Genomic DNA, 41,763 nt, shown 5'->3' with positions numbered 1-41,763 from the left:
TGAACGATCCGAGGACAACACCAGCTGCACAGCTTCCTCACGGAAAGCCGCATCATATTTTCTTCTAGGACCAGTCATTCTGAAGTCGATCTCCCATCAACCTGTCTCAGAAAACCATACGGCCGCAATCCTTCTCACATCACCACCAGGAAGAACGGGAAGTGCGAGAGCGTCAGCGAAAAGCCAACGGGAAGTGAGAGAGCGTCAGCGAAAAGCCAACGAGAAGTGAGAGAGCGTCAGGCCTTGGCTGCTTCGACGAAAGCGCGGATCTTGGCCAGGTCCTTCACACCGCGGGATTCCTCGACGCCGGAAGACACGTCCACTCCCCATGCGCCGGCTGCGGCGGCGGCGAAAGCTACGTTTCCGGATTCGAGACCGCCGGCAAGGAGCCACTCGCGCCCATCGAGCTCTTTTGCGCGCACGGAGGCGTAGTCCCACGACTCCCCTGAGCCGGGAACAGCGGCATCGATCAGGAAAATGTCCTCGCCCAGATCAGCGAACTCATCCTGCGAGGCACTCATGGTGACGGCCCGGATGAGGCGCATCCCGGCGTCGTGCACCGTTGTAACGTCGTCGGCTGTCCGGTGACCGTGCAGTTGCACCCAGTCGAGGCCGGCGGCGCGTGCCGTCGCCACCGCATCAGCGGCGTCCTCGTGCCGGAAAACACCCACAGCATGAACACCTTCAGGCACCAGCGGCAGCAAAATGCGCACCTGATCCGGGCTGACTTCGCGGGGGCTGGCCGTGAGAACGAAACCAACCGCGTCCGCACCGGAGTCCACCGCTTCACGCACGGATTCGGGCGTGCTCAAACCGCACACTTTGACGAACATTCCCGTGCCTCCAGCCGTCATCAGAACGTTTTCCACATATGACGTTATCAAGCCGCATTGCCAACGCAGAAGCGGCGTCCACCACTAGGCTGGTCGAATGGAGATTATCCGCTTTGCCGACGTCCGTCCCGAACCTTGGCGCAACGGGGGCGGGGTGACGCGCGAACTCGCCAGCCATCCGAAGGCCGCCTCCGCACAGGATGGCACCTGGGATTGGCGCGTCAGCATCGCGGACGTTTCCAAGGCTGGGGAATTTTCTGTGTTTCCTGGCATGGAGCGGGTCATCACCATCATCGACGGCGAATTGCTGCTCCTCACGGTGGACGGCTCGGAGCATCCGTTGGAGAAGTACCGTCCGTTCCGTTTCTCGGGCGAGGCTGCATCCTCGGCCACCCTTCCGACCGGCGACATCCGGGATTTGAACGTCATCGCACGCGAAGGTGCTTTCAAGGGCTACACCTCCATTGTGGAGATCTCCAAGAAACGCGCGCACCCGGTCTTCGAGGGCCAGCTGGCCGTCCTGCTTGAGGGTAAGGCCACGGTGGCGCCCGGGGCCGCTGTTGAGGAACCAGACGCTGTGGAGGACGGATCCGACGGCGACGGTGCGGCACCCAGCGTCAGTGAACCAGTCGAGCTCTCCCGATACGACGCCGTGGTTGGCTCGGATACCCGCAGCCCTGAAATCTCAGGCCGGGGTTTCGTGGCAGTCATCTCGATCGATCATGTGGACCCGTCGCACGCCTGAGCTGGTGACGTTAACCACCAGAGGTGGCCACCCCGCATGGGAGTTGCTAGCCTGAAATGAAGGTTCCCCTCCGGAACCTCCGGACGACGGTTCAGTACCCGGCACGCGACAAGACTGGCCAAAGGAAAACGTCATGTCGTGGATAATTCTGATTCTCTCCGGAGCACTCGAAGCCGTGTGGGCTGCGGCTCTTCACCGTTCCAAAGGCTTCCGCAAACCTGTCCCCACCGTTGTATTCCTGGTGTCCGTTGTAGCCAGCATGGCCGGACTCGCCATTGCGATGCAATCCATTCCCACCGGCACGGCTTATGCAGTGTGGGTTGGCGTGGGCGTGGTCCTGACCGCCACATACGCCATGGTCACCAAAGTTGAACGCGCGACGACGGCCCGGCTGCTTTTGCTTGCGGGCATCGGCGCATGTGTCATCGGCCTAAAGGTGGTGGCGTAGCCATGACTGAGAACACTGGAAACACTAAGAACACCAGCAACGGAATCTTCTGGATCATCCTCTTGGCTTCAGCTCTGCTGGAAGCCGTATGGGCAACCGCTTTGGGCCTGTCCAACGGCTTTACGCAACTCACGCCAACGGTGGTTTTCGCCGTCACTGCCGTCCTCAGCATGCTGGGGCTGGGCATTGCCGTCAAACGTATCCCCCTCGGCACTGCCTATGCAGTGTGGGTGGGTGTTGGTGCGGCACTGACCGTTGGCTGGGCCATGATCACGGGTGTGGAAACCGCGAGTCCGTTGAAGCTCCTGTTCATCGCGGGAATCGTGGGCTGTGCTGCCGGACTGAAGGCCTTGCCCGCGGAGAAGCCTGTAGCAAAGGCCGAGTAGCAAGCACTCCCCGCGTTCCTTCCCCTACCCCCGCAAGCCCCCGTGGCCGCGCGCCCGCTGCCTCATGCCCTCTCTAGCCCCGGCCCTCCCGCCCCGGCCCTCCATTTCGATGGTTCCCTGCGAAACGTGCCGTGCGCCCGGCACTTCTAGCAGGGAACCCCCGAAATGGCCGGCAAGGAGGTGCGCAGGGCAGGGAGGTGCGCAGCGCGCGGGTAAGCGCAGGAGTCGGACCCCAGCAGGAATACCCTTAGCGTTCGTGGAGTTCACGCCATCAAAGGGCACTCTGGAACACCTACGCGTATTGGAGAAGTTCATGACGGCAGTTCAACTCGGCGATGGCCTCACTGCAAGCCAACTCGGCTTCGGCGGAATGGCCCTGACCCCGGTGTACGGCGGAATCGAGCCTGATGAAGGGCTCAAAACGCTGCGGCACGCGGTGGACGCCGGCATTACGTTCATCGACACCGCAGATGTTTACGGCGCGGGCAGCAACGAGGAACTCGTAGGCAGGCTCTTGAAGGAGCGCCGCGACGAGATCCAGGTGGCCACAAAGTTTGGAATTGAGGGCAACCCCGCGGACGGGTACACGGGAGTCCGCGGGGATGCGCCTTACATCAGGCAGGCGGCGGAAGCGAGCCTCCGCCGTCTGGGCACTGACGTGATTGACCTCTACTACATGCACCGCCGTGACCTCCGCGTTCCGATAGTGGAAACCGTGGAGGCCATGGCGGAGCTGGTCCGTGAGGGCAAGGTCCGGCACCTCGGTTTGTCTGAAGTGACAGCCGAGGAGCTCAGGCAAGCCAACGCCGTCCATCCCATTGCCGCGGTCCAGAGTGAATGGTCAATCTGGAGCAGGGATGTTGAGCTCAACGTTGTTCCTGCAGCCAAGGAACTTGGCGTTGGGTTCGTGCCTTATTCGCCGCTTGGCCGCGGTTTCCTTACGGGAACCGTTAGCGCGAGCGACCTTGGGGAGAATGACTTCCGCCATAAGATCCCCCGTTTTGGTGATGAGGCACTTGATGCGAACCAGGCCGTCGTGGCTGCGGTTCGCGAGGTAGCCAGCGGGCTGGATGCAACTCCGGCCCAGGTAGCCCTGGCTTGGCTGTTCACCCAAGGTCAGCGCCTCGGGATTTCGGTGGTTCCCATCCCCGGCACGCGCAAGACGCACCGGATCGACGAGAACCTGGGGGCACTGTCCCTGCAACTGGGGACAGCACATCTTGAGGTACTCGACCAAGCAGCGGCCGCCGTCGTGGGTTCACGATCCGCCGACCCCAACTGGGTGTCACAGGGCCGCGAAGCCAAGAACGTAGGCTGAACGAATGGATTCACTTATTCACTCACTGCGTGACGTCACTATCCGCAGCATTTCTGTCAGCGAGATGAACAACAATGTGTACCTGTTGACCTCAAAGTCCACGGGTGCGCAGTTGTTGATCGACGCCGCCGATAACCTTCCGGCCATTCAGCAGCTTCTGCAGGACGCCGCCGCGGATGCTGCCGTGACGCCGAAACTCGCAAGGATTGCCACCACCCACCAGCACTGGGACCACGTCCGTGCGCTGCCTGAGTTGGTCGCCGTCACCAGCGCAAGCACCTCAGCTGGAGCAGACGACGCCGATGCGTTGCCGGTTCCGGTGGATGTCCGCCTTGGTCACGGCGACGTTGAGCGGTTTGACGATGTTGAGCTCACGGCGGTCCACCTGCGTGGACACACCCCGGGCTCGATCGCTTTCGTTTACCAGGATCCGGACGGGCCGGCCCACATTTTCAGTGGCGACTCGTTGTTTCCGGGTGGCGTCGGCAACACACAGAACGATTCCGCACGCTTCACTTCTCTGTTGAACGACGTGCAGGAGCGACTGTTCGACGCTTATCCGGACGAAACCCTGGTTCACCCGGGCCATGGATTGCCCACGACACTGGGTGCCGAGCGGCCACACCTTGAGGAGTGGCGCGCCCGAGGCTGGTGACTTGTGGGGCCTGCTCTGCGTCCTAAACCCAAGGAATAGCGCGCAGAGCGGGCCTCACAACGCGGCGGCCTTAACTTGCGGGGCCTGCTCTGCGTCCTAAACCCAAGGAATAGCGCGCAGAGCGGGCCTCACAACGCGAGACCTAGCGGCCGCGACGCTCGTTGGACGCGGGAGCTGATGCACGACGCGGGCCGCTGCGTGCCGGACGACCTGCGCCGGAACCACCACGACCGGAGTTGCCGGAAGCACCTGAACCGTAGGATCCGCCGGACGTCGCGCCCGTAGCGGAGGACCATACGGCCTTGTTCCCGCCCGTACGCGTCGAGGTGGTGGATGCCGTGCGCGGAGCCGAAGCTGAACGCTGGCCGGTAGCCGGACGGCCGCTGCGGCCGTTCTGGCCCTGCGAGCCGGGAACGTCGTTGCGGTGAGTAGCGCCGGCCTTGCCGCGACCGCGCGGGCTGCGTGCGACGTCGTCGTTCATTGCTGCGCGGCGATCTGCACGGTTGGTGTCCGTACGAACCGGCTCAGCCCCAACCTTGCCGCGACCGTTCCGACCACCGCGGCCACCAGCGGTGGGAGCCGCCTGCGTGGAGCGGCGTGCGCGCTTGCGCTGGGCGTTGGCGCCAGTTGATGTGCCGCCACCCTGCTGGGTTTTAGCCGCGAGAAGAGCCGCACGGGTACGGGGATCAACCTTGTCCGCGATGTCGCCAACCAGATCGGCAACCAACGGTGAGTTGGCCGTGACCCGCTCGAAGGAAACGTCAACGCCGGCAGCCTTCATGAGCTTCTTGACGTCGCTCTGCTGCTCGGGGAGCGTCAGAGTAACCACGGTGCCATCGGAACCGGCGCGGGCCGTACGGCCGGAGCGGTGCAGGTAGGCCTTGTGCTCTGTGGGCGGGTCCACGTGGATGACGAGTTCGACGTCGTCAACGTGCACGCCGCGGGCTGCGACGTCGGTGGCCACCAGGACGCGGACGTCACCGTTGGAGAACTCGGCAAGGTTGCGGTCGCGGGCGTTCTGCGACAGGTTGCCGTGAAGGTCGACGGCGGGGATGCCGGCATCCGTAAGGGTCTTCGCGAGCTTGCGGGCGTGGTGCTTGGTCCGCATGAAGAGGACGCGGCGGCCGGCGCCGGAGGCCAGTTCAACAATGAGCTGCTTCTTGACGGTCTGGTCATTGACCACCAGGACGTGGTGTTCCATGGTGGTGACAGCGGCCTGGGGATCGTCCACGGAGTGCGTCAGCGGGTTGGAGAGGTAACGGTTGACCAGCTTGTCAACACCGTTGTCCAACGTCGCGGAGAAGAGCAGGCGCTGACCCTGGGTGGGGGTCATGTCCATGAGCTTCTTGACTACCGGGAGGAAGCCGAGGTCAGCCATGTGGTCTGCCTCGTCCAGCACGGTGACCTCAACGGCTTCGAGGGTCAGGATGCGCTGGCGGATCAGATCTTCGAGGCGGCCCGGGCAGGCGATGACGATGTCGACGCCGGCGCGCAGCGCCTTTTCCTGGCGTGCCTGGGAGATGCCGCCGTAGATGACCGTGGTGTTGAGGCCCATGGCCTTGGCCAGCGGCTCGATGGTGGCGTTGATCTGGGTTGCCAGTTCACGGGTGGGTGCAAGGACCAGGCCCATGGGGCGGCCGGGCTTGCGGAAGTGCTTTGCTTCGCGCTCGGCCAAGCGGGCCACGAGCGGGATGGCGAAGGCAATGGTCTTACCGGAACCGGTGCGGCCACGGCCCAGGACGTCGCGGCCTGCGAGCGTATCCGGGAGGGTCTTGACCTGGATGGGGAATGCCTCTTCGATGCCATCTGCGGCGAGGGATTCAGCAATGGGCTTGGGCGTGCCAAGGGCAGCAAAAGTAGTCATAAACTTCATGTCTTTCGGGCGGTGTCCAGGTGCGGACATCGGCCCCCGACGCCGGTTGGGCCAGGGGTTCGCCGAGGAAAAGTCAGGTGGTCTACCGATTCGCTTTAGCAGCGGTGGCCGGGACCAAATAGAACGCGTTCATCGACGCAGGATGTGCCTCTCACATGAAAAATGCCCCGCCGCGTAGCCTTTCCGGCCACCTGCTTCAGGGCGTCACCGCACATCAAGTGTTCCTAGCTTAGCAGTGATTCCACGGCGGGCCCGCATCGGGGCTGTTCAGGCTCGCGTTGCGGGGCCTTTGCATGGCTCACGGCCCCCAAACCATGCAGAGTAGGCCTCACAACGCACGCCCTCCGCGTTGCGAGGCCCGCTTTGCACCCTTCACGGCTCGCATAGTGCGCAGAGCAGGCCTCACAACACACGCCCTCCCGTTGCGAGGCCCGCTTTGCATGGCTCACGGCCCCCAAACCATGCAGAGCAGGCCTCACAACGGGTCAGGAGTGGCGCGTGAGCTCCGGTTCGGCGTCACGAGGCACGGGCGCGGCAGAGCGGGCGGCAACCCTGGGTGCAATGACCACCCCGACGACGGCGATCACTGCGGTAAGCGCAAAGACCGCAGCGAACGGGCTGGCCGCAAAAGCCTCGAAAACGAGCCCCGTTGCCGCAAGGGACAGTGCGCCACCGAGCGAATCGGAGATGGACATGGCTGCGCTGTTGAAGCCCTGGTTTTCCTCTGTGGACAGTGCCAACGTCATCACCGAGAGCCGCGGGTACATCAGCCCCATGCCGCCACCGGCCAGGATCCACCCGGCAATGGCCACGGCCGCGGGCAGGCTGAAGGCCGCGGTCACCAGGGTGGAGATCACGGCAATAAGTACCAAGGCAGCGCCGATCTTGACGGCGAGGGCATCCGCCAGCCGCGAACCCAACCGCCCCTGAATGGCCGACGCCCCGGCCCATGCCAACGCGGCACCAGTCAGCGTCAGCCCGGCGAAGGTGGGGGTGAATGCGTAGCGCTCAGTCAGCAAATACGGCAAATACACCTCGGCCCCGAAGAACGCCGCCGATGCCAAACCGCGCACCAGGATCACACTGGGCAGGCCGCGCCGGGCAGTGAGGGTTCCCCGCGGAACCAACGGGCGGACAGCCACCAGAGCAAGGACAAGAGCGACGACGGCAATCGCCCCACCCACGCCCGGAACCTCTGCGGACAGGTTCAGTCCGAGGACGGCGGCGGCTGCGAGCGCCGCCCACCCCATCCGGCCGAAGGCCCAGGGGACAGGCTCCTCGGGAGGCCGCGTATCCATCCCGCGCACTGCCGGAACCACCATCAGCAGCGCAGGAATGACCAGGCCCACAACCCCGAGGAACACCCAGTGCCAACTGCTGAGCTGGGCCACCACACCCGCAGCAAAGGGACCAATCAGGGACGGCACCACCCAGGAGGCGGCGAAGGCGGCAAAGATCTTAGGGTGCAGTACAGGCGGGTATACGCGGGCCACCAGGACGTAGAGGGCCACGGTCATTGCGCCGCCACCAAGCCCCTGGACCAAGCGTCCGAGCACCAGCATTTCCATGGTTCCGGCCATTCCGGCGATCAACAGGCCAGCCACGAACAATGCTACGGAGGAGTACAGCGGCGCCGCCGGACCACGACGATCCGACCAGTTACCCGCGGCCACCATGCCCATCACGCCCGTAGCAAGCGGGCCCGCGAAGGCCAGCGCGTAGAGGCTGGCTCCGTCCAGGTCGCGGCTGACGAGCGGCATGATGGTGGTCACCGCGAGGGACTCGAACGCGCTCAGGAACACGAGTGCGCACGCCCCCACGGTGGCCAGCAGGTATGGGCGGCGCAGTATCCCGGCCGTTGAGGTGTCAGAGGTCATGGACGCCAGCCTAGAACCTCAACTAATGTTGAGGTCAATCCACCGCCCCGCCGAGAAAGCGAAACCATGCAACAAGCCACAACGCACCGGCCCCTCACTATCGGTGAGTTGTCCGAGCGGAGTGGAGTGTCAGCGTCGGCCCTTCATTTTTACGAGCGGAACGGGCTCATCGAAGCAGACCGGACGGCCGGCAACCAACGGCGCTACCGCCGCGAAACGCTGCGGCGGGTCGCGTTCATCAAGACCTCCCAACGGGTGGGCCTGCCCCTGAAGGACATCCGCGAGGCGCTGGATTCCCTGCCTGACGGCCGGACACCCACCAAACGCGACTGGGCCAGGCTCTCCCAGCGGTGGCGCGAGGAACTGGACCAGCGCATCGCAGCCCTCCAGCACCTTCGCAATGACCTGGACGGGTGCATCGGCTGCGGCTGCTTGAGCCTGAAGTCGTGCACGCTGCAGAATCCGTCGGACGAGCTCGGAGCCTCCGGTGCGGGCGCGCAGCGTTGGACTTTGCCGGAATAGCAACAGGCATTGCCTTTGAGCGCAACGTCGCGGCACGCTTGGGTAATGACTGAACAAACGCACGACGCCGGCACTCACCACCACGGTCAGCACACCCATGAAGGGGCGCAGCACACCCATGATGGCTCTCAGCAGGGCGGCCTGAACCTCCACGAGGACGCTGACAATGCCGTGGACATGTGGGACGGCATGTACCGGGAACGCGCCAAGATTTGGAGCGGGAACCCCAACCCGCAGCTGGTTGCCGAGGTCATTGGACTGAAGCCGGGGAAGGCGCTGGATCTGGGCTCCGGGGAAGGCGGCGACGCTATCTGGTTGGCACAGCAGGGCTGGACTGTCACCGCGTTGGACGTGTCCGCCGTCGCGCTTGAACGGGCAGCAGCCCATGCAGCGGAGACCGATCACGCGGACCGGATCACGTGGCAGCAGCAGGACCTCACCGAGTGGGAGCCGGAGCCGGTGTTTGATTTGGTCTCGGCACAGTTCCTGCACTCCCCCTTGTTGCCGTGGCGGGACTCGGCGTCAAAGGCGGCGGCCGCCGTCGCACCCGGTGGCACCTTGCTGATCGTGGGTCATCACCCGCACGGGCTCCCTCCATGGAGTCACCATCACGAGTCCGGCATGTTCTTCACGCCGGAGCAGTTGGCGGGTGCCCTGCGGCTGGATCGCGAGCCGTGGTTTGTTGAGGTCCTCACGGACAGGGCGCGGACTATTGAAGGACCTAACGGTGAGTCCGGCACCACGTTGGACACAGTCCTGAGAGCAAGGAAGCACGCCTAAACACCGGCGCGTCTAAATACCGGACGGAAGTAGCTCACCGTAGGGTGGCACCACTGTTCCGGTGGCGGTGGAGTCCGGGTTCAGCATCCAGCCGACGCGCTTGGCCGTGTTCAGCATGACCACGCTCTCCACCAGTTCGATGCCCGGGATCCGCTGCTGGATGGTGAGCTCCATTTCCATGACATCGGCCAGGGATCGCAGCCACATGATCATGGTGAAGTTGGTGCGTCCTGTGGTGGATGCGGAGAACCGGACGTTGCGGATGGCCCTGAGTTCCGTGGCAGCGGACTCGTGCTGGCCGGCGGGAACGTTCGCGAACCATTGCACGGTGATGGGAAATCCGGAGAACTGCTGGGCAATTTCGCAGCGGAAGGACAACATCCTGCTGGCCAGCACACGACCAAGCTGCCGTTGAACCGTTGCTGGATTCCGGCCCAGGGCCCGGGCAATCTCCGCCGCTGTGGCGCGGCCGTCGCGAGCCAGGAACGGGATGAGAGCCAAGTGGGTGTCCGGTAGTGGGGCCACCGTGGCGTCGTACGGGTTTGCTGATTCGGGTCCGGCGAGCGCCTTGAGCGCTTGTTGTTCCGCTTTGCTGAGGACGTTGAGCCGCCACGCGTAGCCGCTGGTATGAATCCGCGTACAGAGAGCTGTGTGGTACTTGGTGAGTCCTCGAATTTCCTTGAGCCTGGGCACTACCTGAGTGCTGAATTGCCCCAGGTCCTGGGTGATCACCGTCAGCATGAGGTCACGGTTGCTGGCAGCTTCTTCCACGGTGATCACCTCGGGAAGCTGAGCGACGGCCGAGGTAACGTCCGGCCTGAGGTGCATTTCGCAGTCGATGTCCACCATGGCCAGACACATATCTTTTGGATCGCCCATCAGGTGCGCGGTGGTCCAAGCTGCGCCTGACGCCCGCATGCGCTCCCACCGGGACGAAAGGGTGGTGGCGTGGACGCCGAGGACGTCGCCGGCGTCGGACCAACTGATCCGGGGCGATATCTGCAAGGCGTTGATGAGTCGAAGATCTTCTTCACTGAGCTCCATGAGCTAATTGTCCCAGATGTCTGCATGAATCCTGCGGCTTGGGTAGAGAATATGCATATTTCCAGATGTTTCACAGCATGTGAATCACATCACCCCAGAATGGCATAAGGAACCTATCCCCGAGCACCACAGGAGAACTCATGACCATTGCTTCCGAAGCCAAGGAACTGCGGGACGACATCGTCCGCCTCCGCCACGACCTCCACCGCGAACCGGAGATTGGGCTGCAGCTCCCCCGCACGCAGGAGAAGGTACTCAAGGCGCTGGACGGACTTCCGTATGAGATCACCCTCGGCAAGGAGACGACGTCGGTCACTGCGGTTCTGCGCGGCGGTGCAGCTCACGCTTCAGCCGAGAAGCCGGTGGTGCTGTTGCGCGCAGACATGGATGGACTCCCTGTGCAGGAGAGGACCGGCGTGGACTACACCTCCCGTGTGGACAACGCGATGCACGCTTGCGGCCATGACCTCCACACCTCCATGCTCGCTGGCGCGGCCACCCTCCTCGCGGAGCATCGCGATCAGCTGGCCGGCGATGTCATCCTCATGTTCCAGCCCGGCGAAGAAGGCTTTGACGGTGCGAGCTACATGATCAAGGAAGGCGTTTTGGATGCTGCCGGTCGTCGCGCCGACACCGCCTACGGAATGCACGTGTTCTCCGCGCTCGAACCGCATGGCCAATTCGTCACCAAGCCCGGCGTCATGCTCAGCTCCTCCGACGGACTCGTTGTCACCGTGCTTGGCGCGGGCGGCCACGGCTCCGCCCCCCACTCCGCCAAGGACCCCGTCACCGCCGCTGCCGAGATGGTCACCGCACTCCAGGTCATGGTCACGCGCCAGTTCAACATGTTCGATCCCGTAGTCCTGACCGTCGGCGTCCTGCATGCAGGAACCAAGCGCAACGTCATCCCCGAGACCGCCCGCATCGAAGCCACCATCAGGACCTTCTCCGAAGAGTCCCGCCGCAAGATGATGGAAGCAGTACCCAGGCTTCTGCATGGCATCGCGGCAGCCCACGGTTTGGAGGCAGACGTGCACTACCAAGAGGAATACCCCCTCACCATCAACGACGAGGACCAAACCACCACCGCGGAGAAGGTCATCGCCGGAATGTTCGGCGAATCCCGCCACACCCGCATGGCAACTCCCCTGAGCGGTTCCGAGGACTTCTCCCGCGTCCTCGCCGAAGTCCCGGGCACCTTTGTGGGGCTCAGCGCCGTTGCCCCCGGCGCCGACCACACGACGTCGCCGTTCAACCACTCGCCGTACGCACTGTTCGACGACGGCGTCCTCACCGACGGCGCGGCGCTGTATGCCGAACTTGCCGTATCCCGCATCGCTGCCCTCGCCGGCAACTAACTCCCTGCCCGCCTGATCTTGGAGAACCACATGAGCACCACCGTAGGAACGTCCCCCGACGTCAAGGTCCACAAATCCCACATGCGCACGCTGGTTGGCACCGGCATCTGCAACGCCGTTGAATGGTACGACTGGGCAATCTACGCCACGTTCTCGCCGTTCATCGCGAGTGCTCTCTTCAGCCAAGCCGACCCCACCTCAGCCGTGCTGTCCACCTTGGCGATCTTCGCCGTCGGGTTCGTTGCCCGTCCGTTCGGTGGGTTCGTGTTCGGCTGGATCGGCGACAGGATTGGCCGCAAGACATCCATGACTGTGGCTGTGGCATTGGGCGCGGTGGGCAGCCTCCTCATCGGCATCGCCCCAACGTTCGCTGCTGTTGGAGCCTTCGCTTCGGTGACGCTTCTGGTGGCCCGGCTCATCCAGGGCCTGGCGCACGGTGGCGAGTTGCCGTCGTCGCAAACGTATTTGTCCGAGATGGCGCCCAAGGAACACCGCGGCTTCTGGGCCACCCTCATCTACACCTCCGGCACTGCCGGCATCCTCGCCGGAACGCTGCTGGGCGCTATCCTCACCGCGACCCTCAGCAAGGACGATATGAGCGCCTGGGGTTGGCGTATCCCGTTCCTGATCGGTGGCGCACTGGGCATCTACGCTCTGTTCATGCGGGCCAAGATGAAGGAAACCGAGGCTTTTGAGGCTGAGACTCCCAACGAGAAGCGCTTGCCCATCTGGCCGCAGATCGTGAAGTACCGCAAGCAGGCGATGCAGGTCATCGGCCTCACTGTTGGCCTGACCGTTGTGTACTACATCTGGGGCGTGGTGGCACCGAGCTACGCTGCAACCTCCCTGAAGATGGACCGCGGAGAGGCGCTCTGGGCAGGTGTGATCGCCAACGTGGTGTTCATTGCCGCCCTGCCGTTCTGGGGCAAACTGTCCGATCGCATCGGCCGTAAACCGGTGATCATCGCTTCCTCCGCAGGTGCCGCGCTCATGCACTTCCCCATGACGTGGCTCCTCAAAGACTCACCCTGGCAGCTGGCAGTGTCCATGTCCGTGATGCTGTTCTTCATCGCCGGCAGCGCTGCGATCGTCCCGGCCGTCTACGCAGAGCTCTTCCCCACGCACATCCGCACCATCGGCGTCGGCGTCCCGTACTCCATCTGCGTTGCCGTGTTCGGTGGCACGGCTCCGTACCTGCAGACGTGGCTCGGCACCATCGGGCAAGCTCAACTGTTCAACGTGTACGCCGTGCTCCTGCTTCTGGTGGGCATCGCGTTTGCCTTCTCCATCCCGGAGACCAAGGGCAAGGACCTCACCGTCTAGCTGCTCCGGCTTTCGTTGCGAGGCCCGCTCTGCGCTCTTCCCAGGGCTTCTGGGATGCAGAGTGGGCCTCACAACGTTAAACGAAACGGTCGCGGCCGGCCCGGTATCCGAAGAAGGCCGCCAGGGAACCGACCACCAGGAACAGGATTCCGGCGGCCGCGAACCCTCCTGTGGCTTGGTGCAGCTGGCCCACCATCAACGTGCCAAGGGAACCCACTCCGTAGCCGACGCCCTGCATCATTCCGGACAGGTGCGCGGCAGTGTGGGCGTCGCGGGTGCGGACCATGATCATAGTGAGGGCCACAGCGGTCAACGACCCCTGGCCCAGGCCGTTGAGTCCGGTCCAGATCCAGATGAGTTCCGTGGGGCCAAAGATCGTGAGCGCAAAACCGCCGCCGGTCATCAGAGCCACCACCATGTTGATGATCCGCTGGTCCTTGAAACGCGTAGCCAGCGCAGGGGCAAACAGTGAGCCCAGCATCTGAAGCACAATCGACACCGACACGATCAGCCCCGCCGTTCCCCCGTCGATCCCCCGGTCGCGGAGTATGGGCGCCATCCACGCAAATACGCTGAACGACATCATGGCCTGCAGCACCATGAACAGGGTCACCTGCCACGCCACGGCTGACCGCCACACGTTCACGCCGCCGTGGACTGCCTGGTGCTTCACGGAAGGTTGCCGGATTGCCAGCGGCAGGAAGAGCAAAAGCACGACGGCGGCAGGCACCGCCCAGAACCACAGAGCCGAGGTCCAGTGGCCGGTTGCCGTAAACACCGGATACGTGAAGCCCGCTCCAAGGGCGGCCGAAGCGCAGATCGCCGTCGTGTAGAGGCCGCCCATCAGGCCAAGCCGGTGTGGGAAATCCCTTTTGACGACGCCGGGAAGAAGGACATTGCACAAGGCGATTGCAGCACCGCAGGCGGCGGTTCCGGCGAGGAGTGCGGGGAGGTGTCCGGCGCCGGGGATCTCCAGGGGCCTGATCACCAGCCCCGCGGTAAGCAGAGCCATGGCCCCGAGGAGCACCCGTTCTGCGCCGAACCTGCGGGCCAGAATGGGGGCGAGCGGGGCGAAGACGCCCAGCAACGTCACCGGCACGGTGGTGAGGACCACCAGCGACCAGCCCGGCAGACCGGCGTCGGAGGTTATTTCCGGCAGGACGGCGGAGAAGCTGGAGAAGACCGTCCGCAGGTTTAGACCGATCAGGACCAGGCAGATGCCCAGGTAAACCAGGCCCCTCTTGCCTCGGAGCTGGGTGGGATCGGGTGCCGGCTCTTCGTCGATCTCCGCGTCCACCGCGATCTCAGGGAGGACAGACTTCTCTGGGTAGCCGGGGGTCTTGGAGGAGGTCACCCGCCCTATTCTGTCAGCCAGTGATTCCTAAGCCCCCAGCTGGCAGTCATTGCCCGGGATGTGACCGGATCTCAGGCAACAATTTCCTGTCCGTGCCAGCCGTCGTCGTCGCGGGTGAACTGCCAGCGGATGTGGGCATCGCCCGACAGGTCCAACCAGTCCAGATCCGTCATGTCGATTCTGATCCAGGCAAAACGCTCCATGGCCGTCTCAACATCACCCGGGCCATCAACACGCTCATCCGGGCAGGGAGTCCCCGGAACCAGCCGGGACGCATAAAGGTGCCGGCTGTTCGGGCTGAACCGCTCCCATGCCCGGCGTCGTTCCTTCTCATCGTCGACCACCGCAGCGTCACCTCTGATGCGCAGCTGAACCCCGCGCTCGTCGTCGTACAAGGTCAGTGCCACCCGTGGCTGGTGGCCAATCTCCGAGACCTTACGGGACAAGGAGTTGGTGGCCACCATGACCCGGTAAGCGGCGCGGTCCACCTCCCGGATGATGACCGCACGTACCCGCGCTCCTCCGTCCGTTCCCGTGGTGCCCAGGAAACCGAGCGTAAAAGGGGTGCGCCCTTTGGTGGCCGCCACCAGAGATCCCAGAACCCGCTCCAGCGTCTCCTCGCTTGTATTCATTGCCCGAGACAGCGGGGAGAAACAACCCGCGTGGTGCTGGCAGGATTGTTGACCAAGGCGGCAGCGGGCCGGACAGGGCGTAGCTGAAGGTTTCCACCGCAGTTCGGGCAAGACCGATGAGGGAACCGGTCAACACAGTCCGGGCACCACGTGCACTCAAACGTACAAATGTAGGCCTCTCCAGAGGGCGGGATGTCACGGTTGCAGCATTCACAGTTCGGGCGGATCTCAAGCATCAGGCAACTCTACCCACAGGGTCACAACTCTCCCTGCCACGGCCGTGGACCGGCGCTGATCGTCTGATCCGGAACGCAGAGGAGACTCGCATCCGAACCCAAGTATTCTGGAAGTGATGAGTGAAACCCCAGATTCCCCGCGACCCGTCACGCCCGGCACCCAGGCCTCCTTCGGAACCTACGGTGGCCGCCCGGTCAGCTTCGTGCGCCGTGGCACCCGTTTGCAGGGCCGCAGGCAGGCCGCGTGGGAAGAGCACGCCGAGCGCTGGGCCATTCAGGTGCCGCGCCACGTAGCCAATACGTCCGTTCACCCTGATTACACCTTCGACGCCGAGGCAGTCTTTGGACGCAAGGCACCCCTGATCGTGGAGATCGGGTCCGGCCTGGGTGACGCCGTGGTTCACGCCGCGGAGCAGAACCCGGACAAGGACTTCCTTGCCGTAGAGGTCTACACGCCGGGGCTGGCCAACACCATCATCAAGATCAACAGCCGCGGGCTGACCAACGTGCGCGTGGTGGAAGCCAACGCTCCCGAGGTCCTGGAGTCGATGCTCCCGGAGGGGTCGGTCAGCGAGCTTTGGGTGTTCTTCCCGGATCCGTGGCACAAGGCCCGGCACCACAAGCGCCGGCTCATCCAGCCTGCTTTCGCTTCCGTAGCTGCCAAGGCACTGGTCACGGGCGGCTACTGGCGCATCGCTACCGACTGGTCCAACTACGCAGTCCACGTTCGCGAAGTGCTGGCAGGGTCCACAGAGTTCGAGAATATGCACGAAGGCGAGCGCAGCGGCGAAGAGAGCCCGTTGACGCAGGTGTGGCAATCCGGCGTCGAATCTGTGGTGGGCGGTGCACCGGTCAGGGAAGGTCGCGCGCCCGTTAGCACCGAGCACACCGGACCGAACGAGGGCGTGGATGTTGAAGGCGGCTGGGCTCCCCGGTTCGATGGCCGGATCCGGACAAGCTTCGAGAACAAAGCCCACGAGGCCGGGCGCATGATCTTTGACCTCACCTACCGCAAAATCTAACCGCAGGACTTTGGGGGAATCATGAGCTATCAGCCACCGATCGAGTACTACCAGCAACCGCAACGTTCCGGGAACCGGGGGCTGGGCGCCGGGATCACGAGCATCGTCGCAGCCGTGCTCTCGCCGATCGCGGCAGTAGTCAGCATTCCGTTGGGCATTGCAGCCATTGCTTCATCAATTAGCCGATACAACCAAGGCAACGACGCTTGGTGGTTTGGTGCGCTCATCCTGGCGGGTGTCGCGGTCCTACTGGCCCTGGTTGCTGTGGTGACCGGGCTGATCGCCGTCTTTCGTGCCGGCCGCATGAACGCAGGACGCATCACGGGCATCATCGGATTGGCCATCATGGCGGTCAACATCTTTGGCATTGTCCTCATGGTGTTCCTGGTGCTCGGCTCAGGTCAGGGGTTCTAAATGCCGCAGGTACGCGCCGAGCGGTTCATTCGGTTGGATCCGGAAATGGCCTTCGCACTGTCCCAGACCACCGGTGAGTTCAGGCTCAAATGGGATCCGTTCATCTCAGCCCAGGCTTTTCTGGACGGAGCCACGGCAGCCGGTAAAGGCGTCCGGACGCGGACCGTCTCGCGCATGGGCCTGAAAATGGTCAGCGAATACGTCTCTTACACACCTCCACGGAATGTTGGTATGACCATGGTTTCCGGGCCTTGGTTCTTTGAGAACTTCGGAGGCGGTTGGCGGTTCACCCCGGACGGCGACGGCACACGGGCAGTCTGGAAGTACACCTTTTCCTGCCGCCCCGCATTCCTGAAGCCCGTAGCCGAGAGGATCGGCAGCTGGGTGCTCGGCCGGGAAATTGAGCGTCGGATCGAGGCATTCGCCCGGGCCTGCGAAGACCAAACTTTGGTGGCCGAGCTCCGCACCCAGGCCAACGAGGTTACGGACCGGTAAGGCTCACGGCACCGAAATCGAGGCCACCGTTTTCTGGGCTTCGTCGCGAAGCTCAACACCGGCGATGCCAGCCAACTGCACCGGTGTGGCACCTGTGATCTTGATCCGGCCGCTGGCTGTGGCCGTCCATCCGCAGGTACGTTCCTCGGCACCGTCCCGGCCCTTCACCCACAGGTAGAGAGTGCCCTCCAGCGGCATGGACCGGCCCTCCACCTCGAGCTCGGTCCCCCAGTTCTTCTTCACCATGCCCACGGTCAACTGCAGCCCGTCGTCTGACTGAACCGAATAGCTGGCGTCCGGTTTCGGCGGCTGATTCAGCAGCGGCCCGGCGAGAAAACCAACCGCAAGGCAGGCAGCGGCGACGGCGCCCACCAAGGCCGCCCACCGGCGTCGTGATTTGCGTCTGCGGACCGACAAGTCAACCAGGACCTTCTCTGGAAGCACCTCGGGTTTCGGTTCCAATGGCGAGAGTGCGTTCGCGCCACCGGCGACAGTCAGGGCCACAGCGTCGGCTGCGGGAACGGCGTCAAGCAATGCGGGCACGCTCTCCAGTTGCTCCAACTCCTGGCGGCATTGAGCGCATGCGGCGAGGTGGTCTTCAAACAAGCGCGCCTCCTGTGGCTCGAGGCCACCCAGCAGGTAGGCACCCAGCAAGTGGTGGACGGAGTTGCCGTTCATCGTTCCACCCCCATCTCATCAAGGATTGTTCGGAGAGCTTTCACGGCGTAGAAAGCCCGGGATTTCACGGTTCCAGCCGGGATGTTCAGCTGCAATGCTGCCTCGGTGACGGTGAACCGCTGGTAGTGCAGGGCCACCAAAACCTGGCGGTGTTCGTGGCTGAGCCGGATCAGCGCCTCCTCCATGAGGACCCTGTTCAGGAGTTCATCAACGCGTTCCGTCGCAGGATGGTCCGGGAGGTCTTGTTCGCCTGCCTCGGAGGGCCGGCGCTGCGCCTTCCTGTAGTTGTCGATGATCACGTTGCGCGCCGTCCGGAACAGGTAGCTGCGCAAACTCCCCGTGATCTGCGGGGCATGCTGCCACACCTTGAGGATGGTTTCCTGCACGACGTCATCGGCCTGGTGGGTGTCCGAGGTGCAACTCAGTACGAAGCGTTTGAGGGCGGTGCCGTGCTCGCGGTAGATCGCAGCCACCACATCCTCGTCCAACGGCATAGCCACCTCCTTCTCTCCGCTGCCCCTTCGCTTATACGACGATGCATGCAAGGAAAAGGTTCAGCTTCATGAACCATTCTTCCCCCAACGGCGTCGTAACCGGCCAGGGCTACCGTGGGACGCGAGGTCGCGGGAAGCCTGCCACGTCACCGGAAGGTTCCGTGTGAACACGCAGGATTCCCGCGAACTGGTGGTACGGCCCATCACCCGAGTGCACGAAGGATGCGATCTTTGAAAGCACGCTCTTGAAACAAGTCCTTCCACTCGACCCGGATAAACCGCCACCCCTCCTCGACGAGCGCCTTTTCCCGACGCCGCTCTTGGAAGATGACCTCATCCGTTGGTCTGTAATCGAAGTATTTGGTGCGCCCGTCGAACTCCAGCGCCAGTTTTTACTCTTCCCAAGCGAAGTCCATGCGGTGACGGCCCAGGCGGGACTGGACCTCAAACTGCGGCTGTGGAGGCTTGATGCGCAGCCGCTGCATCAACTCACGGGTCAACGTCTCGCCAGCAGACTCGGCGCGCGGATCCGCGTTGTCCAAGGCCTTGCGCAGCGTGCGGACACCGCGCTTTCCGGCCGAAACTGCCGCCAGCTGGGAAAGTACCCTGCGGTCTGCGCCCACACGCAATCCATGGTCCATGATCACCAGCGCTTTCGGATAACTCAGCATCCTGGCGCAGTCAGACATCGTGCGCTCAAGCGTAGTCACCCGCAAACCCTGAACCACCACAACATGGTCTTCGGTAAAGCTTTGCGTGTGTCCTCTAACGTCCTTCCCCCAACGGTCAGAGGAAGGCCTGGACGGGTGGATGAAATGAACCCTGTCATCAACACCCCATACGAACAGGCCGTGGAGTCGTGCCGCCGACAAATGGCTATAGACGAAACCACCTGTTGACGACGTCAGCGTTCCATGAGCATGTGCCAGGATGCGCTCCAAAGCCTGCCGCCTGGGGCCCAAGGCTTTCCATGTGTCACTCAGGATGTAGCAGCCATATCTCAAGCGAAACAGTTCGCCGGAGTCCACCAAGGCCTTGATATTTCGACTGTTGAGACCGAAACGGAGTAACTCGTCTGTTCTCCACATGTGGCCCCGCGAAGGTAGTGCCGAGGCCGCCGGGGTGTCACCTTTGCGCGTTGAAGGTGTGTTCATCGGTTCAGCTTGGCCATCGTGAACCGAGTTCCGGAACGGGCATTTCCGGCTATGTGGAAAGCGCCGCGCCGAAACTCCGGGAATGCGGTGAATTCGCTGGAGGCCTCCGCACGAAGACGCGAGCTTCCCGCGAACTCGGAGGTCCATGCCCACAAATGGGTCCGCTAGACTGCAGGCTACTCAGTGGGGAGAGGACATGACACAGGACATCAGCAGCAAAAAGACGCCAACCTTGACGTTCCTGGGGGTGCAGGAACTCGCGTGGACTTTGGGGCTCGTGGCCATGATCATCAATGCCACTGAGCGTGGCCTGGACTGGATCTGGGTGGGCCTGTTGGTCTGCTGGCAGGCATCCATTGTGTGGGGCTTCCTTAAGTTCCGCCAAGCCAGACCACGCTAGAGCGCCGAATTCGCCGGAAACGCGTCGAGACCGCCGGAACGCTACGGCGATTCCGCAGCGTTCCGGCGATCTCGGCAGAGAAGGCTTAGGCGTCGGCGAACTCCTCGGACTCTTCAAACTCCACGGCCGCGATGATCTCCTTGGTCTCCGGGTGGATCATGAAGGCCTCGTCGTCGTCTTCCACCATGATGTAGTCGCCGTGGTCGGTGGAGAAATGCCAGGCGAGGGTCTTCACGCCGTCGTGCTCGTAGTTGGGATCGCCCATGGTGATCTTTTCCAGGGCGTAGCCGGCAACGTCACACAGTTCGCGGATGATGACCTCGAACTCGGGTGCGTTGGCCAGGGCTTCTTCGTCGGCTTCGGCTTGGCGCTCGGCGAGGTCCGGGATCTGGGCCACACGATGTGCGATGTGCTCTTCGATTTCTTCGTCGGAGAGAACCAGCAGCCCCGACTGATCGCGGAGGAACGCACCGTTGAGCTCGGTGATGTCCTCTTCTTCCAGCAACGCCTCAAACTCGCCGTCCAGCTCGTCCAAGGTGACCACGGAAGCCGGCGGAGTTTCGGACTCGTCCAGCTCGCCGTCAAGGTAGGCCTCGGCTTCGTCCTCGGTCAGTGCGTCAAAGGCAGCCGCGGTCCGGTTGAACAACTCAAGGTGGCGGACGGCGCCCATTTCCTCAAGCCCTGACCGCACAAAAGCGTCCACTTCTTCACGCTCCGGTGCTGTGAAGACGTATTGGGCGAAGCCGCCGGCCAACGCCTGGGTGAGGTAGAAATCCACAAAGTAGCTGTTGAGCGCAGCGGTGGCAATTTCGTCGCTGTTGAGGAGCTCTTGGTACATGTGGTTCACCACGTTGACATTGGAATCCACCACATCCGCGTTGCCGGCTTCGAAGCTGGTCTTGTTCAGGACAACGGGGTACTCGTTGGTAGTCAAGGGAAATCCTCACTGCTGAAAGCTGATGGTGCTCCGGACACTTTCAACGTACGCGCGGGAGCGGCGCGGCAATCGAGGATGAGGTTAACGGAGGGCGAAGTTTGGGAGCCGTTTTCTGCTGACTAAGATTGAACAGATATCCTCCTGCCGAAAGTAGCCCTGCGCATGCCGTCCCACACAGACGAAAACTGGGAACTGGCCATTCAGACTCCTGCCATCACGGACCGCTCGCTCGCGGCCGGACTGGCCTATGCCATGGGCAGCCGCGTGAACGGGATTTCTTTCGACGCGGCCACAGGCCTCCTGATGGGCAAGGTTCGCGGTACCGGTCCGCAGCCGTATTCGACGTCGGCAAAACTGGTTCGCAAGCCCAGCGGCTGGAGCTGCACTGTGGGTATTTGCAGCTGCCCGGTCCGTAAGGACTGCAAGCATGTGGCCGCATTGCTCTTCACGGCGGAGGACCACCCCACCATCCGCGCCCAGCTTCTCTCCCAGGCCCCCGGCATTCAAACCTCACGGGTTGGCTCGGGCCAGCAGGGCGGGTCGGCACGTCCTGCTTGGGAACAAGCCCTCAACAGGCTGATCACCAAGCCCGGCACAGCGCCCAGCGCGGCGGGTATCCAGTTGGCACTTCAGTTCGAGATTGAGGAGCCGGCGGCCCACTTCTCCTACACGGGCCGACGCGATCCCATGCGCAGTGTCCGCCAGCTCAAAGCGCGCCCGGTCATGATGGGTGCCAAGGGCAAATGGATCCGCGGCGACGTCTCCTGGAACAACCTCAGCTACGTTAGCTTCCGGCGCGAATTCAACGAGGTCCACGTCGAATGGCTTCAGACTTTCCTGGCTGCGCACGGTTCAAGCAACGGCCGGCAGCAACCCTCCGGCGCCATGTGGCTGAGCCTGAACGATTTTGCCGCCAAAAACCTCTGGACCCTCCTCGCCGAGGCAACCAAAGCCGGCATCCCACTCATCCATTCCGCTGGTAGCGAGCCCGTTCGCGTCGAGACGCAACCCGCCGTCGTCGGCCTCAGTTTGGCGCGCCTGGCCACCGATTCGGACACCGCACAGCACGAAGCGCCCGACGGCGGCCTGCAGCTTGCGCCGTCAGTCACCCTGGGCGGGGAAGCCGTGGATCCCGGATCCGTGGGTTTCCTGGGCAAACCGGCCAACGGAATCTTCTTCACGCACTCCGGGGAAACCCTGCCCGGCGTGCCCCAGCAGAAGAACCTCATCACCCTTGCGCCCATCGAGGGTGGCATCAGTGATGAGTTGCTGGAATTCGTCATGGACGGAGACACACTTCAGATCCCGGCGGAAGACGAAAGCCGGTTCCTGACCTCGTTCTACCCGAAGCTGCGGCAGTCCACGCCCGTGCAGGCTGCGGATGAATCGGTGGAGCTGCCCACGCTGGCTGTGCCCACCCTGTCCCTGCTGGCCAACTACGGAACGGACCACAAGGTCCGGCTGCACTGGGAGTGGCACTACAAATCGGGCACCCTCGTCACCGCCCAGCCGTTGTGGCGGCACCCGGACGATCGCGGCTACCGCGATGACCTTGAAGAAGCCCGGATTCTGGAGTCGCTGGGGAGGCCGTGGGACGTGGTGCCCGCACTGGCCGAATCGGCGACGGGCGGCTGGGGTGCGCCCCGAATAGCTGCCTCCGCTGAGCTCAGTGGCCTGGACACACTGGCGTTCACCGAAGAGGTGCTGCCAGCGCTTCAGGAACTGCCCGACGTCGTGGTCGAAACCTCCGGCGACATCGCCGATTACCGTGAGGCCGCCGAAGCACCCGTGGTGTCCATTTCCACCAAGGAAACGGCAAGCGGCGACTGGTTCGACCTCGGAATCGTGATCACCCTCGAAGGCGAACCCGTCTCTTTCGCCGCAGTCTTCTCCGCGCTCGCCGCCGGAATGAGCCGCATGCTGCTGCCCAGCGGTGCCTACTTCTCGCTGGACCTTCCGGAGTTGCACCAGCTCCGCGCGCTGATCGACGAAGCCCGGTCCCTGCAGGACAACCCGGACAACAAGGACGGCACCCTGCAGATCAGCCGCTTCCAGGCCGGCCTCTGGGACGAGCTGGCGCAGTTGGGAATCGTGGACGAACAGGCCGCCGCGTGGCGCGAAGCCGTTGGCGGGCTGCTCGACGACGGCGTGACCGGACTTCCCCTCCCGGCGGGACTTAACGCCGATCTTCGTCCGTATCAGCTTGAAGGCTTCAACTGGCTCAGCTTCCTGTACAAGCACAGCCTGGGCGGCGTGCTGGCTGACGACATGGGCCTGGGTAAGACCGTGCAGGCCATTGCTCTGATCTGCGCGGCGAAGGACCTGGCCGCGGAAACTGCTGCTGCCGCTCAGGGTGACTCTGTTGAGGTGACTCCCCGGGCCCCGTTCCTGGTGGTTGCGCCAACCAGCGTGGTGAGCAACTGGGCGGCTGAAGCGCAGCGTTTTGCCCCGGGCCTGGTGGTGCGTACCGTCGGTGAAACCTTCGCCAAGAGCGGCCTGTCCCCTGCCGAAGCGTTGGCGGGTGCCGACGTCGTTATTACTTCCTATGCCCTGTTCCGCATTGACTACGATGCCTACGCCTCCTTCCAATGGGCGGGGCTGATGCTCGATGAGGCGCAGTTTGTGAAGAACCACCAGTCCAAGGCCTACCAGTGCGCTCGCAAGCTGCCGGCGCGGTTCAAGCTGGCGATCACGGGCACGCCCCTGGAGAACAACCTCATGGAGTTCTGGGCGCTGACCTCCATTGTGGCGCCGGGACTGTTCCCGAGCCCCAAACGGTTCGCGGAGAACTACCAAAAGCCGGTGGAAAAGAACGGCGACTCCGCCCAGCTGGGCAAGCTCCGGCGTCGTGTGCGTCCGCTCATGATGCGCCGCACCAAAGAGCAAGTCATCAAGGACCTGCCGCCCAAGCAGGAGCAGATCCTTGAAGTGGTGCTGAACCCGCGGCACCAGAAGGTTTACCAGACGCACCTGCAGCGCGAACGGCAGAAGATCCTGGGCTTGATTGATGATGTGAACAAGAACCGGTTCACTATCTTCCAGTCGTTGACGTTGCTGCGTCAGCTCAGTCTGGATGCCTCGTTGGTGGATTCCTCGTTGTCCGGTGTTCGATCCTCCAAACTGGACGTGCTGTTCGAGCAGCTGGAAGACCTCATTTCCGAGGGTCACCGCGCCCTGATCTTCAGCCAGTTCACCGGGTTCCTAGGCAAGGTCCGCGAACGGCTGGACGACGAAGGCGTGGAGTACTGCTACCTCGACGGCTCCACCCGCAACCGTGGTGATGTTGTCAGCGAGTTCAAGAACGGTGCCGCTCCGGTGTTCCTGATATCGCTGAAGGCAGGTGGATTCGGGCTCAACCTGACCGAGGCAGATTACGTGTTCCTGCTGGACCCCTGGTGGAACCCTGCGTCCGAAGCCCAGGCCGTGGACCGCACCCACCGCATTGGGCAGGCCAGGAACGTGATGGTCTACCGGCTGGTGGCCAAGGACACCATCGAGGAGAAGGTCATGGCGTTGAAGGCCAAGAAATCACAGCTGTTCGCGGACGTGATGGAAGGCGATGCCTTGGCCGGTGGCTCCTTGACGGCGGACGACCTGGCGGCGCTGTTCGCGGAGTAGTTGGTTTTTGTACAGTTGATGCCCCTAAGGCCACCCCATAAGCGCGTTATCTGTACAAAAACTCAGCAGGGGTTCAGTCGTCCAGCCTCACACCCCGCAGCAGGAGCATGGTTCCGCCCACGGCAACGGCGGATGCCAGGAACACGCCCGCCGCACCGAGGCCTACCGCCACCACGCCGATTGCGCTGGGCAGCACCACTTGTCCAATCCTGTTTCCAGCCAACCGCAGGGCTAGCGCCCGCCCGCGTTGGCCTTCGGGCGCTTGGGCCGAGAGCCAGGACATGGTCAGTGGCTGACCGATTCCGAGCCCTAAGCCGAGGAATGCCATGACGATGAACAGCAACCACTCCGGCATCGGAATGGCTGCGACACCCAGGGCAACGGTGGAGATGGCCAGGCTCAGGACCAGCAGCTTCATCCGGCCCAGTTTGCGGGACATGCTGCCCAGACCCAGCCGGGAAACCATGGAAAACAGGGCGCGAACAGTCAGCATGAGGCCCACGGTTGCTGCGGTCAGGCCCCGTTCAGCACCGAGTGCCGGCAGATAGACAACGGTCAGATCCACTACTGCCAGGACAGTGGCGCTGGTTGCCAGAGCACGGACGACGCCGGGAGTCCTGAGAAGTGCGACCGCACTGCCCTTTGGTCCGCCCTTGGCGGTGCGCCTCCCTTTGCTGACGTTTGACGAAATCACGAACGTAGTCAGGAACAGCACCAAGCTCATGGCCGTGGCGAGCACGAAGATGGCCTGCGTATTCGGCCGAACGGACGCGCCGCCCACCACGGAAATGGCCAACGGCCCCAATGCCTGGCCCAGCGATGCGGCGAAGGTCAGATATCCGAAGGCAGAGTCCAGGCGCGAGGACGCAGCGTTGTTCGCCACCACCGCTTGCTGCCCCACCACGCAGGCCAGTTGCCCCGCACCCAGAAGCGCTGTCCCGGCCACGAGCGCCGGAACCGAGGACCCCCAGAACAACAGAAACGCAGAACAGCCCAGCACGACGGCGGCCCCGATGGCCATGAGCCTGCGCTCACCGAGGCGGTCCACCAGTCCGCCGATGGGCAAGGCAAGCAGCAGGGGAAACACCGCGTAGCTCGCAGCAAGAAGACCCAAAGCGAACCCTGGAACGTCCAACTCAAGCGCGCGGTACGTGGTGGCGGGCCGGACCAGGAACGTCACGGCCTGGATGAGCGCGGAGTGGAAGAGGAGTGCCGTGGAGGAACGCCGTCCAAGTTCGCCGATCATTCGACGCCGATCATTCGACCACCAGGCCGGTGCTTGAGATGACGCGCAAAGTCTCATCACGTGCGCCGATCACGTGATCGAAGGCAATCTTTGCGGCCTTTTCCGGATCCTTGGATGCAATGGCCTCGACCAGGAGCCGGTGATTGGCGAGAGCTTCATCGCGGCGTTCGGGAGCGTTGTTGGTGAAGTATCTGTAGCGTTCAACCTGACTGCTGATCTGCCCATGGAAGCGCTGGGCCCAGGAGTTTCCGGCGATCCTGGCGATGGCTGCGTGGAGGGCCACCCCGTACTTCATGGCTTCATCGGCGAACTCCACCATCGCGGCATTGCGGGCCACGATTCCCCGAAGCTCTTCAAGGTCCGCGGCACTGGCGTTGGCGCACGCTTCCCGAGCCATCAGCGACTCCAGGGCGGCACGGACGTCGTACAGCTCGGAAATCGCCCTCCTTTCCAGCGTCGGAACAACAACTCCCCCGGTGGCCTGCTGCTCGAGCAGGCTCTCAGAAATAAGCCGCCGGATGGCTTCCCGCAGTGGCGTTCGGCTGACTTGGAGGGCCGCGGCCATGGCGGGCTCGTAGATTCGCGCACCAGGTTTGAGTTCCAAACTGAGGATCTGGCGTTTCAGCTCGCCGTAGACGACGTGTGCCCCTGTGTTTCGTGGTTGTGGATCCGCCATATATCGCTGCCTCGGCTCAGAAGTGTACTTGTATACATCTATACACCCAGCTTGGAGGGCCTCGCAAGGGGTTACACCTGCGACCACTTCTGACTGACCACGAACGAGCCTGTTCGAATGCCTTGTTGTGGCCCCAAGAGCCTCATAGTCTCGGCTTGCCCGGGCTTCCCGCAAACCGGGCAGCACCCGTTGAAACCCCAAAGATGAGGTCCACCCATGGCGTTTACCGCTCGAAGAATCCGAAGGCCTGTGGCAGTGCTGGCGGCAGCCGTTACTGCAGCGGCCGGCCTTGCGCTCAGCCCGGCAACTGCACCGCAAGCACACGCAGCCGACGCAACCGCCGTCACCATCACTCCCAACCCGGCAAGCCGTAGCGAGGCCTTCGAAGGTTGGGGCACCAGCCTGGTGTGGTTCGCGAACGCGACGGCGGGATACTCCCCGGAGTTGCGTGAGGAGTTGTACCAAAAGGTCTTCGGCGAGGACGGCCTGAACCTCAACATTGCCCGCTATAACGTGGGCGGCGGCAACGCATCGGACGTCAAGGATTACCTCAACGACGGCAGCGCTGTGGAGGGATGGTGGAAGCCGGTGACCCAAGCGCAACCCGGCCAGCCGGCGTCGAACCTCTACAAACCTGACGGCAGCGTGGACGCAACGCAAGCCAACAAGCTCGCCTTCCTCAATGCCTGGAACCCGGACGATCCCGCTTCCTACAACCCCGACGCCGATCAAAACCAGCGCTGGTGGGTGGAGCGCCTCGCCGCAGACCAGCAAATCACCCACTGGGAAGCCTTCAGCAACTCCCCGCCCTGGTTCATGACCAAGAGCGGCTACGTGTCCGGCCAGGTGAACACCGCCAAGGGCGAGAATCTGCTGCCCGAAGCGGAGGCCAAGTTCGCCGCCTACATGAGGAACGCCGTCGAGCTCCTCGAAAAAGGCAGCGGCATCACCGTGGACACCATCGATCCATTCAATGAGCCAAACTCCGGCTACTGGGGCACGGACATCAACGCTGCCACCGGCAAGCCGCCCACCACCTACACGCAAAAGCAAGAGGGGGCTCTGATCTACCCTGCTGCCCAGGACCGCGTGACCAAACTGTTGTCAGCCGAGCTCGAAAAAGGCACCACGGACGCCGTGATCGCCGCGATGGACGAGACGGATCCCAGCAAGTTCATGACCAACTGGAACGGTTACAGCCAGGAGGCCAAGGACGCCGTTGCGCAGCTCAACGTCCACACCTACGGCACCAATGATCGCCGCCGGGTCCGGGACCTCGCCAGCTCCACGGACAAGCCACTGTGGATGAGTGAGGTGGGTGGCTTCTGGACGGGAAACCCGGCGCTGGGCGATTCCACCAGCGGCTGGGACGGCTCCAACATCACCAACGGATTGGGCATCGCAGGCCGCATGGTCAACGACCTCCGCGAACTTGAGCCCGACGCCTGGGTGTTCTGGCAGCCCGTGGAGGACACGTACAAGCAAGAGAAGGCCGACAAAGGCTGGGGCTCTATCTACGTGGACTTCGACTGCAACTACGAGGGCCGCGAAGGATTCTCCAACCGCCGCATCAACGATGGCGCCACCCTGGACAACGCCAAATGCAAGGTATTGACCAACCAGAAGTACAACACCACCCGGAACTTCACGCACTACATCCGGCCCGGCGACTTCCTCATCCAAAATGACAACGCCAAGACCGCCAGCGCCCTCCGCGCCGACGGCAACGGCGCCACACTGGTCCACTTCAATGACACCCCGACGCCGGAAAAGGTCACCATAGACCTCAGCCGCTTCGGTGCAATCGCACCCGGCGCAAAGGTCACTCCCGTGGTCACCACCAAGTCGCCGCTGGATGACATTGAGAAGAACGCCCTGGTGAAGGGTACGCCGGTGGCCGTGGACACCGCGGCTAAGTCCGCCACGCTCGAGGTTCCTGCCGCATCAGTGGTGACGTTCGTCGTCGACGGCGTCAGTGGAGTTTCAGAGGATGCCACGCCTGTGCAGGACGGCCACAGCTACCACCTCAGCGGTGAGGCGAGCGGCAAGTACCTGACCGGGCGTGCTAACGGAACAGCGTCGATCGAGGAGCTGGGTATGGACGCTGCCGGCGTGGCACCGCAGATGTGGACGTTCAACGCAGTTGGCGGGAATGACTTCGCCAACGATCGCCGCTGGGTTGTTTCCAGCGCAGACGGACGGGTCCTTACAGGCAACGGTGGAGTGCTGAATGGCAGCCAAAGCGGTGCTGCTTCCCTGGCTTCCATGACTCTTGAGCAAGCCAAGGCCACTCCTTCTGCACAGTGGATTGTGACCACGGAGAACGGCAAGCAGTGGTCCCTGGTGAACGCCGGGGCGGCGATTGCCCTGCAGGTTTCCGGCAACCAGACTGCCGCAGGGGCATCCGTGGCACTGGCATCATCCACCGGAACCACAGCCACCGCATCGGCCAACCCTCATCAGGCGTGGGCTTTCACGGACATCGCGGACTTGAAGCTCCTGGGTGTCTCGCCCGTTGAAATGAGCACACCCGTGGGTACGGCACCTGCCCTGCCCGCAACTGTCACCCCCGTTTACGAGGACGGTCCCGGCAAACCACTGGCTGTTACGTGGACACCCGTGGATCCCGCCTCCTGGCAAAAGGCCGGCAAAGTCACCGTGTACGGCTCCGGAGTGGACCCCTACGGCCAAACGTTCGAGGCCGTCTTGACCGTCACGGTCGGCTCCTACATCGCAACGGATCCGACTTCAGTGACCGTTGGGGTTGGATCGTCGTTGGCTTCCGCGCAAGCTGCGGCGCCGGCCACAGTTCCTGGCCAGATAGCGGACGGCCCAGCCCGAAACACGCTCGCGGTGACCTGGGACTGGTCCTCAGTCTCTGAATCCTCACTGCAAACTCCGGGCACCGTTACCGTACAGGGAATCGCCAACGGACTCCCGGCAACACTGACCGTGATCGTGGTTGACCGTGTGCCCGTCGCCAACATCTGCAAGGACGACCCCACCACCACGGCCACCGCAAGCTACACCGAAGGCTCCTACATCGCCAAGAACACCTGCGATGCCAACGGCTCCACGCGGTGGTCCAACTGGGTGAGCGGTGGCCGTGCCGGTGACAGCCTGAGCTACTCCTTCAGCCGCGACTACACCGTTTCCTCAGTGACCGTGACGTCCGCGGAAAAGGCAGCACAGAGCCTCAAGGTCCAGTACCAGGACGCCTCTGGAGCTTGGAAGGACACCTCCGCGGGAACCATCACAGGACTCTCCATCTCTTCACCGACTACCGTCCGTTTCGATCCCGTCACCACACGCGGGATCAGGGTTTCGTTCGTGACCACGGCGTCTTATACGAAGATCGCTGAAGTAGCTATCGCCGGTACCCGCTTGGCCCACGCCGGGCTTGCCGATCTTGGCCGACTCCTCGTGAACCAGTCCTCAGTTGTGGGGTTCGCCCCGGCGACCACCGACTACCGGGCGCTGACGACGTCGGCGACTCCCGCCGTCGTCGGCTACCCGCTGGACACGAACGCCAAGGTGACAGTTCAGCAGCCCACCGCGGAGAATCCGACGGCGGTAGTCACCGTGACAGCGCCGGACGGCTCCACGAAGGAGTACCGAGTGACGGTGTCCACGGGCAAGGACGCGTGCAAGAACGATGGCTGGAAGACGAGCCCGCAGCCCGTGTTCACGAACCAGGGGCAGTGCGTGAGCAGCTTCGCGGCTGGGAAATAAGAAAATTCTGAGCTAGTGAGGCCCCTTGGGATTCTGATCCTGAGGGGCCTCACTGTGCCTTCACACAAGTGGGATGCAGACGGGCAAATGAACAGCTACGTGTCCTTTACTGTTATTTAAAGGCTAAAATAACAGTAAAGGACACCCTACTAGGCTTTGGAGCACCTCTTGGCAGCTTGGCCGGCGCATGGAAACAAGGTCATGCCCTGGAAATCGTCAGGTCGTCCCCCACGGGAGGACCGCTTGTTCACCGAAGTCGAAGTTTCACTTCCCCCCAAAATTGCGGGGCTTTGGTTCGAACCCAGCCGGGAAACGATCGTGGCACTCGAAGAGGCCGCTGTTGCCGTCGCATCGTTGGACGTGTCGGCGGGTTCTCGCATGGCTGCCATCAGCGGCTTTCTGCTGCGAAGCGAAGCGGTCTCCTCTTCAAAGATCGAACACGTCGACGCCAATCGAAACGACTACGCCCGTGCCATGATCGGGCTGAAGGCCACCGATCAAGCGAGATCCATGGTCGCAGCAGCGGAGGCCGTGCAGAGCATGATCAGCGATGCGGGGGACACTGGCGAGGTCCGTGTGGAGGCTCTGCTTAAGGCCCATAAGGCCCTGATGAAAGATGACCCAATGGACGGGCACAACGCTGGTTCATTCCGGGATGTGCAAAATTGGATCGGCGGAAGTGACTATTCACCTCGAGGAGCCATCCACGTTCCCCCTCCCCCGGCGCTGGTACCCGAACTCATGGACGACCTCATGGCATTCTGTGCCCGGAAGGACATCCCCATCGTGGCGCAGGCGGCCATTGCCCATGCCCACTTCGAGTCCATCCACCCTTTTACCGACGGTAATGGCCGCATAGGACGTGCTCTGATCGGTTCAATTTCACGTCGTAGAAGACTGACCAAGAACACGGTCACTCCCATAGCCTCTGCGATGGTAGCGGACGTGGAGACCTACTTTTCCTTACTCAACAATTACCGCAACGGTGACGTGGATCCATTCGTCCTCTATCTGGCAAAGTCAGCGATGCGTGCTTCCCAAGCCGCCAGTGAATCGGTCGCGGCTCTCGATGAGCTCCCGGCATTGTGGACCGACTTGCTCCGCCCCAGGAAAAACTCTGCGGAAGCAAAGCTCATCCCTTGGCTGCTGGAACAGCCCGTTTTCGAAGCGCACCGGGCAGCATACATCGCTGGTGTTGAGGAAACGTCCATATACAAAACCCTGAACCGAATGACCGAAGCCGGTGTACTGTCCCTCGTCTCGCAATCGCAGCGGAATCGCGCTTGGGCAGCGATGGAAGTCTTGGATGAGGTAGATCGACTGAACAGGCGGTTGGCCGCCAAAGCCGTCTAAGCTTTCAGCTCCGCGCCCAGCGGTACGGCGTCGTCGTCGAGACCTTGAGCAGTCCCGAACGCTCGAGGATTGGTCGAGAGAATTCCGTGGAGTCGCTGTGGATGAGGGTCTTTTCCATCTCCAGTGCGGCCTGAGCGCGGCGGGCCGTCAATGCCCGGTAGATCCCCTTGCCGCGCCACTCTGCTCTGGTGGCACCACCCCAGATCCCGGCGAAGGCTGTGCCGGGCACTGGCTCCAAGCGTCCTGCGCTGACGATCTGATCGTCAGCCTCCGCCACCCACAACTGCATCCCGTCATCCAGCGAGAGCCGGTGCAGCAGGGCATCCGCCATCTCGTCTGAGACCGGCTCGCCGAAGACCTCGTCCTGCATGGCGCTCATGGCCCGAACGTCGGCTTCATCCGTCACCTCCCGGAGGGCCACACCGTGGGGAAGTGCCACAGCTGTGCTCAAAGCCCGGGCCTCGCCGATCATGATGGATTCCGGCTCATCCTCCGTGAAGCCGTTGGCGATGAGGGCTTCGTGGAGGCCGGGTGCGTGGTCATGCCCGCGGGTCTTCCACTCCACCTTGGTGATGTCCGGCTGGCCCTCGAAGTGGGAAACCGCCGCTTCCACAAGGCCGCGGATACCCTGCTCATCCGCGCCGGCCAGGTCCTGGTAGGTGATGAAACCACGGCCGCCCAGGAACTTCACCAAGCGGAGCGGGCCAAGTTCTTTGACCGCCACAGCGCTTGGAGTCTCGGCGTCGGTGCGCAGTTGCTGATCGTAGGCAGCGAGAAGCCGTGCTTTGGTGTCGGAATCCGTCATCCCGCGAGCCTACTGCAGCCCGGGAGGAACCCAATTCGATGGCTTGCTGCGCACTGTGCCGTGCGCACGGCACGTTCGGCAGCTAGGCATCGAATCGGGCAAGCAGATCACCGGCGAGGCGCTTGCCGTCCGGGAATTCGAAGTGTCCATCGGCATACGTGACACTTGCATCCGGCGAAGCACCTCCTTCGCCGGCGAGGATCACGACGGCGGCGTAGTCGCCGTCGTGCGCGGTGCCCGAGGTTCCCAACCATGGAATGGTGAGTTCCGAACCCATCGGGTGGGTGCCGGGGCGGACGAACGTGCCTGACGAGTCCAGGCCCACCCCGAAACCTGGGACCGCACGCACCACGCTGACCACGGACGAAGCAGCATCCACCGGCCAGCCGCCTATCCGGAGGGAGCCACCCGAATCCCCAGCACCGGAAACACGTACCAGTCGAAGCTCCACGGCCCCGCGCGTCACCGAAACCACCGTCACCGACGGCCCAGGAGTCGCAGTGCCGGCGACGCCGCTGCCGTGATCCGGACCGGCGTCGGGATCGGGTTCAATCCAATGAGCCGTGAACCGGGACGCCCCCATCTGGAAACCGCCTTCGGAGAACGAGGCGAGGTGCTCAAAACCCGTCCGATGCGTCAGTCGGCCTGAGGAATCAACAAACGTCACTGCGTTGTCCACGGACTCCGGTACCAAGTCAGGGAACGTGTGCGTCGAATAGCCAAGCCGTGCGTAGAGGGGCGAATCAGCCACCACGGCTCCAACAACAGCGTGATCCGTGGCATGGTTCCGGATCCGGACCACACCGTCGGCACGAGTTCCATCAACCTGCCAGCCCGGAGCCGCGATCAGCCGCTGAGTGTCAGCAACTTCAACGGGCAAGGGCTCTTCAACGAAAGTCCACACCCGGTGATCGGCGGGCATTGCCAATCCGAGCATCCCCTTCGCCGCCCAATACGGCGAGCCAAATCCGGAGTAGGCCTGCTTCATCCCAGCGAATTCCCCGTGCCAACCAATGGACAGAAGCCCGTCCTCGGTGATCGATCCATGCCGGGCAAAGTAGTCGAGCATTCCTGAAGCAGCTCGCCGGGAAACACCCGGAGCCAAACGCGTGTGCCCGGACAACTCCCCTACCCAGAATGGCGCCGCGGCAGCGAACCGGTAGATCAAGCTCCGGCCCTGGATGAGCGGTGCTCCGTTGGCGCCAACAAGGTAGGCGGCGTCGTCCAGGAAGTCAGCCAGCCGGTCGCCGTCGAGCGTTTTCCGCGCGGTAACCCGGGGATCAGAAGGCGCCATCAACGCCCAGAGCTGCGGATACACCTGAAAGGCCCAGCCGACGTAATGGTCGTAGGCGCGCTCTGGCCCGTCCGCGAACCAGCCACCGCCCCGGTACAGCGAATCGTGGATGGCGAGTCCGGCGTCGATGTCCTCGTCCGAATACCGGCCACCAACCGAAGCCAGGAAGGTCTCCACCACAATCTGGAACCACACCCAATTGATAGGCGGATACTCCTCACCGATCACGGTCTCGAACCAGGCAATGAGCTGTTCCTGTACGCGCTCCGGCAATTTGTCCCACAGGACGTCGCGGGTCAGCGCCAAGCCAACAGCCAACGACGCCGCCTCAACCTTCGCCTGCCCCAGCTCACTTGGCGTCGGCCAGCGGTCAGGGTTCGCTGGGTTGGTCCCGGCGTCGAGGCCGGCGGCATACCACTCGGCGATCCAGCCTGTGTTGGCTGGATCGCCGGCAATCCGGAACGAGGCCAAAAGGAACGTCCGGGCGAAGGCTTCCAACGAATCACTCCGTGGGCCGTACCGGCTGTTGGCCCCGGGAAGGTGGATATTGGCGTGGTCCTCGGTCCCAAAACGGTGGGCGGAACGGAGGAGGTGATCCGCATACGCGCACCAGTGCTCGCGGGTCAGGCCGGTGAGAGGGGAAAGCTTGTGGTCAAGAGGGGGCAAAAGCATCAGAGCGAATCCTCCAGCACAACTCCGGCGAGCCCCCGCGGCGCCCCCAATGACGAATCGCGGACTATCAACTCAGGGTTCAGGTCGATCCGGTGCACAGGGCGCATCCTTCCTTCGGCCAGGCGTGCGGCCATCAACTGCACAGCCACCTTGCCCACGTAGCTCTTGGGTGGCCGAACCGCGGAGATCGCGGGCTCGGCAAGGTAGGCAACTTCGTCGTCGTATCCCACGATAGCCATGCTGCCGGGCACATCCACGCCGCGGTCCACGCAGTGCTGCACGAACGCCACGGCCTGGGTATCCGAGTGCACCAGCATGGCCGTTGTTCCCGTGGATCGGCAGAGCTCCAAGACCCGATCAAAGTGCTTGGCCCGGTCACCGTTGTCCAGCTTGGCCGAGTCCTCATGGATGGACTTTTCCAGCGGAATCTTCAGGGCAGCCAAGGCCTGCTTCCACCCGCGGACCACGTGGGGACTGGTGGGGCTCGTGGAATCAGTGAGGCAGCCGATCATCCGGTGGCCCTCCTGCCACAAGTGCCGCACGGCCATCCCGGCACCGAAAGAGTGATCCGTGGCCACCCACTCGAGGCGGTGTGAGGGAATCTCCGATGGCGCCCGACGTTCAGCCATGATCACCGGGATGGGCAGGGCGTTCAGCCAGCGGAGCAGCTCCTTGCCATGTTCACCACCCATATCCGGGGCCACGATCAAGCCGTCAATGTTCTGCGTATCAAGGAGCGCCTGGACCTGGCGGCGGTTATCTGCGGCATCGTAAGCCGAGCCGCGCACCAGGATACGGAGATTTTGCACCTCGGCCTCCCCGCGTGCCCCCGAAATCACCTGCGGCCAGTAGTAGTCCAATGACGGGACCACCATGCCGATGGAGTAACTGTGCGCCGATGGCCGCCCCACGGCCGCCGATCGATCCAACGGGCTGGGCAGCGTTGCACCGCCGTGAACACGCGACACCAGGCCTTCGTCGGCGAGCGTGTTCACGTCGCGCCGAATGGTCAGCTCGCTGACGCCCAGCTTCGCGGCGATGTCGCGCACTGTGATGGCCCCGTGGGCACGCAGCTCCTCCATGAGCCGCTCACGACGTTGCAGCGAAAACAGCGATTTTCCGCCCACTTCGGGGGTCTGTTCGGAACTCAAGATGTTGCCTCCACTGTGAGGGTGAATGCGCCGGAAGCGCGATTTTCGGCCGGCATGCGGAAACGGAGCCGGGTCAGTTTTGCGCCCCAGATCTCGCTGAGGAGCGGATCGTCCAGGAGCCATTCATCCACCAGTACGACGGCGGTGGCCGGCTTCCATCGCAAGCGCAATCCCACGGGGCTACTGACTGTCGGAATTCCGACAGAGGTGATGGTCGCGGTCGCGTCTGTACCGACGCGGACGGCGCCGGCAAGCAGATAGGTGATGTCGACGTCGGGCGTTCCTTCGGGCGGAGTCGCTGCGAGGTTCCAGCGGTCATCAATGACCACGTTGCCCAACTCGCGGTTCATCAGCGAGGTGCGAATCCACTGCTCGGCGTGGTCCAGCCCGTAAGCAGCTCCGAGTCCGAGGGCGAGGGCCGGTTCCTCCGGGGTGGGCTCCTGCACAACGGTTGCCGCAAACGAGGGCCCTGTCCCCTGCTCCAGCCCGAACGGCGCGGGCACGCTATGCCAGGCGCTCTGCATGGCCCGAATCTGATACCGATCAGGTCCGAACGTTTGGGCGGTGTACGTGGGCTGGCCGGCGTCCACCAACAAGGGCACGCCGTCCACGGCGACCACCACGGAGCCAACATCCCGGTGGTTGTGGTGTTCACCGTTGTGCCCGCCCTTGGCCGCTAGGGTCAGCCCGGCGGAGGAGCCCGGGGTTTGCCGCGCCACCATGATCTGGACTGACGGCAGGTACGTCCCCCAGCCAGGTCGCAGCTGAGCGCGTTTTGAGGGCTCAAAACGCGCTGTGCTGCTACTTAGTTGGGTGAGGACGCGGCCCAGGCCGGCGGCTGCTTGAGGTTCAGGCTCGACGGCGGCAAAGGTTGCGGCATGCGCGGCGGCCTCGGAATCCCCAAGCCTCACAGCCCAACGGTGCAGCATGCCCCACGGCAGTCCTTCGTGGGCGCGAGCCGGGCCGTCGGCGACGTTAAGGAACCAACGGTGCCCCAAGTGCATCCGGCGCGGGAAAGCAACCAGTGCACGGATTACGGGAAGGTCCGGGTTCAGGACACCGTTGCTGGCCTCCTCCAACACTGCAAGGCCCTCAAGTGCACGGCCTGCACCGTTCCACCAATAGGCGAACCCTTCGTCGATGGCGCCGTCTGCCGGGATGGAGGCGAGGAAGCGATCCAACCCCTCGATGCAGCGGGCAACGACCCTCGCCTGCAACTGCGGATCGTCCACCAGCACCAGCGCTGCCACAAGTATGTTCGAGTGGATCCACGGGTTCCAGTTGTGGACATCGCCGTCCAACCCAAGCCAGTGCCAGTCGAGACGGTCCAGAAACGGGCGGATGACTCGCTCGTTAGCCTCCTCGCGAAGACGTTTCCGCAACCCGGGGGCCCGTTCATCAAGCTGAGCACCCACGACGTGGTCAAGCCACGCCAGCTGCGCCACCACTTCCCCTGCACCCAGGTCCAGGTACGGGCGGGAACGGTCCGGAACAACGTCGCCGTTGCGTGTAAACACGTCATCGTGGGCAGCCCAGCTCCATGAGCTCTGTTCGCAGAGGAGGTAGGCGCCGTCGATCACCTCGTCGAGCCAGTCACTGCCGGGTCCGTCATTGACCAAGACCATCACGACGGCGCGGGTCAGGCGCTGCTGTCGGCTCGCCACGAGTCCCTCGTACGCCGTGCGGTTCCCGTCGCGGAAGTAGCGCGAATAGTGCGAAACGAGCGGCTGCGGCCAGGGGCTCCCCTTCTCGGCATCCGCTTGGGTGCGGAGCTCGGACAGGGAGTTGTCAGCAGCGAGCTGCCATCCGCCGTCGGACGCCTGACGCACGGTGAGGCGATCACGGGAGCCGCGGAGTGTCTCTTCCAGAGCCGGTGCGCCTGCAGCTGCGCCCCAAGCATTCAGCAGGGGCGTCAGGGGTGGCGCTTGAACGGCAGCGATGCCGGTAGCCATAGGAATTCTTCTCCCGTTTGTTCGAGTTTGAACGTTTCAGATCAAGCTCGATTGAGTTGAATGAAATGTCTTGTTTATGAGTATGTACTGATTATTAGATGTGATGCAACACATAAATCACGGTCGAACAGACCGCCGATAGATTCGAAGGGAGGATCCCCTCAATGTCGCTCAAGCCCCAGGCACTGCTGGTCATGAATAGCGGAACCTTTGCTGACCAGTTCGACTCCACACGACTGGAGCGGCTGGCAAAAATGGTGGATCTCGGCGACCAGCCGTGGACGGATACGTTGGACGCACCGGAGCTGACGGGTCGTTTGGAAGAGGTGGAAATCCTCCTCACCAGCTGGGGAGTTCCGCAGCTCAACGCCGAGCGTTTGGAGCGCATGCCCAAACTCCGGGCAGTTTTCCACTGTGCAGGAACGGTGCGCAGCTTTGTCAGCGAGGAACTCTGGGATCGCGGCATCACCGTCACCAACGGCGCCGACGCCAATGCAATCCCCGTAGCCGAGTTCACGTTCGCTTCCATAGTCCTGGCAGGCAAGAAAGCACACGTCCTGGCCAACGACGCCCGCATGTACCGGGACGACTGGAGCTACATCGGCGACCGCGGGGAGCTGGGGAACATCGGCCGGGTCATCGGCGTCATCGGGTTCTCCCGTATTGGCCGCCGGGTGGTCCAGCTGGTTCAGCAGCTCCAGGACGTCACCTGCCTGGTGAGCGATCCTTATGCAGATCCGCTTGAAGTTGCGGCAGCAGGCGGCACGCTGGTCAGCCTTCAGGAACTCCTGCCAGTGTCCGATGTCGTCACCATTCATGCGCCCGCACTTCCGGAAACCCGCAACATGATCAGCACCGCGGAGCTGCAGTCCATGAAGGACCATGCGACGCTTATCAACACCGCCCGCGGTTCGCTCGTTGACACTGAAGCCCTCGAGAAAGAATGCGCCACCGGACGTATCACCGCCCTGTTGGATGTCACGGAACCCGAGCCACTGCCCGCAAATTCCACCCTGTACAGTCTCCCCAACGTGATCCTCACCCCGCACATCGCAGGTTCGCTGGGGACCGAAACCAGGCGGATGTCCGATGCCGCACTGGATGACCTTGAACGGTACCTCGCCGGCAAGGACCTCCTGGCCCAAGTGGTCCACGCGGACCTCGGCCTCAGCGCCTAGCTTCCTCAAGAACACCTCGGCACTAAAACAAAGCCGCACCTACGGCAAACTTAAGAACCAGTACTAAAGGAGAACGCAATGAAGCGCACAACCCTCGCCGCAATCGCCCTTGCGGTGACTGCAGGGCTCGGACTCACCGGCTGTGCCGGCGCTGCCGGTCCCGCCGAACCGCAGGCGGCCGAAGGCAAGACCCGGCTGACCGTCTCGGTGTGGAACTACGAGGGCACCCCGGAGTTCAAGGCCCTCTTTGACAGCTACGAGGCCGCCAACCCCAACGTTGACATTGAACCCGTGGACATCCTGGCCGATGACTACCCCCAGAAAGTCACCACCATGCTTGCCGGCGGCGACACCACTGACGTCCTCACCATGAAGAACGTCATTGACTACTCCCGCTACGCCAACAACGGCCAGCTTCAGGAGATCAACAGCGTGGTGGACAAGCTGGGCAAGGACAACCTGGCCGGCACGGATGCCTTCAACATTGACGGAAAGTACTACGCAGCTCCCTACCGCCAGGACTTCTGGCTCCTGTACTACAACAAGGATCTGTTCAAGGCTGCCGGAATTGAAGATCCCAAGGATCTGACATGGGAGAAGTACACGGAGATCGCCAAGAAGCTCTCCACCGAGGCTGGCGGCAAGAAGACCTACGGCACCTACCACCACATCTGGCGTTCAACGGTCCAGGCCATCGCGGCAGCACAGAACGGCGCTGACCAGAACAGCGGTGACTACGGCTTCATGCAGGACCAGTACAACACCGCACTGGACCTGCAGAAGTCCGGCGCCACCTTGGACTTCGGCACCGCCAAGAGCCAGAAGACCAGCTACCGCACCATGTTCGAGTCAGGCCAGGCAGCCATGATGCCCATGGGTACCTGGTACATCGCCGGCATCCTGCAGGCCAAGAAGGACGGCAAGACCAACGTCAACTGGGGCTTGGCTCCCATGCCGCAGAAGAACGACGACGGCAAGGTCACCACGTTCGGTTCGCCCACGGCCTTCGCCGTGAACAAGAACGCCACGCACTCCGATGAAGCCAAGAAGTTCATCGAGTGGGCAGCAGGCGAAGAAGGCGCCAAGGCGATCTCAAAGATCGGCGTAGTTCCGGCGCTGCAGAACGACTCCATCACCGCTGAGTACTTCAAGCTCGATGGCATGCCCACGGATGAGCTGTCCAAGAAGGCCTTCACGCCGGACACCACCGAGCTGGAAATGCCTGTCAGCGACAAGTCGGCCGCCACGGACAAGATCCTCAACCAGGAACATGATCTGATCATGGTGGGCGAGCGCTCCGTCACTGATGGCATCGCCGAGATGGGCAAGCGCGTCACGAGCGAAGTTCTGGGCAAGTAGCTCCCAGTAACACTCCCCCGGTCCTGGTGCTGCGTCCGTCAGGCGCAGCACCAGCACCGGATCTGAACTCTCCGGATCCTGAAATGGAGGAACGCCCCCGCCCCGGGAGCGGTCATCATGACTACAGAAACAATCACCCAGGCACCTGCCCCCGTGCAGAGCCGCGGCAACAGGAAGCAAGCCAGGCGCAACACGCTGATCGGCTGGACGTTCATCCTTCCGAACTTCCTTGGCTTCCTGGCCTTCACCCTCATTCCAGTCGTGGCCGCATTCGCGCTCTCCTTCATGGAATGGACCTCGTTCAGCGCTCCAAAATGGATTGGCCTGGCCAACTTTGAGCGCATGTTCGCGTCCGACTCCTTCTGGATCGCGCTGCGAAACACTGTTGTTTACGCCTTGGGGCACGTCCCGCTGACCATGGCCCTGGCACTGCTACTGGCCATGCTGCTGAACCGTAAGCTCAAGGGCATCGGCTTCTTCCGGGTGGCCATCTTCTTCCCGTACATCACCTCTTTGGTTGCTGTCGCCGTCGTGTGGAACATGCTTTTCAGCCCGGACAGCGGCCCCATCAACCAGTTCCTTGGCGCAATCGGCATCGCCAACCCGCCGGGCTGGACCTCCAGTTCGGACTGGGCCATGCCGGCTGTGATCATCACCAGTGTGTGGCGCGATATGGGCTACTACATGGTGCTGTACTTGGCCGGCCTGCAGGCGATCCCCACCGAGCTGTACGAAGCCGCCGAAGTTGACGGTGCCAGCGCCTGGCAGCGTTTCTGGAACGTCACCATCCCGTCCCTGCGTCCCACCACGTTCTTTGTGGTGGTCATGCTGACGGTCTCCAGCTTCAAGGTGTTCGACCTCATTGTGGTCATGACCAACGGTGGCCCGGGCCGCTCCACCACGGTGCTGTCCCAGCTGATCTACCAGGAAGGCATTGGCGAGGGTAAGTTCGGCTACTCTTCGGCCATCTCGCTGGTCCTGTTCATCATCGTGCTGACGGTTACCGTCCTGCAGTTCAAGATCCAACAGCGGAGGGAACGCTGATGACCAACATGGCCGAAGACCTCAAAGCCACTCATGTGACAGACGCATCGCCGCTGCCGAACGGCGCACCCACTGCGGAAGACCGCCGTCGTACTGACCGCAAGCGGTCCCCGCGGGAGCAAAAGAAGCGGACCGCGAACGTCATTATTTACGGCGTGCTGCTGGTCCTGGTGGTGGCACTCATGGTGCCATTCATCTGGATGCTCTCCTCCTCGCTAAAGGAGAACAACCAGGTCCTCACAGTCCCCATCCAGTGGATCCCGCAGGAGTTCGTGTGGAGCAACTACACGGACATCTGGACCCGCATTCCCATGATGGGATACCTGCAGAACTCGCTCTACCTTGCAGTGATCATCACGTGCCTCCAGGTCCTGACGGGTTCCCTGGCTGCCTACGGTTTCTCCAAGGTCCGTTTCCCGGGCCGCGACGTGTTGTTCCTTGCCTACATCGGCACCATCGCCGTTCCGTGGCAGGCCTACATGGTGCCGCAGTACATCATGATGCAGAACCTGGGCCTCACCAACAGCTTCAACGCCTTGATCCTGCTGCAGGCGTTCGGTGCGTTCGGCGTATTCCTGATGCGCCAGTACTACATGACCATCCCGGATGAGCTCTGCGAGGCTGCCCGGATCGATGGCCTGAGCGAGTATGGCATCTGGGCGCGGGTGATCCTGCCACTGTCCAAGCCAGCCCTGGCCAGCCTGG

General features: G+C 63.0%; 36 protein-coding genes, 1 pseudogene and 1 riboswitch (1 of these 38 cut by a window edge). Of the genes and pseudogenes, 20 read left to right on the top strand and 17 right to left on the bottom strand.

Annotated elements, in window-relative coordinates:
- Positions 1-236: 236 nt before the first annotated feature.
- A complete protein-coding gene (locus HAV21_RS15005; protein WP_166842290.1) occupies positions 237-833 on the bottom strand; it encodes a phosphoribosylanthranilate isomerase in 597 nt (198 codons plus the stop codon).
- Between the two features lie 97 nt (positions 834-930).
- Here HAV21_RS15005 and HAV21_RS15000 point away from each other — a divergent pair, with 97 nt between their 5' ends.
- From HAV21_RS15000 to HAV21_RS14980, 5 genes are all read left to right on the top strand, one after another.
- The gene (locus tag HAV21_RS15000) at positions 931-1,578 is read left to right on the top strand and encodes a HutD family protein (RefSeq protein ID WP_166842274.1); all 648 of its coding nucleotides are present in this window, start codon (positions 931-933) and stop codon (positions 1,576-1,578) included.
- A 57-nt stretch (positions 1,579-1,635) separates the two neighbouring features.
- Positions 1,636-1,701: riboswitch (guanidine-III (ykkC-III) riboswitch) on the top strand.
- A 10-nt stretch (positions 1,702-1,711) separates the two neighbouring features.
- Positions 1,712-2,026: a multidrug efflux SMR transporter gene (locus HAV21_RS14995; RefSeq protein ID WP_166842273.1), complete on the top strand. Its 315-nt coding sequence runs from the start codon at positions 1,712-1,714 to the stop codon at positions 2,024-2,026.
- Positions 2,027-2,028: 2 nt separating this feature from the next.
- Complete coding sequence (locus HAV21_RS14990) at positions 2,029-2,412, top strand: multidrug efflux SMR transporter (RefSeq protein WP_208096893.1); 384 nt, start codon at positions 2,029-2,031, stop codon at positions 2,410-2,412.
- A gap of 313 nt (positions 2,413-2,725) precedes the next feature.
- On the top strand, positions 2,726-3,730 hold the full coding sequence (locus HAV21_RS14985) for an aldo/keto reductase (protein ID WP_166842272.1): 1,005 nt from the start codon (positions 2,726-2,728) through the stop codon (positions 3,728-3,730).
- Positions 3,731-3,734: 4 nt separating this feature from the next.
- The gene (locus HAV21_RS14980; protein ID WP_166842271.1) at positions 3,735-4,385 is read left to right on the top strand and encodes an MBL fold metallo-hydrolase; all 651 of its coding nucleotides are present in this window, start codon (positions 3,735-3,737) and stop codon (positions 4,383-4,385) included.
- A 142-nt stretch (positions 4,386-4,527) separates the two neighbouring features.
- Here HAV21_RS14980 and HAV21_RS14975 read toward each other — a convergent pair whose 3' ends face one another.
- Positions 4,528-6,249 (bottom strand): DEAD/DEAH box helicase, encoded by a 1,722-nt coding sequence (locus HAV21_RS14975; protein WP_187697096.1) that lies wholly within the window; start codon positions 6,247-6,249, stop codon positions 4,528-4,530.
- A gap of 494 nt (positions 6,250-6,743) precedes the next feature.
- Positions 6,744-8,135: an MFS transporter gene (locus tag HAV21_RS14970; protein WP_166842270.1), complete on the bottom strand. Its 1,392-nt coding sequence runs from the start codon at positions 8,133-8,135 to the stop codon at positions 6,744-6,746.
- Between the two features lie 66 nt (positions 8,136-8,201).
- Between HAV21_RS14970 and soxR the strand changes: the two genes are divergently transcribed.
- Both soxR and HAV21_RS14960 read left to right on the top strand, forming a co-directional pair.
- On the top strand, positions 8,202-8,657 hold the full coding sequence (soxR, locus tag HAV21_RS14965) for a redox-sensitive transcriptional activator SoxR (protein WP_142937869.1): 456 nt from the start codon (positions 8,202-8,204) through the stop codon (positions 8,655-8,657).
- A 9-nt stretch (positions 8,658-8,666) separates the two neighbouring features.
- Positions 8,667-9,437 carry a class I SAM-dependent methyltransferase gene (locus tag HAV21_RS14960; RefSeq protein ID WP_166842269.1) on the top strand — a complete coding sequence of 257 codons (771 nt, stop codon included), beginning with the start codon at positions 8,667-8,669 and terminating at the stop codon, positions 9,435-9,437.
- 12 nt (positions 9,438-9,449) lie between these two features.
- Here HAV21_RS14960 and HAV21_RS14955 read toward each other — a convergent pair whose 3' ends face one another.
- Complete coding sequence (locus HAV21_RS14955) at positions 9,450-10,481, bottom strand: AsnC family transcriptional regulator (protein WP_166842268.1); 1,032 nt, start codon at positions 10,479-10,481, stop codon at positions 9,450-9,452.
- Positions 10,482-10,621: 140 nt separating this feature from the next.
- Between HAV21_RS14955 and HAV21_RS14950 the strand changes: the two genes are divergently transcribed.
- Both HAV21_RS14950 and HAV21_RS14945 read left to right on the top strand, forming a co-directional pair.
- Complete coding sequence (locus HAV21_RS14950) at positions 10,622-11,839, top strand: M20 family metallopeptidase (protein WP_166842267.1); 1,218 nt, start codon at positions 10,622-10,624, stop codon at positions 11,837-11,839.
- Positions 11,840-11,869: 30 nt separating this feature from the next.
- Positions 11,870-13,162 (top strand): MFS transporter, encoded by a 1,293-nt coding sequence (locus HAV21_RS14945; protein WP_166842266.1) that lies wholly within the window; start codon positions 11,870-11,872, stop codon positions 13,160-13,162.
- Between the two features lie 76 nt (positions 13,163-13,238).
- Here the strand turns inward: HAV21_RS14945 and HAV21_RS14940 are convergent, their stop codons facing one another.
- From HAV21_RS14940 to HAV21_RS14930, 3 genes are all read right to left on the bottom strand, one after another.
- The gene (locus tag HAV21_RS14940) at positions 13,239-14,516 is read right to left on the bottom strand and encodes a CynX/NimT family MFS transporter (protein WP_166842265.1); all 1,278 of its coding nucleotides are present in this window, start codon (positions 14,514-14,516) and stop codon (positions 13,239-13,241) included.
- A gap of 71 nt (positions 14,517-14,587) precedes the next feature.
- Positions 14,588-15,148 (bottom strand): pyridoxamine 5'-phosphate oxidase family protein, encoded by a 561-nt coding sequence (locus HAV21_RS14935; protein ID WP_166842264.1) that lies wholly within the window; start codon positions 15,146-15,148, stop codon positions 14,588-14,590.
- Positions 15,145-15,384: a DUF1272 domain-containing protein gene (locus HAV21_RS14930; protein WP_166842263.1), complete on the bottom strand. Its 240-nt coding sequence runs from the start codon at positions 15,382-15,384 to the stop codon at positions 15,145-15,147. The genes HAV21_RS14935 and HAV21_RS14930 overlap by 4 nt, the downstream gene beginning before the upstream one ends.
- Before the next feature lie 116 nt (positions 15,385-15,500).
- On the opposite strand from HAV21_RS14930, the gene trmB reads away from it, so the two are divergent.
- The 3 genes from trmB to HAV21_RS14915 are packed head-to-tail and all read left to right on the top strand — an operon-like array spanning position 15,501 to position 17,315.
- The gene (trmB, locus tag HAV21_RS14925) at positions 15,501-16,406 is read left to right on the top strand and encodes a tRNA (guanosine(46)-N7)-methyltransferase TrmB (RefSeq protein ID WP_166842262.1); all 906 of its coding nucleotides are present in this window, start codon (positions 15,501-15,503) and stop codon (positions 16,404-16,406) included.
- Between the two features lie 21 nt (positions 16,407-16,427).
- Positions 16,428-16,820: a hypothetical protein gene (locus tag HAV21_RS14920; RefSeq protein WP_142937860.1), complete on the top strand. Its 393-nt coding sequence runs from the start codon at positions 16,428-16,430 to the stop codon at positions 16,818-16,820.
- The gene (locus HAV21_RS14915; protein ID WP_166842261.1) at positions 16,821-17,315 is read left to right on the top strand and encodes an SRPBCC family protein; all 495 of its coding nucleotides are present in this window, start codon (positions 16,821-16,823) and stop codon (positions 17,313-17,315) included.
- Positions 17,316-17,318: 3 nt separating this feature from the next.
- On the opposite strand, the gene HAV21_RS14910 is transcribed toward HAV21_RS14915, so the two are convergent.
- From HAV21_RS14910 to HAV21_RS14900, 3 genes and pseudogenes are all read right to left on the bottom strand, one after another.
- Positions 17,319-17,993 (bottom strand): zf-HC2 domain-containing protein, encoded by a 675-nt coding sequence (locus HAV21_RS14910; protein WP_166842260.1) that lies wholly within the window; start codon positions 17,991-17,993, stop codon positions 17,319-17,321.
- The gene (locus HAV21_RS14905) at positions 17,990-18,487 is read right to left on the bottom strand and encodes a sigma-70 family RNA polymerase sigma factor (protein WP_142937857.1); all 498 of its coding nucleotides are present in this window, start codon (positions 18,485-18,487) and stop codon (positions 17,990-17,992) included. Before HAV21_RS14905 ends, HAV21_RS14910 begins: the two co-directional genes overlap by 4 nt.
- A gap of 203 nt (positions 18,488-18,690) precedes the next feature.
- Positions 18,691-19,641: pseudogene (locus HAV21_RS14900) on the bottom strand (hypothetical protein).
- Positions 19,642-19,837: 196 nt separating this feature from the next.
- On the opposite strand from HAV21_RS14900, the gene HAV21_RS14895 reads away from it, so the two are divergent.
- Entirely contained in the window at positions 19,838-20,041 is a 204-nt protein-coding gene (locus HAV21_RS14895; RefSeq protein ID WP_142937856.1) for a hypothetical protein, read from the top strand.
- A gap of 85 nt (positions 20,042-20,126) precedes the next feature.
- Here the strand turns inward: HAV21_RS14895 and HAV21_RS14890 are convergent, their stop codons facing one another.
- Complete coding sequence (locus tag HAV21_RS14890) at positions 20,127-20,975, bottom strand: hypothetical protein (RefSeq protein WP_166842259.1); 849 nt, start codon at positions 20,973-20,975, stop codon at positions 20,127-20,129.
- 165 nt (positions 20,976-21,140) lie between these two features.
- On the opposite strand from HAV21_RS14890, the gene HAV21_RS14885 reads away from it, so the two are divergent.
- On the top strand, positions 21,141-24,596 hold the full coding sequence (locus tag HAV21_RS14885; RefSeq protein ID WP_166842258.1) for a DEAD/DEAH box helicase: 3,456 nt from the start codon (positions 21,141-21,143) through the stop codon (positions 24,594-24,596).
- A 73-nt stretch (positions 24,597-24,669) separates the two neighbouring features.
- Here the strand turns inward: HAV21_RS14885 and HAV21_RS14880 are convergent, their stop codons facing one another.
- Complete coding sequence (locus HAV21_RS14880; protein WP_166842257.1) at positions 24,670-25,842, bottom strand: MFS transporter; 1,173 nt, start codon at positions 25,840-25,842, stop codon at positions 24,670-24,672.
- Positions 25,843-25,852: 10 nt separating this feature from the next.
- Positions 25,853-26,518 carry a GntR family transcriptional regulator gene (locus tag HAV21_RS14875; protein ID WP_166842256.1) on the bottom strand — a complete coding sequence of 222 codons (666 nt, stop codon included), beginning with the start codon at positions 26,516-26,518 and terminating at the stop codon, positions 25,853-25,855.
- 216 nt (positions 26,519-26,734) lie between these two features.
- On the opposite strand from HAV21_RS14875, the gene HAV21_RS14870 reads away from it, so the two are divergent.
- Both HAV21_RS14870 and HAV21_RS14865 read left to right on the top strand, forming a co-directional pair.
- Positions 26,735-30,250, top strand: coding sequence for an Ig-like domain-containing protein (locus HAV21_RS14870; RefSeq protein WP_166842255.1), 3,516 nt, complete (start codon positions 26,735-26,737; stop codon positions 30,248-30,250).
- A 318-nt stretch (positions 30,251-30,568) separates the two neighbouring features.
- A complete protein-coding gene (locus tag HAV21_RS14865; RefSeq protein ID WP_223941002.1) occupies positions 30,569-31,603 on the top strand; it encodes a Fic family protein in 1,035 nt (344 codons plus the stop codon).
- 4 nt (positions 31,604-31,607) lie between these two features.
- On the opposite strand, the gene HAV21_RS14860 is transcribed toward HAV21_RS14865, so the two are convergent.
- The 4 genes from HAV21_RS14860 to HAV21_RS14845 form a co-directional block, all read right to left on the bottom strand.
- Positions 31,608-32,408, bottom strand: coding sequence for a GNAT family N-acetyltransferase (locus tag HAV21_RS14860; RefSeq protein ID WP_166842253.1), 801 nt, complete (start codon positions 32,406-32,408; stop codon positions 31,608-31,610).
- 82 nt (positions 32,409-32,490) lie between these two features.
- Positions 32,491-34,374, bottom strand: coding sequence for a DUF2264 domain-containing protein (locus HAV21_RS14855; protein WP_166842252.1), 1,884 nt, complete (start codon positions 34,372-34,374; stop codon positions 32,491-32,493).
- Positions 34,374-35,525 (bottom strand): LacI family DNA-binding transcriptional regulator, encoded by a 1,152-nt coding sequence (locus HAV21_RS14850; protein ID WP_142937847.1) that lies wholly within the window; start codon positions 35,523-35,525, stop codon positions 34,374-34,376. The genes HAV21_RS14855 and HAV21_RS14850 overlap by 1 nt, the downstream gene beginning before the upstream one ends.
- Positions 35,522-37,477: a heparinase II/III family protein gene (locus HAV21_RS14845; RefSeq protein WP_166842251.1), complete on the bottom strand. Its 1,956-nt coding sequence runs from the start codon at positions 37,475-37,477 to the stop codon at positions 35,522-35,524. The genes HAV21_RS14850 and HAV21_RS14845 overlap by 4 nt, the downstream gene beginning before the upstream one ends.
- Positions 37,478-37,641: 164 nt before the next feature.
- Between HAV21_RS14845 and HAV21_RS14840 the strand changes: the two genes are divergently transcribed.
- From HAV21_RS14840 to HAV21_RS14825, 4 genes are all read left to right on the top strand, one after another.
- Positions 37,642-38,655: a hydroxyacid dehydrogenase gene (locus tag HAV21_RS14840; RefSeq protein ID WP_166842250.1), complete on the top strand. Its 1,014-nt coding sequence runs from the start codon at positions 37,642-37,644 to the stop codon at positions 38,653-38,655.
- Between the two features lie 78 nt (positions 38,656-38,733).
- Positions 38,734-40,014: a sugar ABC transporter substrate-binding protein gene (locus HAV21_RS14835; protein WP_166842249.1), complete on the top strand. Its 1,281-nt coding sequence runs from the start codon at positions 38,734-38,736 to the stop codon at positions 40,012-40,014.
- Positions 40,015-40,131: 117 nt separating this feature from the next.
- Positions 40,132-41,058, top strand: a complete 927-nt coding sequence (locus HAV21_RS14830; protein ID WP_142937844.1) for a sugar ABC transporter permease — start codon at positions 40,132-40,134, stop codon at positions 41,056-41,058.
- On the top strand, positions 41,058-41,763 hold the 5' portion of the coding sequence (locus tag HAV21_RS14825) for a carbohydrate ABC transporter permease (protein WP_166842248.1). It continues 236 nt past the right edge of the window; the window shows 706 of its 942 coding nt (coding positions 1-706); its start codon is at positions 41,058-41,060; its stop codon lies beyond the right edge, outside the window. Before HAV21_RS14830 ends, HAV21_RS14825 begins: the two co-directional genes overlap by 1 nt.

This window comes from Paenarthrobacter sp. MSM-2-10-13 (assembly GCF_011605365.1).
Lineage (GTDB): Bacteria > Actinomycetota > Actinomycetes > Actinomycetales > Micrococcaceae > Arthrobacter.
The sequence above is the reverse complement of the archived record's forward strand: the minus strand, read 5'-3'. Positions and strand labels throughout refer to the sequence as shown.

What these genes read in the sequence shown, in the direction of transcription:
- HAV21_RS14985 (WP_166842272.1), top strand. Translation starts at nt 2,726, where the DNA reads ATGACGGCAGTTCAACTCGGCGATGGCCTCACTGCAAGCCAACTCGGC.
- soxR (WP_142937869.1), top strand. Translation starts at nt 8,202, where the DNA reads ATGCAACAAGCCACAACGCACCGGCCCCTCACTATCGGTGAGTTGTCC.
- HAV21_RS14895 (WP_142937856.1), top strand. Translation starts at nt 19,838, where the DNA reads ATGACACAGGACATCAGCAGCAAAAAGACGCCAACCTTGACGTTCCTG.
- HAV21_RS14830 (WP_142937844.1), top strand. Translation starts at nt 40,132, where the DNA reads ATGACTACAGAAACAATCACCCAGGCACCTGCCCCCGTGCAGAGCCGC.
- HAV21_RS14845 (WP_166842251.1), bottom strand. Translation starts at nt 37,477, where the DNA reads ATGGCTACCGGCATCGCTGCCGTTCAAGCGCCACCCCTGACGCCCCTG.
- HAV21_RS14910 (WP_166842260.1), bottom strand. Translation starts at nt 17,993, where the DNA reads ATGAACGGCAACTCCGTCCACCACTTGCTGGGTGCCTACCTGCTGGGT.
- HAV21_RS14975 (WP_187697096.1), bottom strand. Translation starts at nt 6,249, where the DNA reads ATGACTACTTTTGCTGCCCTTGGCACGCCCAAGCCCATTGCTGAATCC.
- HAV21_RS14945 (WP_166842266.1), top strand. Translation starts at nt 11,870, where the DNA reads ATGAGCACCACCGTAGGAACGTCCCCCGACGTCAAGGTCCACAAATCC.
- HAV21_RS14885 (WP_166842258.1), top strand. Translation starts at nt 21,141, where the DNA reads ATGCCGTCCCACACAGACGAAAACTGGGAACTGGCCATTCAGACTCCT.
- HAV21_RS14905 (WP_142937857.1), bottom strand. Translation starts at nt 18,487, where the DNA reads ATGCCGTTGGACGAGGATGTGGTGGCTGCGATCTACCGCGAGCACGGC.
- HAV21_RS14995 (WP_166842273.1), top strand. Translation starts at nt 1,712, where the DNA reads ATGTCGTGGATAATTCTGATTCTCTCCGGAGCACTCGAAGCCGTGTGG.
- HAV21_RS14870 (WP_166842255.1), top strand. Translation starts at nt 26,735, where the DNA reads ATGGCGTTTACCGCTCGAAGAATCCGAAGGCCTGTGGCAGTGCTGGCG.
- HAV21_RS14880 (WP_166842257.1), bottom strand. Translation starts at nt 25,842, where the DNA reads ATGATCGGCGAACTTGGACGGCGTTCCTCCACGGCACTCCTCTTCCAC.
- HAV21_RS14915 (WP_166842261.1), top strand. Translation starts at nt 16,821, where the DNA reads ATGCCGCAGGTACGCGCCGAGCGGTTCATTCGGTTGGATCCGGAAATG.
- HAV21_RS15000 (WP_166842274.1), top strand. Translation starts at nt 931, where the DNA reads ATGGAGATTATCCGCTTTGCCGACGTCCGTCCCGAACCTTGGCGCAAC.
- HAV21_RS14955 (WP_166842268.1), bottom strand. Translation starts at nt 10,481, where the DNA reads ATGGAGCTCAGTGAAGAAGATCTTCGACTCATCAACGCCTTGCAGATA.
- HAV21_RS14980 (WP_166842271.1), top strand. Translation starts at nt 3,735, where the DNA reads ATGGATTCACTTATTCACTCACTGCGTGACGTCACTATCCGCAGCATT.
- HAV21_RS14930 (WP_166842263.1), bottom strand. Translation starts at nt 15,384, where the DNA reads ATGCTTGAGATCCGCCCGAACTGTGAATGCTGCAACCGTGACATCCCG.
- HAV21_RS14970 (WP_166842270.1), bottom strand. Translation starts at nt 8,135, where the DNA reads ATGACCTCTGACACCTCAACGGCCGGGATACTGCGCCGCCCATACCTG.
- HAV21_RS14840 (WP_166842250.1), top strand. Translation starts at nt 37,642, where the DNA reads ATGTCGCTCAAGCCCCAGGCACTGCTGGTCATGAATAGCGGAACCTTT.
- trmB (WP_166842262.1), top strand. Translation starts at nt 15,501, where the DNA reads ATGAGTGAAACCCCAGATTCCCCGCGACCCGTCACGCCCGGCACCCAG.
- HAV21_RS15005 (WP_166842290.1), bottom strand. Translation starts at nt 833, where the DNA reads ATGTTCGTCAAAGTGTGCGGTTTGAGCACGCCCGAATCCGTGCGTGAA.
- HAV21_RS14950 (WP_166842267.1), top strand. Translation starts at nt 10,622, where the DNA reads ATGACCATTGCTTCCGAAGCCAAGGAACTGCGGGACGACATCGTCCGC.
- HAV21_RS14835 (WP_166842249.1), top strand. Translation starts at nt 38,734, where the DNA reads ATGAAGCGCACAACCCTCGCCGCAATCGCCCTTGCGGTGACTGCAGGG.
- HAV21_RS14855 (WP_166842252.1), bottom strand. Translation starts at nt 34,374, where the DNA reads ATGCTTTTGCCCCCTCTTGACCACAAGCTTTCCCCTCTCACCGGCCTG.
- HAV21_RS14920 (WP_142937860.1), top strand. Translation starts at nt 16,428, where the DNA reads ATGAGCTATCAGCCACCGATCGAGTACTACCAGCAACCGCAACGTTCC.
- HAV21_RS14860 (WP_166842253.1), bottom strand. Translation starts at nt 32,408, where the DNA reads ATGACGGATTCCGACACCAAAGCACGGCTTCTCGCTGCCTACGATCAG.
- HAV21_RS14990 (WP_208096893.1), top strand. Translation starts at nt 2,029, where the DNA reads ATGACTGAGAACACTGGAAACACTAAGAACACCAGCAACGGAATCTTC.
- HAV21_RS14875 (WP_166842256.1), bottom strand. Translation starts at nt 26,518, where the DNA reads ATGGCGGATCCACAACCACGAAACACAGGGGCACACGTCGTCTACGGC.
- HAV21_RS14935 (WP_166842264.1), bottom strand. Translation starts at nt 15,148, where the DNA reads ATGAATACAAGCGAGGAGACGCTGGAGCGGGTTCTGGGATCTCTGGTG.